Origin of the sequence: Clostridium sp. UBA7339 (genome assembly GCF_002470865.1) — a bacterium.
GTDB lineage: Bacteria > Bacillota > Clostridia > Clostridiales > Clostridiaceae > Clostridium_J > Clostridium_J sulfidigenes.
The window spans coordinates 115,343-173,013 of the sequence record NZ_DKPI01000010.1 but is presented as its reverse complement, the minus strand read 5'-3'; the positions used below and the strand labels follow the sequence as shown (position 1 = coordinate 173,013).

General features: G+C 30.2%; 49 protein-coding genes (2 of these 49 running past the window's edge). 39 read left to right on the top strand and 10 right to left on the bottom strand.

Annotated features, from left to right (window positions below):
- Together B2S02_RS11380 and B2S02_RS11375 are read right to left on the bottom strand one after the other, a co-directional pair.
- Positions 1–61 carry the 5' end (the start) of a nitroreductase family protein gene (locus B2S02_RS11380; RefSeq protein ID WP_346890759.1) on the bottom strand. Its footprint begins 821 nt before the window's first position, so only the first 61 of its 882 coding nucleotides appear in the window; the start codon lies at positions 59–61; its stop codon lies beyond the left edge, outside the window.
- Between the two features lie 174 nt (positions 62–235).
- On the bottom strand, positions 236–436 hold the full coding sequence (locus B2S02_RS11375) for a thioredoxin family protein (protein WP_346876296.1): 201 nt from the start codon (positions 434–436) through the stop codon (positions 236–238).
- Positions 437–1,020: 584 nt separating this feature from the next.
- On the opposite strand from B2S02_RS11375, the gene B2S02_RS11370 reads away from it, so the two are divergent.
- Positions 1,021–2,337 (top strand): HAD hydrolase family protein, encoded by a 1,317-nt coding sequence (locus B2S02_RS11370; RefSeq protein WP_346876297.1) that lies wholly within the window; start codon positions 1,021–1,023, stop codon positions 2,335–2,337.
- 207 nt (positions 2,338–2,544) lie between these two features.
- Here B2S02_RS11370 and B2S02_RS11365 read toward each other — a convergent pair whose 3' ends face one another.
- On the bottom strand, positions 2,545–2,727 hold the full coding sequence (locus B2S02_RS11365) for a hypothetical protein (protein WP_150845295.1): 183 nt from the start codon (positions 2,725–2,727) through the stop codon (positions 2,545–2,547).
- Positions 2,728–3,106: 379 nt separating this feature from the next.
- Between B2S02_RS11365 and B2S02_RS11360 the strand changes: the two genes are divergently transcribed.
- The 7 genes from B2S02_RS11360 to nifJ all read left to right on the top strand — a co-directional run bounded on the left by B2S02_RS11360 (position 3,107) and on the right by nifJ (position 13,212).
- Complete coding sequence (locus B2S02_RS11360; RefSeq protein ID WP_346876298.1) at positions 3,107–3,826, top strand: accessory gene regulator B family protein; 720 nt, start codon at positions 3,107–3,109, stop codon at positions 3,824–3,826.
- A gap of 41 nt (positions 3,827–3,867) precedes the next feature.
- Positions 3,868–4,602, top strand: coding sequence for a LytTR family DNA-binding domain-containing protein (locus B2S02_RS11355; RefSeq protein ID WP_346848737.1), 735 nt, complete (start codon positions 3,868–3,870; stop codon positions 4,600–4,602).
- Positions 4,589–5,818 (top strand): sensor histidine kinase, encoded by a 1,230-nt coding sequence (locus tag B2S02_RS11350; protein WP_346876299.1) that lies wholly within the window; start codon positions 4,589–4,591, stop codon positions 5,816–5,818. Before B2S02_RS11355 ends, B2S02_RS11350 begins: the two co-directional genes overlap by 14 nt.
- A gap of 235 nt (positions 5,819–6,053) precedes the next feature.
- Positions 6,054–6,857: a hypothetical protein gene (locus tag B2S02_RS11345; RefSeq protein WP_346920713.1), complete on the top strand. Its 804-nt coding sequence runs from the start codon at positions 6,054–6,056 to the stop codon at positions 6,855–6,857.
- A gap of 13 nt (positions 6,858–6,870) precedes the next feature.
- Complete coding sequence (locus B2S02_RS11340) at positions 6,871–8,004, top strand: ATP-binding protein (RefSeq protein WP_346876300.1); 1,134 nt, start codon at positions 6,871–6,873, stop codon at positions 8,002–8,004.
- A gap of 6 nt (positions 8,005–8,010) precedes the next feature.
- A complete protein-coding gene (locus tag B2S02_RS11335) occupies positions 8,011–9,414 on the top strand; it encodes a VWA-like domain-containing protein (RefSeq protein ID WP_346876301.1) in 1,404 nt (467 codons plus the stop codon).
- 279 nt (positions 9,415–9,693) lie between these two features.
- Positions 9,694–13,212: a pyruvate:ferredoxin (flavodoxin) oxidoreductase gene (gene nifJ / locus B2S02_RS11330; protein ID WP_346920712.1), complete on the top strand. Its 3,519-nt coding sequence runs from the start codon at positions 9,694–9,696 to the stop codon at positions 13,210–13,212.
- Between the two features lie 213 nt (positions 13,213–13,425).
- On the opposite strand, the gene B2S02_RS11325 is transcribed toward nifJ, so the two are convergent.
- On the bottom strand, positions 13,426–14,346 hold the full coding sequence (locus B2S02_RS11325) for a type II CAAX endopeptidase family protein (RefSeq protein ID WP_346876303.1): 921 nt from the start codon (positions 14,344–14,346) through the stop codon (positions 13,426–13,428).
- 238 nt (positions 14,347–14,584) lie between these two features.
- On the opposite strand from B2S02_RS11325, the gene B2S02_RS11320 reads away from it, so the two are divergent.
- The 11 genes from B2S02_RS11320 to B2S02_RS11270 all read left to right on the top strand — a co-directional run bounded on the left by B2S02_RS11320 (position 14,585) and on the right by B2S02_RS11270 (position 24,065).
- Positions 14,585–14,953, top strand: a complete 369-nt coding sequence (locus B2S02_RS11320; RefSeq protein WP_346876304.1) for an arsenate reductase family protein — start codon at positions 14,585–14,587, stop codon at positions 14,951–14,953.
- Positions 14,922–15,983 carry a 3-dehydroquinate synthase gene (gene aroB, locus B2S02_RS11315; RefSeq protein ID WP_346876305.1) on the top strand — a complete coding sequence of 354 codons (1,062 nt, stop codon included), beginning with the start codon at positions 14,922–14,924 and terminating at the stop codon, positions 15,981–15,983. Before B2S02_RS11320 ends, aroB begins: the two co-directional genes overlap by 32 nt.
- A gap of 11 nt (positions 15,984–15,994) precedes the next feature.
- Positions 15,995–17,278: a 3-phosphoshikimate 1-carboxyvinyltransferase gene (aroA, locus tag B2S02_RS11310; RefSeq protein WP_346876306.1), complete on the top strand. Its 1,284-nt coding sequence runs from the start codon at positions 15,995–15,997 to the stop codon at positions 17,276–17,278.
- On the top strand, positions 17,256–18,332 hold the full coding sequence (gene aroC, locus B2S02_RS11305) for a chorismate synthase (protein ID WP_346879090.1): 1,077 nt from the start codon (positions 17,256–17,258) through the stop codon (positions 18,330–18,332). The genes aroA and aroC overlap by 23 nt, the downstream gene beginning before the upstream one ends.
- A gap of 23 nt (positions 18,333–18,355) precedes the next feature.
- Positions 18,356–18,862 carry a shikimate kinase gene (locus B2S02_RS11300; protein ID WP_035134743.1) on the top strand — a complete coding sequence of 169 codons (507 nt, stop codon included), beginning with the start codon at positions 18,356–18,358 and terminating at the stop codon, positions 18,860–18,862.
- Between the two features lie 95 nt (positions 18,863–18,957).
- Positions 18,958–20,112: a helix-turn-helix domain-containing protein gene (locus B2S02_RS11295; protein WP_346890755.1), complete on the top strand. Its 1,155-nt coding sequence runs from the start codon at positions 18,958–18,960 to the stop codon at positions 20,110–20,112.
- A 140-nt stretch (positions 20,113–20,252) separates the two neighbouring features.
- The gene (locus tag B2S02_RS11290; RefSeq protein ID WP_346879091.1) at positions 20,253–20,744 is read left to right on the top strand and encodes a sigma-70 family RNA polymerase sigma factor; all 492 of its coding nucleotides are present in this window, start codon (positions 20,253–20,255) and stop codon (positions 20,742–20,744) included.
- Positions 20,741–21,409 carry a zf-HC2 domain-containing protein gene (locus B2S02_RS11285; RefSeq protein WP_346879092.1) on the top strand — a complete coding sequence of 223 codons (669 nt, stop codon included), beginning with the start codon at positions 20,741–20,743 and terminating at the stop codon, positions 21,407–21,409. Before B2S02_RS11290 ends, B2S02_RS11285 begins: the two co-directional genes overlap by 4 nt.
- Positions 21,410–22,009: 600 nt before the next feature.
- A complete protein-coding gene (locus B2S02_RS11280; protein ID WP_346848750.1) occupies positions 22,010–22,189 on the top strand; it encodes a hypothetical protein in 180 nt (59 codons plus the stop codon).
- Positions 22,190–22,477: 288 nt separating this feature from the next.
- Positions 22,478–22,675: a hypothetical protein gene (locus tag B2S02_RS11275; protein ID WP_346876312.1), complete on the top strand. Its 198-nt coding sequence runs from the start codon at positions 22,478–22,480 to the stop codon at positions 22,673–22,675.
- Positions 22,676–23,690: 1,015 nt separating this feature from the next.
- Entirely contained in the window at positions 23,691–24,065 is a 375-nt protein-coding gene (locus B2S02_RS11270; protein WP_346848754.1) for a hypothetical protein, read from the top strand.
- A 383-nt stretch (positions 24,066–24,448) separates the two neighbouring features.
- Here the strand turns inward: B2S02_RS11270 and B2S02_RS11265 are convergent, their stop codons facing one another.
- Positions 24,449–24,955 (bottom strand): ferritin-like domain-containing protein, encoded by a 507-nt coding sequence (locus tag B2S02_RS11265; protein ID WP_346879093.1) that lies wholly within the window; start codon positions 24,953–24,955, stop codon positions 24,449–24,451.
- A gap of 594 nt (positions 24,956–25,549) precedes the next feature.
- Between B2S02_RS11265 and B2S02_RS11260 the strand changes: the two genes are divergently transcribed.
- The 14 genes from B2S02_RS11260 (at position 25,550) to B2S02_RS11195 (ending at position 38,609) form a co-directional block, all read left to right on the top strand.
- Entirely contained in the window at positions 25,550–26,209 is a 660-nt protein-coding gene (locus B2S02_RS11260) for a CPBP family intramembrane glutamic endopeptidase (protein ID WP_346879094.1), read from the top strand.
- A 96-nt stretch (positions 26,210–26,305) separates the two neighbouring features.
- A complete protein-coding gene (locus tag B2S02_RS11255) occupies positions 26,306–27,610 on the top strand; it encodes a hypothetical protein (RefSeq protein ID WP_346920711.1) in 1,305 nt (434 codons plus the stop codon).
- Positions 27,611–27,735: 125 nt separating this feature from the next.
- Complete coding sequence (locus B2S02_RS11250) at positions 27,736–28,293, top strand: glycerol-3-phosphate responsive antiterminator (protein ID WP_150845407.1); 558 nt, start codon at positions 27,736–27,738, stop codon at positions 28,291–28,293.
- Between the two features lie 249 nt (positions 28,294–28,542).
- Positions 28,543–30,039: a glycerol kinase GlpK gene (glpK, locus tag B2S02_RS11245; protein WP_346892619.1), complete on the top strand. Its 1,497-nt coding sequence runs from the start codon at positions 28,543–28,545 to the stop codon at positions 30,037–30,039.
- A gap of 26 nt (positions 30,040–30,065) precedes the next feature.
- A complete protein-coding gene (locus tag B2S02_RS11240) occupies positions 30,066–30,509 on the top strand; it encodes a GNAT family N-acetyltransferase (protein WP_346920710.1) in 444 nt (147 codons plus the stop codon).
- Between the two features lie 179 nt (positions 30,510–30,688).
- Positions 30,689–32,116: an NAD(P)/FAD-dependent oxidoreductase gene (locus tag B2S02_RS11235; RefSeq protein WP_346920709.1), complete on the top strand. Its 1,428-nt coding sequence runs from the start codon at positions 30,689–30,691 to the stop codon at positions 32,114–32,116.
- 12 nt (positions 32,117–32,128) lie between these two features.
- Complete coding sequence (locus B2S02_RS11230) at positions 32,129–33,379, top strand: FAD/NAD(P)-binding oxidoreductase (protein ID WP_346848763.1); 1,251 nt, start codon at positions 32,129–32,131, stop codon at positions 33,377–33,379.
- A 1-nt stretch (position 33,380) separates the two neighbouring features.
- Positions 33,381–33,740 carry a DUF1667 domain-containing protein gene (locus B2S02_RS11225; protein ID WP_035134767.1) on the top strand — a complete coding sequence of 120 codons (360 nt, stop codon included), beginning with the start codon at positions 33,381–33,383 and terminating at the stop codon, positions 33,738–33,740.
- A gap of 97 nt (positions 33,741–33,837) precedes the next feature.
- Positions 33,838–34,173: a hypothetical protein gene (locus tag B2S02_RS11220; RefSeq protein ID WP_346848764.1), complete on the top strand. Its 336-nt coding sequence runs from the start codon at positions 33,838–33,840 to the stop codon at positions 34,171–34,173.
- A gap of 211 nt (positions 34,174–34,384) precedes the next feature.
- Positions 34,385–34,894 carry a methylated-DNA--[protein]-cysteine S-methyltransferase gene (locus tag B2S02_RS11215; RefSeq protein WP_346879097.1) on the top strand — a complete coding sequence of 170 codons (510 nt, stop codon included), beginning with the start codon at positions 34,385–34,387 and terminating at the stop codon, positions 34,892–34,894.
- Between the two features lie 124 nt (positions 34,895–35,018).
- Positions 35,019–35,951, top strand: a complete 933-nt coding sequence (locus B2S02_RS11210) for a M15 family metallopeptidase (RefSeq protein ID WP_346879098.1) — start codon at positions 35,019–35,021, stop codon at positions 35,949–35,951.
- A 35-nt stretch (positions 35,952–35,986) separates the two neighbouring features.
- Positions 35,987–37,105: an amidase domain-containing protein gene (locus B2S02_RS11205; protein ID WP_346879099.1), complete on the top strand. Its 1,119-nt coding sequence runs from the start codon at positions 35,987–35,989 to the stop codon at positions 37,103–37,105.
- Between the two features lie 70 nt (positions 37,106–37,175).
- Positions 37,176–38,123, top strand: coding sequence for a type I phosphomannose isomerase catalytic subunit (locus B2S02_RS11200; protein ID WP_346879100.1), 948 nt, complete (start codon positions 37,176–37,178; stop codon positions 38,121–38,123).
- A 165-nt stretch (positions 38,124–38,288) separates the two neighbouring features.
- Entirely contained in the window at positions 38,289–38,609 is a 321-nt protein-coding gene (locus B2S02_RS11195; RefSeq protein ID WP_346848769.1) for a DUF1622 domain-containing protein, read from the top strand.
- 19 nt (positions 38,610–38,628) lie between these two features.
- On the opposite strand, the gene B2S02_RS11190 is transcribed toward B2S02_RS11195, so the two are convergent.
- From B2S02_RS11190 to B2S02_RS11180, 3 genes are all read right to left on the bottom strand, one after another.
- Complete coding sequence (locus B2S02_RS11190; protein ID WP_346879101.1) at positions 38,629–40,485, bottom strand: S8 family peptidase; 1,857 nt, start codon at positions 40,483–40,485, stop codon at positions 38,629–38,631.
- Between the two features lie 147 nt (positions 40,486–40,632).
- Positions 40,633–42,501: a S8 family peptidase gene (locus tag B2S02_RS11185; RefSeq protein WP_346876325.1), complete on the bottom strand. Its 1,869-nt coding sequence runs from the start codon at positions 42,499–42,501 to the stop codon at positions 40,633–40,635.
- A gap of 3 nt (positions 42,502–42,504) precedes the next feature.
- A complete protein-coding gene (locus tag B2S02_RS11180; protein WP_346848772.1) occupies positions 42,505–44,385 on the bottom strand; it encodes a S8 family peptidase in 1,881 nt (626 codons plus the stop codon).
- Positions 44,386–44,670: 285 nt separating this feature from the next.
- On the opposite strand from B2S02_RS11180, the gene B2S02_RS11175 reads away from it, so the two are divergent.
- Positions 44,671–45,546 (top strand): tRNA 2-thiocytidine biosynthesis TtcA family protein, encoded by an 876-nt coding sequence (locus tag B2S02_RS11175; protein ID WP_346848773.1) that lies wholly within the window; start codon positions 44,671–44,673, stop codon positions 45,544–45,546.
- 89 nt (positions 45,547–45,635) lie between these two features.
- Here the strand turns inward: B2S02_RS11175 and B2S02_RS11170 are convergent, their stop codons facing one another.
- Positions 45,636–47,618, bottom strand: coding sequence for a sodium-translocating pyrophosphatase (locus B2S02_RS11170; RefSeq protein ID WP_346848774.1), 1,983 nt, complete (start codon positions 47,616–47,618; stop codon positions 45,636–45,638).
- Positions 47,619–48,155: 537 nt separating this feature from the next.
- Positions 48,156–48,920 (bottom strand): SagB/ThcOx family dehydrogenase, encoded by a 765-nt coding sequence (locus B2S02_RS11165; protein WP_346876328.1) that lies wholly within the window; start codon positions 48,918–48,920, stop codon positions 48,156–48,158.
- A 266-nt stretch (positions 48,921–49,186) separates the two neighbouring features.
- Between B2S02_RS11165 and B2S02_RS11160 the strand changes: the two genes are divergently transcribed.
- The 5 genes from B2S02_RS11160 to B2S02_RS11140 form a co-directional block, all read left to right on the top strand.
- Complete coding sequence (locus B2S02_RS11160; protein WP_346848776.1) at positions 49,187–49,897, top strand: ABC transporter ATP-binding protein; 711 nt, start codon at positions 49,187–49,189, stop codon at positions 49,895–49,897.
- Complete coding sequence (locus B2S02_RS11155) at positions 49,890–51,479, top strand: hypothetical protein (RefSeq protein WP_346848777.1); 1,590 nt, start codon at positions 49,890–49,892, stop codon at positions 51,477–51,479. Before B2S02_RS11160 ends, B2S02_RS11155 begins: the two co-directional genes overlap by 8 nt.
- Before the next feature lie 217 nt (positions 51,480–51,696).
- Positions 51,697–53,982, top strand: coding sequence for an RNA polymerase recycling motor HelD (gene helD, locus B2S02_RS11150; RefSeq protein ID WP_346920708.1), 2,286 nt, complete (start codon positions 51,697–51,699; stop codon positions 53,980–53,982).
- 245 nt (positions 53,983–54,227) lie between these two features.
- Positions 54,228–55,889, top strand: a complete 1,662-nt coding sequence (locus B2S02_RS11145; protein ID WP_346848779.1) for a glutamine--tRNA ligase/YqeY domain fusion protein — start codon at positions 54,228–54,230, stop codon at positions 55,887–55,889.
- Between the two features lie 190 nt (positions 55,890–56,079).
- Positions 56,080–57,671, top strand: partial view of a family 10 glycosylhydrolase gene (locus tag B2S02_RS11140; RefSeq protein ID WP_346876329.1) — the 5' portion only. It continues 457 nt past the right edge of the window; the window shows 1,592 of its 2,049 coding nt (coding positions 1–1,592); its start codon is at positions 56,080–56,082; its stop codon lies beyond the right edge, outside the window.

Here is a 57,671-nt window from a genome sequence, read left to right as displayed (position 1 = left end):
TTCGGCAACTTGCACGTTCACATAATAATTTGATAGTATCATTTAAATATTCTTTATTCATAAAATCATCTCCTAAATTCAATATTTTATATTTCAAAGGTTAAACCCTATAGGGACTATAGAGTCAAGGAAGTTTATACAAATATAAAATAATTTTAATAATTATTTTAAGTGAAGATATAAAAAATACCTTTTAGTTATTATATAAATTACTAAAAGGTTGAAAAGAATATTATTAAAATATTAAACTATAATATCTATTTATATTTTTATCTAACTCATTCATGACAATGAATCTAGATTCTCTTAGGGTTTCTTTTCCTTGAGTAAAAAGTAAAATTGTAGGTGCTGTAAAAACTGAAAATTCTGCACACAAGGAAGGAAATTCATCAATACTAATTTTTATAGATTTAACCTTAGGATAATTAGTAAGCAAGTCATCTACTTTACAAAGCAGGTCATCATTTCCTCAAAAACATTTTCCAGTAAAGAAGCATAAAAGTAAATCCGTAGTATCAATTAGTTTTAAAAGGTCTTCTTTAGAATTTAAGCTATTCATTTATGAACCTCCTATTAAGTTTATATATTTATATTATCTTATAAGATATAACTTTATTCATTATAAAAGTCAAATCAAAACTTAGATAAATACATCATTTAAATATCTTATTAATAAGTAGAAAGACACCAATTCCCAGACAAAGAAATATAATCATAATAATTATAGGTATGAGTTTAAAAAATTCAAGCATGAGTTTCTCCCCCTTAAAATCCTATATTTATACTTATTTTATAAAGGTAATGACAACAAATTCCATATAATTGGAATAATTATATATGGAAAATATGATGAATGTCAATATTAATTATGTATATAAACTTCAGAATAACTAAAATTCATTAGATTTTAAAGAATATTTGAATATTTATATGTAAAATTAGAATACGTTTAAATATAAAAAGTTATAAATACTCATGATATAATGTATTATAAATTATTAGTTAAAGAAGGGGATTTTAATGCCAAGGATAGGAATGAGGATTATAAAATCAGCAGTGGCAGTCTTTATATGTTTTTTAATATATTTAGTAAGAGGCACAGGAATGCCATTCTATTCAGCAATAGCGGCAATTTTATGCATGCAACAAGGTGTGGAGAGTACTAAGCAGGTTGGTTTAAATCGTACCATTGGGACTTTAATTGGAGGTGCCTTTGGAGTGATAGTGTTATTATTAGAAAGAAGATTTATACCTGAATCTATGCCACAACTAAGATATCTATTAACATCTGTAGCTATCATACCTTTAATATATACTACTATATTACTTGAAAGACAAACAGCATCCTATATTAGTTGTGTAGTATTTTTAAGTGTGGCTATAAATCATGGAGATGATGTAGTTCCTTATGCATTTACTATTAATAGGATTATAGACACTTTAATTGGGATTTTTGTAGCGTTAGGGGTCAATGCTATGAGGTTACCTAAGAAGAGAAATACCAAAATTTTGTTTGTAAGTACACTAACGAATACTTTAATGGATTCTAAAAATCAAGTTAGTGCTTATACTAAGGTAAAACTAAAGGAAATGATAGAAGAAGGAGCACTAGTGACATTAGTAATAGATAAAACTCCAGAAACTGTAGCACCTATAGTTAGTAGTATGGATATTAAGTTACCAGTAATTACAATGAATGGAGCAGCAATATATGATTTTAATAAGAAAAGCTATGTTTACCATGAAGGAATAAATAATGAAATAGCTGAACGAATCTTAAATATATGTGATGAGTTATCTATAAATACCTTTACTCATACTATAATTAATAATGTGATGCACATTTATTATGGTAATTTTACTAATGAAGAAGAAAAGAGATTTTATAATTTAGAGAAAGTACTTCCATTGAAAAATTATATATATAGTAAACTACCACAAGGGCTAGACGTAATTTGCATCATGGTTATTAACAAGATAGATAAAATAGAAATACTACATAATAGGCTTAAAGGATGTAGGGATTATAAAAACATCAAGGTTATATATGAAAGATATAACGAAGATTACTATATTTTAAAAGTGTATAGTGGTAAAACATCTAGAGGAAGCGCTTTGATAAAGTTAAGAGAGATGATTAAAAGTGAGAAAGTAGTTGTATTTGCTGGTGTAGAACAGGATAGTTCTATGCTTGAAGTAGCAGATGAAGGATATGTAGTAGAAAATGCATCTATTACAGTTAAAGAAAATAATTCACAAATCATAGGAGATAATGAAAGTGATTCTGTAGTAAAGACTATTAAAAAAATATTTTATTCAAAAGTAATTAATTATTAAACTAATATATTAAATTTAAAGCTTCATTATTTTTATTTATCAACAAAAGGAAAACACGGTAAAGTGCTAAAAGATTAGAAACTTTACTGTGTTTTCTTTTTTATATAGGGGACATTGACTTTACACTTTATAGTCACAATTACAATTAAATTGGTTAATTACATATATTAAGTTAAACTATTGAATATAATCTATTATAATAATAACCTAATTATTACTATGAATTTTACGCAAGTTACATATAAGGAGTAGTAATACACAAATACCTAAAAATGCAATGGTAGTAGGGTCAGATGTCTTTATTAATCTAGGTACTGAAAATAAGAAAATCAATATAGCTATAATAGAAGCTATCAAATCTAATTTTAAATCTTTTCTGATAGATTTCATCAGAAGCACCTCACAATAAAAGATTCTAAATATAAATATAAGTTTAGTATAAAATGAATATAGAGGTGCTTTATATATATTAATGAAAGGAATTTGAGATTATTATTTCTATTAATATTTTACTGGTGTTGTAATTAAACCACCTCTATATAAGTGTGTTATTCATGTATGATTATAGCTTAAAATAATCTTGTAGTGTGGTTTTTGGAACGAAAGGTTAAATATCGAACATGTAAGTTAAGAATTAATGTAAAATAAAGTTTAAGTGTGAAAAATAAGGAATTTTAGGTATGAAATAAGTAATTTCATGAAAATTCAAAATAAAACATATAGCAATGGTGTATAATTTTGTTAAAACTTGAAATTAAGAAGGGATTTTATGATTAGTATTTTAGTAAAAAAAATTGTGAATTTTATTGCTACAGAATCTAATATAGAAGATATATATTATCTTGATAGAATTAGATATGGGGTAGAGATTTTTATAAGTGAAGGGATCAAATTCTTTATAATACTTTTAATATCTATTATGCTTAAAAGATTACCTGAATTTTTCATAATTACAGTATTAATTTTAGGGGTTAGAACTAAACTTGGAGGTGGGCATTGTAAAAGCTTTGCAAGATGCTTTATAAAGACTACAGGAATATATTTAAGTATGTATTTTTTATCTTCTATAATAATAATACCAAGATTCATAAGAGTTTTAATATTAGTATCTGTTATAGCTACAATTTTTACTGCTAAATATAGAACTAAGATTAAAGCAATAGAAGATCCTAAGGTAATTTTAAAATTAAAATTAAAGACAAGCTTCATATATTTATTTACATATACTTTAGTAAGAGTAGTAAATGATTCTGTGTACATAAATCTTGTATTATTATTTGGAACATATATGATTTATGAATATTATATGAATAACAGGGGGAAATCTGTAATGAAAAATTTAATGAAAAAATTCGACTTAAGAAAACTTATGAGTGGTGTATTAACTAATGCTAGTATAGGAGTAGGAGAAGCAGCACTGAAATCTTCTTCTATATTCTTTTGGGGAGAAGTTGAATTACCATTAGAATTAAGAGAAAAAAGAAAGTAATAATTATCTAAAATGTGCTATAATTGTTAGGGGTGATGAAGATGCAATTATTGTTAATAGAAGATGATATTATTCAAAGTGATAATTTGTCTAACCTAATTAAAGAAAGCTATAATAATGTGGAGCTCCTAACGGCACATTCATTTAAAGAGTCATTAAAAGTCATTAGTGAAAAAAATGTTGACTTATTCTTTATTGACATTAACTTACCAGATGGATCTGGGATAGATATAGCTAAAAAAATTAGAGCTATGGAAGGCTATGAATTAAAAGGAATAGTATTTATAACAAGTCAAGGTTATCAGATGGTAGATGCATTTAAAAATATACACTGCTATGATTTCTTAATAAAGCCTTATAGTAAAAAAGATATTAAAAGAATCATAGATGTGTTTATGAAAGAAAATGTTAAAAAAAATGACAATCGAAAGTATAGTATGATAACTATAGAAAATAAAATAACCTATAAACTCTATCATGATGATATAGTTTTTGCTGAGTATATACCAAGGAAGTGCAAAATTGTAACAGTTAAGAATGGAGTAATTTATGCAAAATTATCTCTAGGGAAGCTTTTAAGTATGATTGAATCAAATAGTATAGTACAATGTCATAAATCCTTTATTGTAAACACTAAATATATAAAAAGAATAGACAAGATGTATACTAAGTTATGGAAAGTACATTTTGTTAACATCAGCGACATTATTGACTTATCTATAAGTTACTGTGAAAAAGTATTTGAAATTTTAGGGTATGAAAATGAGTATAAATAATTTTTTAGAGTTGTTTACATTAGGTATGATTTGCAATATTTTATTTGATAAAATTAATATTAAAAATGTTTTAATTTCTATTATATTAGCATATGTTTTTGGTATTGTTATAAAAATACCAGTAGTTACTATAGGAGCTTTAACTATAATATATGCATTCATAAATAAATTTTTACATAATGACACTTTTTATAAATCACTAATAAAGATAACTATATCGTTATTAGTTTTAATGATAGCAGAAAGTATTGTTGGAATTATAGTAGGTATATTAGATATTAATACAGAGAGTATAAATTTAACCTTAACATTAGTGGGTGTATTTACAATTACCTTAGGTACTATATATTACTTTACTAAATATATTAAGGTGAATATTTCAACTATACCTAAGATAAGTACTAAAATTATCATAACAGGAATAGTTAATTTATTTCTAATATTAACTATATTAATATTTATAAATGATAGTCATTTTATAGGCAGTGGATTAAGAATTGGATTATTTTCAGCATTGTTAGTATTCATTGTAATAACCATGATTTTGTGTAGGGATATATATAAAATTATGAAGGAAAATGAAATATTAGAAATTCAAAATAAATATAATTTGATTTTAAATGAGTATATTGAGAAGTTAAGGGCTAGTGAACATGAATATAAAAATCATTTAAATGTGATATACTCAACTCTTCAGGTGGGAAATTATGATGAAGTTAATAAAGTAATAAAGAAGTATATAGAAGATATAACTTATAAAGATACTTTAACAAAGCTAATGGCAATAGATAATATAATTTTAAGAGCTCTTATTTATAGTAAAATTTGTGAAGCAGAAAAAGCCGATGTAAGCATAAAGTGTAACATTAAAAATAGCTTGAATAATATAAAGATTAGTCAATCAGATATGGTAATTATATTAACTAATTTACTAAATAACGCTATAGAAGCAGCTAAGGAGAGTCCAAATAAATTAGTTGAGATATATATAGATGAAGATTATTCTACCAACGGTAGATATGTTATCACTATAAAAAACACTGTAAAAGATATGAATAAAATAAATATATCCTCAATGTTTAAAGAAGGATATTCAACTAAGGGTTCTAGTAGGGGCTATGGACTACATAATGTTCAAAAAATAGTGAGTGGTAATAAAGGCAATATTTTAATAGAAACAGACGACGATATGCTTTCTGTTGAAATACATATTTAAAAACATAGAAAATGGATATCAATTAATTTTGATATTCATTTTTTGATAATAATCATATATACCTTGAAGAAATTATAATAAAGTTATTGAAAAAAGCGCTTTTAAATATACTATAAAATGATATAATTAAATGGAGAATTATTATTACTTAATAAAGTCATTGTTTAGTGAAGGTTATGCAGTTATAAGATTTTATAAGTCTTATGTGTGCTATGAACCTAGGAGGAATATGGTTATGGATTATAATAGAGCTATAGAAGTGGTAAAGAGGAATCCAATTATTATAAAAACTATAAAGAACCCAACAGAAGAAATGAAGCTTTTGGCCGTAGAGAAGGATGGAATGTCTCTACAGTACATAAAAAATCCAACAGAGGAAATGAATATAAAAGCATTGAAGAGTAATATAAATGCTATTGAATTTATAGATGAGCCTACCTTAGAAATGAAAGAGTATGCAGTAAAGGAAAGCTGGAATACTTTAAAATATATAGATGCTCCTAGTGAAGAACTAGTAAATCTAGGGATTGAACAAAAGGGATGGGCTATTCAGTATATAAAGAATCCTAGCTGTTATCTTCAGAGGTTGGCTATTGAGAAAAATTATGATTCCATTAAGTATATAGAAAATCCTTGTGAAGAGGTGCAGCTAGTGGCTGTAAATATTAGCTATGATGCCCTAAGGTATATTAACAATCCTAGTGAAAAAGCTGAGATATCTGCCATTAGAAATAATGAAGCTGCTATTAAGTTTGTTCATAATCTAGATAAAGAAAAGATGATAAAATTTTTAAAAGAAAATATACTAGTAATTAAGTATCTTATAAAAGATATTTCTATAGAAGAGCTCGAAGGAGTATTAAAAGAAAGATTATCTAGTGAAGATATAGAAGAGAGATATGTAAGAAATTTTATCAATTGTGAAAGTATAAATAAAAAGTATAATAATATTTCTATGGATAAGATTATATTTATTCATAAGTATGGAAGTAGTAGAGCAAAAAGAGTTGCTATAGATGAAAAGCTAAAGATTATGTAGGAGGATAATGCAAATGAACTTTAATGATACATTAAAAAGTGTAGAGCTTGTAATAGAAACTAATGAAGTACCTCTTATTGTAGGAGAGAGTGGAATAGGCAAGACTGCTCTTGCAAAGACTTTGGCGAGACAAAGAGAATGGAGTTTAGTTGTTATAGATGGAAACCTTTTAAAGGAGGGTGAAATAGGTGGACTCCCTACAGTGGAAGAATATACTATTAAAGATGAACATGGAAGAGTAGTAAGTAAAAAGACAACTATCTATGCTATTCATACAAAGCTTAGAGAAATAGATAATCTTATTTTAGAAGGTAAAGATGTACTTTTATTTATAGATGAAATAAATAGGTGTGAGCATAGTGTACAACAAGAGCTTATGAATTTGATATTAAATAGAGAGATAAATGGATATAAGCTTCATTATAAAGTAAAGATATTAGCTGCAATGAATCCATCCAGTAAATACGGCTCAGACTTTGATTATCAAGTAGTAGATATGGATGCTGCCCAAGAAAATCGATTTGTTTGGCTTAACATGGAAAGTGATGCAAAGGGTTGGATTAAATGGGCTTCGGAAAATAAAGTTGATAGAAAAGTAATAGAATTCATATCTACTTTTCCAGAGCATCTACACAGTATTAACGAAGATGATATAAGGGCTACCCCACGAAGCTTTGAAAGAGTGTCTAAAAGTTATAAGTTATATAAAGAAAATAAAGATAGTATACCAAGAAGAGTATTTTTAAATGTTTTAAGGGGGAATCTTGGAAGAATTATTGCAGAGCAACTTATGGATTTTATGGAGTCGGATAATACTGCTTTAATTTCTCCAGAAGAAGTATTTGAAGAAGAAGTTTTATCAGAGCAGGTTAAAATTAGGATATCCAATGAGAGCCACACTAGATTATATTTAACAGGAAGTAATATGATAAATTATATTAGCAGCAAAGTTGAAGAGCTAGAAGTAGCAGCTATAAAGAGAGTTATAGATAGATTTGTAGAGTTTCTTAGCTTTTATCCAGTAGATTTGATGATTGGAATTATGCAGGATATGAGAGAAAGTCAAAAAAAAATATATAATTTCATATTAGAAAATGAAGACTTTGTAGAGAATTACTTTGCAACTTATACTGAGATAAAAGGGTAGATAGGCATGAGTAAGAATTTTGAAGAATTAAGGGTTGAGCTTTATAATAGGGTAACTAATATAGTTAATGGTGGAGAGATGTTTAAAGCCAGAAGAGATGGCGAAAAATTTGTAGTAGATATGCCAGAAGACTTAAAGTTGGAGTTTTATAGACTAGTAGATAGAGTAAATCTAGCCATGATGGAAGAGAAGGAAAATTTCTATGGATACTTTTTATTTCAGGTAAAAAGAGAAATAAGATATGATATAGCTACACCTACAGCCATAAGTTTTAAGGGAGCTAAATATATTGTTTATTTTAATCCTTTTATATTTTTACAACTTAATTTGAGTCAGATGCAAGGGACTATAAAACATGAAATACATCATATTTTAGCATTACATTTAGTAAGGGCAAAGGAATTAAGAAAAAAATACAGTACCTTAGCTGTTAATATGGCTATGGACATAGTTGCAAATCAATATGTTAATTTCTTACCTGCCTATGCAACTACCTTAGAGTGGGTAAATACAAAATATAATTTGAAGTTAGAACCATATAATTCTATGGAGTACTATGTGAGAGAAATTCAAGGAGAATTGGATTTGTTAGAAGAGGACAAAGAAGGAGAAGAGGATGATTCTAAAGGTGATACTAAGGATGAATATGATCCTAAAAAGACTCATGATACCTGGGATGAATCTGATGATATAGATGATAAAACTCTGAAGTCTTTTACGGAGAAATTTGCAGAGCTTTCTAGTAAAGGAAAGCTTCCAATAGAGATAGAAGCTATGCTAAACACTTTAAAGGGAAGTGAAAATGAAATCCCATGGAATATTTATTTAAAAAAAATAATGGGAACCTTAGAGAGTAGTAAGAAGAAAACTGTAACAAGAAGAAGTCGAAGACAACCTAATAGATTAGATTTAAAAGGGGAGTTAAGAGGTCATAGGGCTAAAATTGCTGTAGCTATAGATATAAGTGGAAGTATAAGTGATGCTGAGTTTATGCAAGCTATGAAAGAAGTACTTTCAATAGTAAAAAATTATAATAGTGAAGTTACTATAATAGAGTGTGATAGCAATATTAGAAGAACATATAGGGTTAAGTCTGTAAAGGATATAAGAGAAAGGGTTACTAAAGGGGGAGGAACACAGTTTACTCCTGTATTTGAATATATAAATAACACTGACACTAACTTACTTATATACTTTACTGATGGTAAAGGTGAAGATAACTTAAAGGTTACTCCAAAAGGTTATAGAACTTTATGGATAATATCAGGCAGAGGATATAAATTATCTTTAAAGGAGCCTTATGGAGTAGTAAAGAGGCTTAAGGCTATAGAAGAGAAGGATGAGTTTATAGATATACATGACGTAAGAAATGATGGTTGGTCCATGAATAGTGTTGAACCTACAATATAGAGTATTAAAAATTATATAGTTTTACCAATGAGGCTTTTACAAAATAGATAGCTCTGTTTTGTGAATGCCTCATTTTCTTATAGTTAAGTAATAAGTCTTTAATAAATTTTAATGCTATACATAATATCCACTTATTTAGCTCAACATATAAATGGTATAAGAGTAAAAATTAAAGATTTATAACTTAGAGCAAAGTAACAAAAGGCTATTGAGGCATTAGATATATGTCTCAATACCTTCATATCAATATATTTAAACTGTAAGAAAAGAGGTAATAACATGAGAAAAATGAAGACTATGGATGGTAATACAGCAGCAGCACATATATCCTATGCATTTACAGAAGTAGCTGCTATATTCCCAATTACACCATCTACACCTATGGCTGAGCTAGTAGATGAATGGGCCGCTAAGGGGAGAAAAAATATATTTGGTCATCCTGTTAAAGTAGTAGAGATGCAATCTGAGGCAGGGGCAGCAGGAGCATTACATGGTTCCTTACAAGCAGGAGCTCTATCATCTACATATACAGCATCACAAGGTCTATTACTTATGATACCTAACATGTATAGGATGGTAGGAGAAAGATTACCTGGAGTTATACATGTTGCAGCTAGAGCTCTTACTACGTCATCCTTAAGTATATTTGGTGACCATCAAGATGTTATGGCTACAAGACAAACAGGATTTGCAATGCTTGCAGAAGGCTCTGTTCAGGAGGTTATGGATTTAGCAGCAGTAGCACATTTAAGTGCTATAAAGGCTAGAATGCCATTTCTTAGTTTCTTTGATGGCTTTAGAATTTCCCATGAAATACAAAAGGTTGAGGTTATAGAGCAGGAGGAACTTGCAAAACTAGTAGACTATAAAGCTATTGATGAGTTTAGAAAAAATGCTTTAAATCCAGATCATCCAGTTACAAGGGGAACTGCTCAAAATCCTGATTTGTATTTTCAAATGTGTGAATCACTTAATAGATACTATGAAGATATACCTACTGTAGTAGAAAATTATATGAGTGAAATAACAAAACTAACAGGAAGAGAATATCACTGTTTTGATTACTATGGAGCACCGGATGCGGATAGGATAATCATATCAATGGGTTCTGTATCTGAAGTAGTTGAGGAAACTATAGATTATCTAAGAGATAAGGGAGAAAAGGTAGGACTTGTAAAAGTAAGACTTTATAGACCTTTCTCTATAGAGAAGTTTATAAAAGCTATGCCAAGTACAGTTAAGAAGATAGCAGTACTTGATAGAACTAAGGAGCCAGGTTCTATAGGGGAACCTCTTTATCTAGATGTAGTAAGAGCACTATTTGGAAAAGCAAATGCTCCATTAGTAGTAGGTGGAAGATTTGGACTTGGTTCAAAGGATCCGATTCCAGCTCATATAGCTGCCGTATTTGAAAATCTTAAAGAAGATAAACCTAAGGATAGATTTACCATAGGAATAATTGATGATGTTACAAACTCATCACTAATGCCAAAGGAGGATATAGATGCTACGCCAGAAGGCACAACCTCGTGTAAGTTCTGGGGATTAGGTTCTGACGGTACCGTTGGAGCTAATAAGAGTGCTATAAAGATTATTGGAGATCATACAGATATGTATGCTCAAGGATATTTCTCTTATGATTCTAAGAAATCAGGTGGAATAACTGTTTCTCACTTAAGATTTGGTAATAAACCAATTAAATCTCACTATACCATTGACAAGGCAGATTTTGTTGCTTGCCATAACCAATCCTACGTATATAGCTATAACTTATTACAAGGATTAAAGAAGGGTGGAAAATTCCTTTTAAATACTCAATGGACAGAAAAAGATTTGGAAGATAGATTACCAGCTGACTTAAAAAGATATATATCAGAAAATAATATAGAGCTCTACATCATAAATGCAGTTAAAATAGCCCAAGAAATTGGGTTAGGTGGAAGAATAAATATGATAATGCAAGCTGCCTTCTTTAAGATAGCAGATATCATACCTATTGAAGAAGCAGTAAAATATTTAAAAGAAGCAGTTATAACTTCCTATGGTAAGAAGGGTGAAAAAGTTGTAAATATGAACCATGCTGCCATTGATTCAGGAATAAATTCTATAGCTAAAATAGAAGTTTCAAGTAAATGGAAGGATGCTAAGGATGATAAGTTAGATATAATGAAGGATTATCCTGCATTTATTAAGGATATTGTAGAACCAATGAATAGGATGGAAGGAGATGATATTCCAGTTTCTACATTGGTTAGAGAGGGAGTAGATGATGGTACCTTCATGGCAGGTACTACTGCCTTTGAGAAGAGAGGAATAGCAGTAAATGTACCACAGTGGATTTCAGAGAACTGTATTCAATGTAACCAATGTTCATATGTATGTCCACATGCCACTATTAGAGCCTTTCTATTAGATGAAAAAGAAAAAGAAAATGCTCCAAAGGATATGAAGTTGCTAGAAGCCAAGGGTCTTAAAACAGAAGCTCCAATGTTTTTCCATATAGGAGTTACGCCTTTAGATTGCACTGGATGTGGAAACTGTGCAGAGGTTTGTCCAGCTAAAGAAAAAGCTTTAGTTATGAAACCACAGGATAGCCAACATGATCAAATAGAAGTCTGGAATTATGTTGTAGAAAAAGTTGCAAACAAGAAGAATCCATTGAACAAAAATACTGTGAAGGGTAGTCAATTTGAGCAACCTCTCCTTGAATTCTCAGGTGCATGTGCAGGATGTGGAGAAACTCCATATGCTAAACTTGTAACTCAATTATTTGGAGATAGAATGATGGTAGCTAATGCTACTGGTTGTTCATCAATTTGGGCAGCTGGAGGACCTTCAACAGCCTATAGACCTAATAAAGAAGGCTATGGACCAGCATGGGCTAACTCACTCTTTGAAGATAATGCTGAGTATGGTTTTGGAATGTTTATGGCTGTTAAAACCATAAGAGAAAGAATTGCACAGAATATAAGAGAAGCTCTAAGTGGCAATATCTCAGAGGTAGCTAAGCCTGTGTTACAGGATTGGTTAGATAACATAGATAAGAGTGAAGGTACAAGAGATAGAGCAACTAAGTTAACCCAAGTTCTTCAGAAAGAAAATAGTGAAATAGCTAAGAAGATACTAGAAGATAAAGAATTCTTTGTTAAGAGATCTCAATGGCTATTTGGTGGAGATGGATGGGCTTATGATATAGGATATGGTGGCCTTGACCATGTATTGGCATCAGGAGAAAATGTAAATGTATTAGTCTTTGATACAGAAGTTTATTCTAATACAGGAGGTCAATCATCAAAATCAACTCCAACGGCTGCGGTAGCTAAGTTTGCAGCATCAGGAAAACGAACTAAGAAGAAGGATTTAGGAATGATGGCTATGAGCTATGGTTATGTATATGTAGCTCAAGTATCCATGGGAGCAGATAAAAATCAGACTATAAAAGCTATTTCAGAAGCTGAAGCTTATGATGGACCATCATTAATAATAGCTTACTCTACATGTATTAATCATGGTATTAAAGCTGGAATGTCTTATTCACAAGAAGAACAGAAGAGAGCAGTAGAGTGTGGATATTGGACTTTATATAGATATAATCCAGATTTAAAAGGAACTAAGAATCCATTCTCCTTAGATTCAAAAGCACCAAATGGAAGCTTTAAAGACTACTTATTAGGTGAGGTTAGGTATGCATCTTTAGCCAAGGTATTTCCAGAAGTAGCAGAGGAATTATTTGCAAAGACAGAAGCAGATGCTATGGAAAGATATAATAACTATAAGAAGTTATCAACTCAAGAATAAAAAATTAGAAGACCATTTCATAGTTATGATATGGTCTTCTATAATTTAGATACATTATGAGTTTTTATTAATATAAATTTTTAAAGCTTTAATGATAAGTACCAGTGCATAAATACCTAAACCCCAAAACAATAAAATTATGGGTAAAATAATTAACATAGGAATAAAAGCAAATAAAGTCTCCATAAAAGCCTCCTTATAATATAATATAATTTAATATGATTCACTTGGTGATGTAGAAATAGATTTTTTGGGAATAAACACCACAAGCAATGTAGATATAATTAATACAATTGTACAAGCAAGACCACCCTCAGCTCCGAAGTTACCACCAGATAGTAAAGAGTCACTAAAACTATTAACTTTCAAAATAGAAGGTCCTATGTTCATTCCACTAACAAGAATTCCATATATATTACCTTGAGCAAAGTTCCACATGGTATGAATTGCACATACTCCAATAATATTATCTGTACGATAGGCATAAACGGAAAAGAATATACCAACTAAAATAATATTAATCATTGGTAGTATAGAAAATCCTGAATTAAAAATGTGGAGAAACCCAAATAAACAGGAGTTCAAAATAATACCGAGAATAATTCCATTTTTAGCAGCAATTGAAGTTAATAAAAAGCCTCTACATAGAAATTCTTCACTGGCACCTTGTATCATAAAACCAATAAAGAAAATAATAATTAGAGGAAGAGAAGACAGAGTAACCTTAACAAAGGATAAGTGTCCAGAAATCATTAGAATCAATACAACAGCACTAAACATAACAAGCCCTACTATTAATCCAATGACATATTCTTTAAAAGCACCTTTTTTTATTAACCCCATGGAGCGAAGATTTCTTTTTTCACTAAACTTGCAATATAAAATACAGAGTATAATTAAAAATCCAGTACCAAATAAATTTATAAGAGTTAAAGTTTCATTATCTATGGTCATAGATAATCCATTGGATTTAATCACACTTATAAAACCTATTATTGCCATAGGAATCACAAGTATAAATTGACTTACTAAAATAAGAACTAAGGATATAAGTAAGTTGAGAAATGGATTGTGTTTCAGTTTAGCTTTTTTTGCTTCCTCAATCATAACGGAATGTGTGTTAAAAAATTTCATAAGAATCCCCCAATTAAAATTATAAAATATACACAGTAATGTATATGTAACATTATATTATATTTTACACTATATATATTAATTCACAATATATATAATATAAAAGGAGTAATTTAATACATAGGTTTCTATTAATGAATTCATATGTGAAAATATAATTCATTAATGTATAATAATTAGTAATAAATATTTTATAATAACAGTAAGTAACTATTTAAAATAAAAGGAGAGAACATATATGAGCATATTATTTATTCAGTATCCAAAGTGTACTACATGCATTAAGGCAAAAAAATTTCTTGTTGAAAATAACATAGAATTTCAGGATAGACATATAGTGGAGAATAACCCAACGAAGGAAGAGTTAGATTTATGGCTTGACAAAAGTGGACTTGAGATTAAGAAATTCTTCAATACCTCAGGAAAGCTTTATAAGGAAATGAATTTAAAGGATAAGATTAAAGACATGTCAAAGGATGAAGCCATAGAACTTCTTTCTACTAATGGAATGTTAGTAAAGAGACCTATACTTATAGATGGAGATAAAGTATTAGTGGGATTTAAGGAAGATAATTATGAGAAATTTACAAATAAACCTTCTCAATAATCAATATGAAATTCTCATTAAATCAGGAATTATAAACAGTATAGGTGAAGAGATTTCAAATATATATGAAGGAAATAAAATAGCTTTAATTACTGATGAAAATGTAGATAAATTTTATGGAGATATAGTTAAAAAGTCTTTAGAGGATAATGATTTTAAAGTTTTAAAGGTGGTTTTGAAACCTGGTGAAAGGAGTAAATCAATAGAATCTTTAATGAAGCTATATAATGAACTTTTAGATTTTAAGCTAAATAGGGGAAATTTAATTATAGCTTTAGGGGGAGGAGTCATTGGAGATTTAGCAGGCTTTTGCGCAGCTACTCTTTTAAGGGGAATTCCATTTGTTCAAGTTCCAACATCACTACTTGCCCAAATCGATTCATCTATAGGAGGTAAGGTTGCTATAGATTTACCTAGGGGAAAAAACTTAATAGGTAATTTTTATCATCCTAGGGCAGTATATATTGATCCTCAGGTGCTTAAAACCTTAGAAAAGAGATATGTAAATGATGGATTAGGTGAAGCTATAAAATATGGATTAATAAAGGAGAAAGAGCTCTTTGAAAAGTTTGAAAGTATAGAAAGCTATGAAGCTTTATTTGAATATATAGAAGATATAATATATAAATGCTGTAGTATAAAAAAACAGGTAGTAGAGCAGGATGAAAAGGACAAAGGAGAGAGGATGATTTTAAATTTTGGTCACACCATAGGCCATGCTATAGAAAAGCTTGAAAATTATAAGGGTGTTTCTCATGGAGAAGCTGTAGCTATAGGGATGTACTCTATAGCCCTTAGATGTGAGGAGTTAAATATATGTAAGGATGGAGTTGCTAACAGAATAAAAAGTCTACTAGATAAATTTAACTTGCCCTATGATTTCCAAGTAAAGACCAGGGAAGATATTATTAATGCTATTTCAGTAGATAAAAAGACAATAGGAGATTTTATAAACCTTATTCTTATTGAAGACATAGGTAAGGTTTTTCTTCATAAGGTTACTCATGAAGAATTAGAAAAATTTATTTAGGAGGAAAAGCTATGGATAAAATTATAATAAAACCCAAGTTACTTAAAGGGAATATAGTTGTTCCTTCTTCTAAAAGTTTAGGGCATAGGGGGATAATTGCAGCTGCTCTAAGTAGAGGGATATCTAGGGTGGATAATATACAACTTTCTAAGGATATTGAAGCTACTATGGAGATAATGAAGGAGCTTGGAGCAGTTGTTAATATTGAAGATCAAAACTTATATATTGATGGAAGAAAGATGTTTTCCTATGAAAAGAAACTAGATTTAAGATGCAGAGAATCTGGCTCAACTCTAAGATTTCTAATTCCACTAGCTTTAACCAAAGATGGTGACTATATATTTCATGGAGAAGGAAAGTTAATTTCAAGACCACTAGAACCATATTATGAAATCTTTGAAGAAAAGGGTATAAAATATTCAAGGGAAGAGGACGGTTTACCTTTGAAGGTAAGCGGAAAACTTACTAGTGGTACATATAGAGTAAGGGGAGATATAAGCTCACAATTTATAACAGGGCTACTGTTTTCTCTTCCCATTTTAGAGGGGAATTCTAGAATTCAGATAACTACAAAACTAGAATCTAAGGGATATATAGATCTTACTTTAGATACTTTAAAGGATTTTGGCATAGAGATAGAAAATAATAATTATAAAGAGTTTAATATTAGAGGAGCCCAAAAATATAATAGTAGAAACTATTATGTAGAGGGAGATTATTCTCAGGGAGCCTTTTTTTTAGTAGCAGGGGCATTGGGTTCTTCTATAGTATGTTCTGGTCTAAATAAGGATTCTCTTCAAGGAGATAAGGTCATATTAGATATTTTAGAAGCTATGGGATGTAATGTGGAAGAAAGTGAAGAAGGTATAAAAGTAAAACCTTCTAAGACTAAGGGCATAGAAATAGATGCCTCCAATTGTCCCGATTTAGTTCCAGTTCTTACGGTGCTTGCTAGCCTTTCAGAGGGGGAAACTAAAATAGTAAATGCTAAAAGACTTAGAATTAAAGAGTGTGATAGACTACATGCTATAACTAAAGAGTTAAATAAACTAGGAGCAAATATAATAGAGTTAGAAGATTCTTTAATAATATCAGGTGTTAATGAATTAAAGGGTGGAGAAGTTGATTCTCACAATGATCATAGAATAGTAATGGCCTTGGCCATAGCAGCCACAAGAGCTAATGGTGATGTAATCATAAATAATCCTAGTGCCGTAGAGAAGTCTTATCCTAATTTCTTTAAGGATTATTTTAAATTAGGGGGTGAAGGTGATGAGTTCAATTATAGGAAATAAAATAAAAGTATCAGTTTTTGGGGAATCCCATGGTGATACCATAGGAGTTATAATTGATGGGTTGCCAGCAGGTCATAGGATAAATTTTGACTTTGTTCATGAAGAAATGAGAAGAAGAGCACCAGGTCAAGATTCATTGTCTACTTCTAGAATAGAAAAAGATATACCTAAGGTTTTAAGCGGAATTTTTGAAGAAAGAACTACAGGGGCACCACTATCAGCCATAATTGAAAATAACAATACTAAATCTAGGGATTATTCAGAGCTTAAGGTAAAGCTAAGACCAAGTCACTGTGATTACCCAGCCATGATTAAATATGAAGGGTATAATGACTATAGAGGTGGTGGACATTTTTCTGGTAGGCTCACAGCTCTTTTAGTCTTTGTAGGAGCAATATGTAAGGATATTTTAAAGGAATATGATGTGTATATAGGTGCACATATAAAGTCTATTGGAAAGATAAAAGATCATGGCTTTGACAAAGTAAATATAAGAAAAGAATTATTACAAGAATTGAGGAAGGATAGATTTCCTACCTTAAATAAGATTATTTCCGAAGAAATGAAAGAAGAAATTTTAGCGGTTAAAGCTTTAGGAGATTCTATTGGAGGTGTTATAGAAGGAGCTGTTATTAACCTACCAGTAGGACTTGGAAGTCCAATGTTTCACTCAGTAGAAAGTGTATTATCCCATATGCTTTTTTCTATTCCAGCAGTTAAGGGAGTAGAGTTTGGAGAAGGATTTAACATCTCAACACTAAGAGGTAGTGAGGCAAATGACCAGTACTATATTGAAGGTGAGGACATAAAAACCTATTCTAATAATAATGGGGGGATTCTAGGTGGAATTACTAGTGGAATGCCAGTTATATTTTCAGTAGCATTTAAACCAACGCCATCTATAGCTTTACCACAGAAAACTGTAAACATGGATACAAAAGCTGATGATATTTTAGAAATTAAGGGAAGACATGATCCTTGTATAGTACAAAGAGCAGTGCCAGTGGTGGAGTGTGTCACTGCCATTGCTATTTTAGATATGATGCTTCAATAAGCATTCTAGAAGGGAGAAGAGTTTTGAATAATATCATATTAATAGGTCTTTCAGGATGTGGGAAAACATGTCTAGGTAATATAATTAGTAAGGATGAAGAAATAAATTTTATTGACTTAGATGAATATATAGAAGAAAAAAACAATATGACTATAAAGGAAATGTTTAACATTAGTGAAGAATACTTTAGAGATAGGGAAACAGAAGCAGTTAAACAGGTTTCTAAACTAGAAAATACTCTTATAGCCACAGGGGGTGGCGTTATAAAGAGAAAAGAGAACATGGATGCATTAGGGAAAAGTGGATGTATAATATTTATAGATAGAAAACCGGAAAAAATAATAGAAACTTTAGATATATCAAATAGACCTCTTTTAAAAGAAGGAAAAGATAAGATATATGACTTACATAAAGAAAGGTATAAGCTCTATAAAAAATATGCTCATATTACTATAGATAATAATGATAGTAAGGAAAAGGTTATTAATATTATAAAGGATATAATTAAAATTAAGCTCCATAAGCGTTAGTATTAATAGATATATTCCTTAAATCTTATCTGTTTATAAAGTCATATATGGATCCTTTTTAATATTATATTAATATAGAGAATTGAGGTGAGATTATGGATACTAAGAAAATACTGTCTATCATAAAACGGCAAGAAGGATTAAAGTTAGATTTTAAACAAAAGCTTTCCTTAGATTTTGAAAGTGGCAAAAAAGAACTAGCTAAAGATGTTTGTGCCATTGCTAATTCAAAGGGTGGAAGAGGATATATAGTTGTAGGTATTGAGGATAAAACAAAAGAGTTAATAGGCTTAGATGAAAGTGAAGTTTTCACAGAAGAACAAGTACAACAAATAATATCTTCTAGATGTGAGCCACCAATCCCAATCTCTGTAGATGAGTATAATATAAGCGAAAAAAGGATTTGTATAATTACAATATATGATGGAGAACAAAAGCCATATCAACTTAAGGAAAATGGAGCATTTTATATCAGAAGAGGCTCTACCACTGACACTATGAGGAAACAGGAACTCGTAGAAGCCTTTGAGGAGAATTTAGACTTTTTTATTGAAACTTCCCAAGTGGTAAGAAGTGATATAAACCTTATAAATATGGAAATAGTAAAAAACTATTTTCATAAAAAAGGTATAGTTATTAATAGCTCTAATGAGAAATTTCTTATGAGGAGTGCAGGAATATCATATACAGATAAGGATACTGGAGAAGAGAAATGTACCTTGGGTGGTCTTTTAGTATTTTCTGATAACAATAGTCTTTGTATACCTCAAAACATGATTAGAATAACTAATAATTTAGGTAAGGGAAAAGACCGAGTAAATGTTGTACAAGGTAATCTCTTATCTATGATAGATAAAAGCGAAGATATATTAAGAAAAATATTACCTAAGAATTATCCTATAGGAGCTATAGTTGAGGCAATAAACAATGCAGTGTTTTATAGGGAATATTCTTCCATAGATAGAGTTATAGAAGTGGTGATATCTAGAAATAGTACAATAGTTAATAGCCCAGGACAAATGATACAGAACAATTCCACAGGAAAAAGAATTAACTATAATAGAAGAAATATGTGGCTTTATGAAAAACTAGTAACACTAGATGAAAATAAAAGATTTTTAAACAATGAAGGTGGATTTGGAAGGATAAAAAAGCCTTTCAAAAAAAATGTGACCTTTATAAACTCTAGAGCAGAAGATTGTTTTAAGGTAATCTTACCAGGAACAAAACTCTATGAAGGTAAAAAATAGTGATATTAAGGCTAATTAACATTAAATTTATAATCCTTATAAGTAAAAGATTAGACGATAATGTAAGAACTAGAATTTATCGTCTAATTTTTTTGTAACGAAATTAATATTTTACGGACTTACTAATAGGAGGTGAAAATGTGGAAGATATAGAAGTGTACTATAAAAGCCATGGGAAAAAGGTGTATTACTATTTATTATCTATGGTACATGATGATAATTTAGCACAAGAGCTAACACAGGAAACTTTTTATCAGGCTATGAAAACTATTAATAAATATCGTGGGGATTGTAAACCTTCTGTATGGCTTTGTCAGATTGCTAAACATGTTTGGTACAAACACCTTGAAAAGAATAAGAAATATGAAACTATTTCAATGGAAGAAATAAAAATAGATATAATGGATTCTTATGATCTAAATTCTGAGGTTATGAATAGATTTGATAAGTTAGCCTTTTATAAGAAGCTGAGGGAATTAGATGATAATATGAAAGAGGTTATTTATTTGCGAATTTCGAGTGATCTATCTTTTGCAGAAATAGGTGAAATAATAGGGAAATCAGAGAACTATTCAAGGGTAATGTTCTATAGGGGAAAAAAGAAGTTAATGGAAGGAGAGCTAACAAAATGAAATTAGATTGCTATATAGTAAAAGATTTATTGCCAAGTTATGTTGATAATTTGATAAGTGATGAAACATGTAGAGATATAGAAGAGCATCTAAAAGAGTGTAAAGATTGTAATAAAGAATTTCAGCAAATGATAAAACCTATGTCTATTTCAGATAAAGAGAAGCAAAACAATACCAAGGAAGTACATTATTTTAAAAAATGTAAGAAAAAATATTCAACAATGGTTAAGTTATTGATTGCAATAGCAGTTATATGTGCATTGTTATTTGCAGGATTAGTTATAACACTAACCTCGGCATATCATCAGCAGTATAATAATAAAGGCGTAGGCAATTATTTGCATATGAGTATAGAAGAGAATGAAAGTATCGATTTTATTGGAGATTATGATGATTATAAGATATATACCTATAAATTAGAAGAAGCATATTTTATTGATTTTTTTGCAAATCGAATAGAAATAAAAGATGCATTTGAAAAGGGTAAGATATCATTAAAAGATATGACTAAACATTTAGAACTAGTAAATGAAGAAAATGGTAATAAGATATACGAATTTGAAAACTATCAAATTATCTTTAGTAAGGACAAGTGTGTAATAGCTCCATTATCTATAAAGGGAGAAGGTATAATTCAAGCTGTTGAAGACTACGTAGCAGAATAAGATTATTTGTTCACCAATTTTGTTATTTAATTGGAATTTCATGCACAGAATATACCGTTTTGTGCATTTTTCTATAAAATAAGCTGATTATAGGTTACAATGTGGTTATTAAAATCAATACCCTTTAAGTGGAGATAGATTTAGTAGTTTAGCTAGATATGTCCGAGGTTAAGGATTGTTTAATTTGAAACTTACAAGAAATCCGTTTTCTCTGATTTATGTTTTATAATGATTAAAATTATGTATAAAGGAGTTATAAGCATGGATTTAGTAATAATCATGTTAATCCCATATATTATTGTGTTATTATCACAAATTTTCTATAAAAAAAGCATTTAAAAAATGGTAAGAAAACAGATAGTACAGAGTATTTAGTTGCAGTAGTATTTGGAAATAGTGTGTTGGCTTATGTATGTTCAAATTCTGCATTTACAGATACTATGCGTACTACAATAATAGGGCTTTTCACAGTTTTATATGTAATATTTTGGGTTATATGTTTAGGTATAGATAATAAAAAATAAAATTAAGAAAACAAAATTTAATATTAGAAAAAACTCAATTTTAGTAGTTTAGCCTTTGAAAGGAGGAAAAAAGATAATGAAAAAAGTAATGTGGTTAGGTCTTTCTATAGAAATAACAGTCTTGACAATAATGTTATTATTTGTTGTATTCCAGAAACCAGTACCAGGATTACTCGTTGGTATTTTTGTAGTTGGAATGTTAACAAGTATAATATCTTCATTTTTCGTACAACGAGAGAAGATTAAAGAAAATTAAACTATTTAAATATACAAAATTTTATATAGGAAACTAGTTAAATATGATCCTAGGTAACTATATAACTAGTTGTTGGCACCGTGGGGGTTTGTGGGTTTTTTGAATATTTTTATTTATTAAATATTAGTATTTAAGTCTAGTTCTTTTCTGACTTTTTTTATTCATATAATATATAACCCCATGTCTTATAATATTATTATTACATTATGATAATTTCACAAATTTAGTTAATCTAAGGAGTTTATATATTATAAGTGAAATCATATATTTATTTGTGAGGTATGTATTATGAAAAAAGTACTGGCTTGTTTAGTGTTTATATTCATAGGAATAGGATGTTTTTATTTTGCATTTCAAGATGGGGTAAGTGCTACTTTAGGAACAACTTTAACAATAGTTGGAGCCATAGCGTTAGGAATTGGAATTTATAGAAGTTGCCGTTGTGGAATTATTAAAGAGGTAATAGATATTTTATTTCATTTATAGAGCTATAAACAATAAAATAGTTAGTATAGTAAATATTATGTATGAAGTGGAGTATAAAATTGTGAAAGAAAAAAATCATTGTGTTTATAAAGTTATTAGTGATTTTTTTTATTATTGGTATAGGCTCTGACTATTTATTTAAGTCAGGGGGGAGTAGATTTTCTTAAAAGCTTTTCAATTGCATTGGGGATGTCACTAGGGATAACATATGTAATATATTCTAGTAATAAAGAATAAGATAATGTTTTGGTAATATAAATTACTACATATATGGTAAGACTTTTAGTGATTTTAAAGACTCATTTATATTAGATTAAGTGGAGGATGAAAATCATAATATGAATTATTTATCAGGATTTACTGTAATTTTAACCTGTTTTTTTACCTTCTACTGTTTTAATGAATTTATGTTTTCAATACACTTATGTGATAGTGATAATATTAATAAGGATGCTTTCAATGAAGTATTATATTTTAAAAATATAATGTCAATTGTATATTTATTTTGCTTTATTTGTTTTTTTTCTTTAACTATTTTTGGCTATCTTAAGAATTGTATTTTTACTCCATGGGAAGCTAGGGTATTAGGTGTTCAAACATACATAACATTACTGATAATACTTAGTCTGTCAGAGTTTTTTAAATATAAGAAGGAAAAATATAAGATAAAGAAAACAAAAATTAGTATTAGGAGAAAACTAATTTTAGTGCTTTCAATACTTATCTTTTCTTTGATTTCCACCCTTATAAGTGCGTACATGATTTTACCTTAATTATTCAATGGAATAATCAAAATTATGTGTAGTATAGATGCATTTGCTAAATATCTAAAGCAGTAATAAAGAAATAAACAGTAGGTGCTTTTCCAGAAGTTTTGGAAAATGTATATTCGCATTTTTAATTAATGGATGTAGAGTAAAAATTCCGGGATTAATAAGACATTCAGCAACCCATTATTTCCAAACACAACTCTAAATTTTAACAATTTTACACTATAGAATCTAGGAGAGATAGCATGAAAGTAATCAGAGTTATATTTGAAGCATTACTTCCAGGAATAATATCTGTTGGTATTGCAATACAATTTCAATGGTCATGGCCAATTATGTTAATATTATATATAGCACTTAGTGGTATTGCGCATTTTATTATTTTGAGAATTAAAAGTAAAGAAGCGGTAAAAGAGGCTAGCATTAAAAAATATATGATTTATTCAATAATACTTATATTATTGGGCATAATTGGTATTGTTGTAGGGTTTATTGGAGGAGATAAACAGATTACATTGATTATTGGTATTGCATTATTTTCAGTAGGTACTTCATTGATATTTGCAAAATACATTAATTATTTTGCAAATATTATTCTAATGAAAATGAATAGAAATTAATATTATTTTAGACTGAGGAATAAAATGGTTATAGGAATTAAAATATTTCTTATAATTTTTGGTGTAATATTTTTTATATGTCTACAAAAATTGTTAAATTGTTGTACATAAATGGATATAAAAATATAAGTAAGAAAAAACATGAGGAGACATCCAAAAAAATATTTAATTATGGTGGATTATATTGCATAATAGTAAGTATCTTGGATATTTTTATTGGTAATAATACAATTGTTTTGATATTACTATATTTTGTTTTTCTAGCAATAGGGTTAGCATAAGCTGAAATTAAAAAGAAGAGTATTTTGATTAATGAAAAAGAACCTATTACAGAGTGATTATATACATTCTATAATAGGCTCTTTTTAATTCAGAGCAGTAGCCTACCTTCTTCTACAGACCTCATTATAAAGTGAAACTAAAGTTTTAATGTGAACTTCCTCGTCCTTTACTATTCTTTCAAGTATTTCCCTAACTTTTTCATCTTTAATTAATTTTATAGTTTCTTTATATTGTCTAATGGTGGCTTTTTCACCGTCTATATCTTCACGAAGCATGGAGGCTAGATTTGAGCCATATTCAATAAATTTAGGTGACCAATGTCCTTTATTGATTTCAAATCTAGGATTTCCACCAAGAGCTATGATAAGTTTCCCCAAGATTTCTAGGTGCTCCAGTTCTACCATAGCTATAGCCTTTAAGCAATGGGATACATCTTCAAATTTTTCAGACATAGCTAGGCTGTGATATATATATTGATTTACAGAAGTTAGTTCTGAAATAGCACCAGCATAGTTAAGTTGTATTAGGTGTACATAAGATTTATTTTTATCCGTGCAATCTATTTCTGGATAAGGTAAATCTACTTTATATATATTCTTAGCTTCCATAGCATATCTCCTTAAAAATTTTTACCATATATAATATGGGGATAAATATATTTTAGTGAGAGTTATTTATTACTATTATTGAAAAAATAGCATAACATATATCTAAAGGTGTAGCCTATGGTCTTTGAGATTGATGGGTTACTAATAAAAAAGATATACACATTACAATGTAGTTTTTATCTAAAAGGCTTAATCCTAGTTGTATAAAAGGTTCAAATGGAGTGGGATGCCGGAAATGTGGAAGACGAGAAGCTAAGAATAAGAGAAGGGGTATAAGAAAAAATTGCAAAGGGAAGTTAATGAGAGGATGCCTTGACTATTCTTATATGGAAGTCATATACTTAATTTATAAAAATTATACTTTTTAATTAAAAACATATTTAAGTTTATAAAAGTTGATAATTTAAAATCCATAATAAACTGAGGTGGGGTTTAGCAATTTAGATCTAATAATTGAATCTCATATAAATTTAAGTCATGTCATGGTAAAAATTCAACTTAAGCTGTAACTTAAATTTATGTGCTATTTTTAACTGACAACACTGGAATTAAGCCAACTTAAATTATAAAATACATAAAAAGGGGAGACTTTAGATGAAAATTAATAAAAAAATTATATATCCCATAACTCTTATAGGTATATATATGGTGTATTTCTTTTTCCTAGTAAAATACTTCTATAATAATGATTTACTTATAGGTGTTAAAAACATCACTATATCAAATGTTGGGATACAATTATTAGGTGATTTTCTAGCTAACTTACTTATTGTAATAATTATTATATCAATTATGCTTAGAAAAAAACAATCACTAAATATAACTGGAACAACGAGAAATGGCAAAATAATTGCTTGTATTTTATTTGCAATTTATATAGGAATATTTTTTATTAAAGGTGATTTCTCACTAGCAGGTATATATAAACCATTATTTTTTCTAATTACTATAGGATTTGTAGAAGAGTTTATTTTTAGGGGATACTTATTTACAGAATTAGATAAAGAGCTACCTACCTATTTAGCTGTCATAATTAGTGGTATGATGTGGGGTGCTATGCATGCTACTCTTCCAATTATTCTAAATAATTATTCAGGTATTCAATCTTTCAGTGCTATTATATCAACTTTTGGAGGATACACTGCGGTTGGGGCAATATTTGTTTTATTATATAAAAAGAGTAATTCTTTGATAGTTCCTATTTTAGTACATGCTCTATTAGATTATTGGCCAGTGTTAGTAGGCAAGGTATAATTATTTATCCTAACAACCTATTAAGCTTAAAATGTATACGTTTATTAACGATTATATTACTTATTAAATTGTTATACTGAAGGGGTAGAAAATTTTATGAAAAGGATTAGTCTAAGATTACTGTCAATTTTCTTAATACTAGGTATATTATTAACTGGATGTAAGAAAGAGGAGCGTTCAATTGAATTTTCTGATAAATGTTTAGAACAATCACCTGAGAATAGAAAAATCATGCAAGAGTATTTAAAAGAAAACTATAGTGCTATAGATTTAGAAGATGAAAGTGAATTTAAAGATTTAGACATTATGGATTCAGATATAGAGGGAAATGAAATCTTTTTTACTGCAGAGCTTCATGGCACTAAGACTAATGAACAATTAAACATGAAATTCTTAAAATATTTTAAAGAAAAAACAGATTTTAAATACTATTTATGTGAACTTCCCTATAGCGATACTTATTTTATAAATAAGTATTTAGATACTGGGGATATAAAAATATTAGAAGATATATATAAGCCACTAAAAGGAACATTTGGATGGAATAAAGATGGTTATAACCATTGGAAGAAATTATATGAGTATAATAATACTCTACCTAAAGAGAGTAGAATAGAGGTTATAGGTGTGGATATAGAACATCAACCAATTAATGCCTATAGGTTTATAGTAGATATTTTACCAGAAAAGGAAGCTCCTGAAGAAGTAAAAGCAGTAATAGATAGGATTAAAAGTACATTTAATGATTTAGATAAATTTGATGAAACTTTTGCTCAATATTCAAAGGAATTGCAAAAGGATATAGAAAATAAGGAAGATATGTATAGAGAGTATCTTAGAGAAAACTTTACTGGTTTTAACCTTGCAAATTTGAACATATTAAATAAAGTGAATATAGATAATCATATTGAAGATCAAGTGGATTGGAATAATACTAGAGATAAAATGATATATGAAAATTTTCAAACTCTTCAAAAGGAATTACCTAAGGGGAAATATTATGGACAGTGGGGACTTAACCATACATTTCAAAGTAAAGAAAAAGATAAGATGTGGTTTGCTGCATATTTAAATTCTGATGACTCAATATTTAAAGATAAGATTTTGACAGTGATATATAATTATGATAGTTGTGAGAGAATGGCTAAATCAGGAGATGGTGGCTATACCACCAATGAGCTCCATGTTGTTTATCCACAAATCAAGGAAACTAATAATTTATTGGAAGGCAATTTAAATATTTATAAATTAACGGGTGAGAATACACCTTTTTCAGAAACACCAATGTTTAATAGTATTGATGGTAAAGAGCTAGAAGCAAGCATGTTAGATTTTTTTCAATATATCGTTTGTATAAGAAACTCTAAAGCAACAGAACCCCTTAATGATGAATATAATTAAGTGATGATGACTTTAATTATAATTTCTGAGGTTATCAAAATAAAATTTTAGCTGAATTGACAAAAAAATTTAAACATGTAATAATTAAAAAAACATGTTAAAACAGTTCCGAAAGGGAGTTAAGTATGGATTTAATAAAGTTATTAGAGGAAAATCCTATAATAGCAGCAGTTAAGAATGAGAGTGAACTAGATATAGTACTAGATTCAGATGTTCAGGTAATATTTGTCCTATTTGGCGATATACTTAATATTAAAGAAATAAGTGAAAAGATAAATTCTAAAAATAAGATAGGTATAGTTCATATTGATTTAGTAGATGGTATTACTAATAGAGAAGTTGGAATAAAGTACTTAAAGAAAGAAACTCAGTTTAAAGGTGTAATAAGTACAAAACCTCAGGTAATTAAATATGCCAAGGCTTATGACTTATTAGCAATACAGAGAGTATTTATCTTTGATACTCTTTCACTAAATAATGCAATAAAGCATCTAGGAGAGGCCTGTGATGCTATAGAGATATTACCAGGGGTTATACCAAAGGTTATAGAAAAACTTGCAGAAAAGTCTAATAAACCTATAGTCGCTGGAGGACTTATTGAAAGTAAGGAAGAAATAATTACAGCTTTAAAATCAGGAGCAACCTGTGTATCCACTACAAAAGAGGAAATTTGGGCTATGTAGGCTAAGAGTGATGAGAGAGGCTACATAAGACTAGAATGCTAGTTTTATGTGCCTTTTTATTATTTATAAGAATGATTTTATCCGATGACTACCAGCTCTAATACTCCCACCTTCTTCAAAGTGGGAGTAAAGAGCTGTTACGTCCCTGGATAACGATTTCTAAGCTTCAGAGGGAGTAAAGACTCCCTCTGAAGCAAAGAATTCTGTTTAAACATAGATATTTAAGTAATTTATGGATGGAGGATTAAAATGGCAGATTATATAATTGCATTAGATCAAGGAACTACAAGTTCTAGAGCTATAATTTTTGATAAGGAACAAAACATATTAGGGGTGAGTCAAAAGGAATTTACACAAATATATCCTAAAGAAGGATGGGTAGAACATGATCCTATGGAGATATGGAGTAGTCAGTACTCTATGCTTCAAGAGGTTATGGCAAAGTGTAATATATCACAAAAAGATGTAGCTGCTATTGGAATAACTAATCAGAGAGAAACTACTATTGTATGGGATAAAAACACAGGGATGCCAATATATAATGCAATTGTATGGCAATGTAGAAGAACAGCTCATATATGTGATGAGTTAGTAAATCAAGGTTTTAGTGAATATATAAAAGAAAATACAGGATTATTAATTGATGCATATTTTTCCGGAACAAAGATTAAATGGATTTTAGATAATGTAGATGGAGCTAGAGAAAAGGCTGAAAGAGGAGACCTTTTATTTGGAACTGTAGATACTTGGCTAGTATGGAAGCTTACTAATGGGAGAGTTCATGTTACAGATTATACTAATGCTTCAAGGACTATGCTATATAACATTAAGGAATTAAAGTGGGATGAAACAATATTAGATATATTACAGATTCCTAAATCTATGTTACCTGAAGTTAAAAATTCCTCAGAGGTATATGGTCACACTAACTTAGGTGGAAATGGAGGAATTAGAGTTCCTATAGCTGGAATAGCAGGAGATCAACAGGCAGCTTTATTTGGTCAGGCGTGTTTTGAAAAGGGAAGTGCTAAAAATACTTATGGTACAGGATGCTTCTTATTAATGAATACAGGTGATGAGATAATTAGAAGTAAAAATGGATTAATAACTACTATTGCCATAGGAATAGATGGAAAGGTTCAGTATGCTCTTGAAGGTTCTGTATTTGTTGGAGGAGCAGTTATCCAATGGCTTCGAGATGAATTAAGAATGATAACTGATGCTGTGGATACCGAGTACTTTGCTAATAAGGTAGAGGATAATGGGGGAGTATATGTAGTTCCTGCTTTTGTAGGACTTGGAGCACCATACTGGGACATGTATGCAAGGGGAGCTATCTTTGGATTAACCCGTGGAGCTAATAGAAATCATATTATAAGAGCTGCCTTAGAGTCTATAGCCTATCAATCAAAGGCTGTTATTGATGCCATGTCTGAGGATGCTGGCTATAGAATTGAAAAGCTAAAAGTAGATGGAGGAGCAAGTAGAAATGGATTTTTGATGCAATTCCAGTCAGATATTATATGTCAAGAAGTTACTAGACCAATAATATCTGAAACTACGGCCTTAGGGGCTGCATATTTAGCTGGTCTTGCAGTAGGTTTTTGGAAGAGTAAAGAAGAAATTGCAGAGAAGTGGTTTGCTAGTAAGACTTACACGCCAAACTGCGATAAAGAGACTTCAGAAAAACTTTATGCTGGATGGGAAAAGGCTGTAGCAAGGACTAGACAATGGGAAGAAGATTAGTTAAATTTATTTTATGGAGGTAGGCTATGGAAATTAAAATAAAGAAATTTAATGAATTAACCACAGAAGAGTTGTATAAGATTTTAAGGGTAAGGAATGAAGTATTCGTAGTAGAACAAACTTGTATTTATCAAGATGGTGATAATAAGGATTATAATTCATATCACTTGTATGTAGAAGAAGGAAATGAAGTAGTAGGATACTTGCGAATAGTTAATAAGGGAATCTCTTATGATGAGATATCTATTGGAAGGGTATTAGTTAAGGAGACTCATAGAAATAAAGGTCTAAGTAGAAAAATCATGTTAGAAGCTATTAAGTTTATAGAAGAGAAACTTAATTCTACTGAAATTAGATTATCTGGTCAAGTTTATATAAAAGGATTTTATGGAAGTCTTGGGTTTAAACAAGTATCAGAGGAGTACTTAGAAGATGATATTCCTCACGTAGAAATGTTATATAAAAAATAGATTTGACCTTTAAGTTTAATAACTAAAGAGCAGTTTCATGGACACTTTTTTAAAAAAGTGATATACTATAAGTGTAAATGAAATATTAGTGCTGATAAGAGATTTAGAGACAAGCACAAAATAAGGAGTTATATCCTTATTTTGGCTTGTCTTTTTTGTGATTAAAGGAGGAAATTTTAATGTATGATATAGCTATAATAGGTGCTGGAGTAATTGGAGCTTCGATATTTAGAGAGCTTATGAGATATGATTTAAAGGTAGCAATAATAGATAAGGAAAATGATGTTTCCATGGGGACAACCAAGGCAAATTCAGCCATTGTCCATGCAGGCTATGATCCTAAGGTAGGAACTTTAATGGCAAAGTATAACCTTAAGGGTAATGAAATGTTTGAAGAAATTTGTAATGAGTTATCAGTACCTTTTAAAAGAAATGGCTCTTTAGTAATTGGATTTGATGAAGAAGATATGGAAACTATAAAAGAATTATATGACAATGGAAATAAAATTGGTGTTAAGGGACTACAAATTTTAAATAGAGAGGAAGTCCTGGAAAAAGAGGTTAATTTAAGTGATAAGGTTGTGGGTGCACTATATGCACCAACAGGAGGAATTGTTGGTCCCTTTGAATATACAATAGCTCTTGTGGAAAATGGAGCAGAAAATGGTGGAGAGGTTAAATTAAATAGACAAGTAATTGGTATAGAAAAGAAAGAACATTTTATTATAAATACAGCTGAAGGTGAAGTTATAGAAAGCAAATATGTTATTAATGCATCAGGAGTCTATGCTGATAAAATACACAATTTAGTTTGTAAAGAAACCTTTAAGATAAATCCTATCAAGGGAGAATATTTTGTTATGGACAAGAGCCAAGGTGATGTAGTTAGTTACACCATATTTCAATGTCCTTCAAAATTTGGAAAGGGTATATTAGTGACACCTACAGTTCATGGAAATTTGTTAGTAGGTCCAGATGCAGAAAGTGTAGAGGATAAAGATAATGTTGCAACTACAGCTGAAAACTTAGAGTTTATTAAAAATACTGCTGTGAGAACCACAGATAAAATTAATTATAGAGAGAGTATAAGAAATTTTGCAGGACTTAGAGCAAATCCAGATTGTGGAGATTTTATTGTAGGAGAAGCTAAGGACGTTAAAGGCTTTATAGATGTGGCAGGAATGAAATCACCAGGATTGTCTTCTGCACCAGCGGTAGCTTTAGATGTGGTAGAAATTCTAAAAAATTCCGGACTTAAGGCTGAGTTAAAAGACAATTTTAAAAATACTAGAAAGCAAATTAACTTCATGGAATTATCCAGTGAAAAAAAGGCAGAACTTATAAAAAAGGATAGTCGATATGGAAAGATAATCTGTAGATGTGAAAGTATAACAGAAGGTGAAATTATAGATAGTATAAAGAGATCCTTTGGAAAAGTAACCCTAGATGGAGTAAAGAGAAGGTGTAGACCAGGTATGGGAAGATGCCAAGGTGGCTTCTGTGGTCCTAGAGTTCAAGAAATAATTGCAAGAGAGTTAAATGTTCCAATGGAAGATATAGTTCAAGAAAGCGATGGCTCATATATTTTAATTGGAAGAACTAAGTAGGAGGAAACATTTATGTATGATTTAATAGTAATAGGTGGAGGTCCAGCGGGACTTGCAGCAGCTTATGAAGCTTATAATAATGGAGTAGAGAAAATATTAATAGTAGAGAGAGATAGAGAGCTTGGAGGAATACTAAATCAATGTATTCATAATGGCTTTGGACTTCATACTTTTAAAGAAGAGCTTACAGGGCCTGAATATGCTGAAAGATTTATCCATATGATAAGTGATACTAGGGTTGAAGTTAAACTTAATACCATGGTATTAGAAATAAAAGAAAATAAAGAGATTCATATGATAAATGAGGAAGATGGATATTTAATACTAAAGGGAAAAGCTATCATTCTTGCTATGGGATGTAGAGAAAGAACTAGAGGAGCTATAAATATGCCAGGGGATAGACCTTCAGGAGTGTTTACAGCAGGAGCTGCTCAAAGATATATCAATATGGAAGGATATATGCCAGGAAAGGAAGTTGTGATTCTAGGATCAGGTGATATAGGTCTTATTATGGCAAGAAGAATGACTTTAGAAGGTGCAAAGGTTAAGGCTGTAGTAGAGCTTATGCCTTATTCTAACGGACTTAATAGAAATATTGTTCAGTGCCTAAATGATTATGATATCCCACTTTATTTATCACATACCGTAACTAAAGTTGTAGGAAGAAAGAGATTAGAAAAAGTGGTAATTGCTAAAGTAGATGAAAACAAAAAGCCAATAAAAGGTTCTGAAATTGAGTTTCATTGCGATACTTTATTATTATCTGTAGGACTAATACCAGAAAATGAGTTATCTTCTAAGGCTGGTATTGATAAGGATAGAAGAACAAATGGACTTATAGTGAATGAAAGCATGGAAACTTCTGTAGAAGGAATATTTGCCTGTGGAAATGTAGTACATGTTCATGATTTAGTAGACTTTGTTAGTGCAGAATCTAAACATGCTGGATTTTGTGCTGCCAAATATATTAAAGGTAAAGATGACAAGGGGAATTATGTAAATATAATAAATGGTGAAAGAATTAATTATACTGTTCCCCAAAGATTAAATGTAGAGGCTGTAGAAGATAAATTAACCATATTTATGAGGGTAAATAATATATATCATAATAAGAGGATTGTGGTTAGATGTGGTGAGGATATAATCTCTAGCTTTAAAAGAAATCACTTAGCACCATCGGAAATGGAAAAGATTTTACTTAATAAAACTCAATTAGAAAAGATTACAGGAGATATAACAATTTCTCTAGAGGATGGTGAATAATATGATAAAAGAATTAATTTGTATAAGTTGTCCTATGGGATGTCATTTAAAGGTAAATACTGAAACAAAAGAGGTTACAGGAAACACTTGCAAAAGAGGTGAAATTTACGGGATAAATGAAGTAACTAATCCTGTAAGAGTTATAACTACCACAGTAAAAGTTAAAGATGGTGAGCTCCCTGTTATACCAGTAAAAACAAAAACACCTATTCCTAAAGAGTTAAATTTTAAAGCTATGGAAGTATTAAATTCTATAGAAATAGAGGCTCCAATTTCTATGGGAGATATCATAGTGAAGGACATTCTAGGCACTGGAGTAGATGTGGTGGCTACTAGAAACTTAAAGAAGAATATAGAGTAGGATAGTAAATATATTTTAAAAATAATAGAGATTTAGAATAATAATTTATAGGTTGGAATAATATATTTACAATGAAGCATTTTTAAGGTAGGAGTTTATGGCACAGAGAAGAATTATTGAAAGTTATGGAAGAGATCTAGGTTTTACTATAGATCAATTATGTAGACTTATAGGTTCCTATAAAATCTTAGTTGATACAGCAAGCAGCGTGAACTGTATTACCATTGCTAACAAAAGGGATATTAAAGATGCCCTTAAAAGAGCACAGGAAGTTGGTTGCTTAATAGATGAGCTTATAGATGTTTTAGATTGTAGTATATGTACCTGGGGCAACTATATGAAATTAAAAACTGAGTATATAAACTCTAGATTAGATTTATGCCTCATAGAAACCGAAGTAGAAGAAGAAATCAGATTACAATCAGGACTATAATAATATAAAACATGTTATAAAGTAATTGAAAAGATGTTAATATATATATTAACATCTTTTAATTTTATCTGATGACGACTAGTCCTGGATAACGATTTTACCTAAAGGACAATGATTTCTAAGTATCAAAAATACTGACACTAAGAATATTCTGTTAGTAAAGCTTCAAAGAAGCTAGGAATTCTGTTTATAACGAAAGTGAGGGAATTTTATGTGGTATGATTACTTTGACTCTATTATAGGAACTATATATGTGGTTATGGATGAAAAGGGCGTTGTGAAGATAGAGCTTTTTCAAGATGGATGGGAAGAATACCATAACCTTAATAAGGGAAGTTTAGAACATAATAAAGAGAGGTGCTTAGGGGCTATAACTCAATTAAAGGAATATTTTAATGGTGAAAGGGAAGATTTTAACTTACCATTGTCAGTAAGGACTACAGAATTTAGAAATAAAGTTTGGCAGGAGCTTATAAATATACCCTATGGAGAAACTAGAAGTTACAGCGATATTGCTATAGCAATTGGAAATCCTAAAGGTGTAAGAGCTATAGGTGGGGCCAATAGAGCAAATGAATTTCCTATAATAATTCCATGTCACAGAGTAATTGGAAAAAGTGGAAAATTAGTAGGATATGCAGGAAATCATACGGATATAAAAAGTAAGCTTTTAGAATTTGAAAAAAATAATAAGGATAATTTATTAAAAAAAACTCATTAATTTACCAGTCATAAATAATTGTATATTTACACAAAATAGGCTAAAGGATATTTTTAGCCTATTTTTTATTTTAAATAAGACCGTAAGTCGTTTTTGTGTTAGGTTCTTTGCTAGGAGGATATATATGAAAAAGTTTTTTTTATATGGAATTATAATTTTAACTATATTAGTTACTTTCATTAATAATATGAAAGTATTTGCAGATGATATAGAAGAGAATAATGAAATTAATTATAATACTACAATGAAACAAGATATTCTAACTTTAATGATGGCATATCCGGAGTTCATAACTGGAGTTGAAAAAAGTGAAGAAGGAAAGGTATTTATAATAACAGATTCAGGAAAGAAAATACTCTATGATGATAAACAATCTAAGGATTTTAACGGAAAAATGGATAATGCAGACCTTCAAGATATACTAGAAGATATTTATCCTCTTACTATGCCTGATAAGCTTTTAGATATAAATAGAGATCCAGGTAGATTTAGAAATTATAATCTTTTAAATGAAGTTTATGGAGGTAGTGAAAGAGAAGTATCATCTAACCTTATAAGTGTTCCTGCACCTTATAAAAACTATCAATTTAATAAAAATAATGGAGCTGCAGAAAGTTTAAAGAAGGCTATGGAGGAGTTAAAACAATTATCATTAGGAAATGGAGCTGTATCATCTCTTTTAAATCCTATTAATGGAACTTTTAATTATAGAGTTATATCAGGTACAGGAAAGCTGAGTCCTCATGCCTATGGAATAGCTATTGATATCAATAGTAATCCTAGTGACTATTGGAAGTGGGCATCTAGAGATGCTGGAGAAAAGAGGATGTTATCTTATCCTAAGGAATTAGTAGATACTTTTGAAAAAAATAACTTTGTATGGGGTGGAAAATGGGGTCATTTTGATATTCTTCATTTTGAATATAGACCAGAGGTGTTAATAAAGGCAAAATACTTTGGAGAAACCTTTAAGGAAGATATGGATTGGTTTGGTGAAGTACCAAGAGATATAAAAATAGATAATTATATTAATATTATTGAAGGAACTTTAAATTAATAATTAACTAAAGAGCTAAAATGAGGAGGACCTTTATGAACATTATAAGATCCATAAAAAAGATACTTACATGGAAGTTGATATTTGGAATATTACTAGCTATTATTATTGCAAATATTTTTTTTTCTAGAGCTAATGCTGAAGATGTAGATGAAGAAGTAAAACTAGAAATTAAGAACTTCATTGAAGAAACTATTGCAAAGCGTAATAGAGCCATCGTAACTGGAGAAGAAGAAAGCATTAAGTCCGTTTATGATATGGGAACTAAGTATGGTACATGGGCCTATGAAAATGAAGAGAAAAAGATGATTTATCTTCACAATTGGGAACAGAAACAAGGGGTTAAAATTACAGAAATACTTCCTAAGGTAGTTGTAAATCGTATAAGTGAAAAGGATAATGGATTCAAAGTTAACTTTACATGTTCTACAGAATATAGGTATGTTTATGAAGATAGACTAGAAGAGGTTAATGCAGCTAGGATAGGGACTTATCATGTACTTACTTTAATAAATAAAGGGGACAATTTCTTAATAAATAAGGAGTGGTATACAGATCCCTTTGCAGATTCTTTAAATTTAGAAAAAATAAAAGTAGATGATGTAAAAGAATTTATTTTAGCTCAAGAACCTAAAGATTTCTCAAATTTAGATGAAAGAAGGAAAGCATCTGTAGAATATGCTAATAAATATTGTGGAGCAGCTACTGAAGAAGAATTTGGTTATAAATACAATAAAGATTATAGAAATTTTAATCCTGAAGGTGGAGATTGTGCTAACTTTGCTTCACAGATATTGCATGAGGGTGGTAAATTTAAGAAAAATTCATCATGGAATTATTCTAAAGGAGAAGCTACAGCATCTTGGGTAAATGCGGATAAATTTAAGAGTTATTGGGTATATAGTGGAAGAGCTTCAGTAATAGCTCATGGAACCTATGATAAGGTATATAAAGCTTCCTATCAACTTATGCCAGGAGATTTTGTTGCTTATGAGAAAAAAGGTGATATTAAACATATATCTACTGTAACCAATGCAGATTCTAGAGGTTATGCTTTAGTTACTTGTCATAATACTGATAGAAATGATGTGCCTTGGGATTTGGGTTGGAGTGATAAAAATATTAAATTTTGGCTTATAAGAGTTCATTATTAAAAATATTTAATTAACCTTATTAGGATACATAGCATACCTTAAAATATAAACATTTATATTAGAGGGCAATATGTATCCTATTAAATTTGAAAATTTATATTATGAAAAAATTTGGGGAGGAAGAAAGCTAGAAGATTATAGAATAAATCTTCCTAAAGGAAACATAGGAGAAAGCTGGGAAATTGCCTGTCATAAAAATGGAATGAGTATTATTAGTAATGGAAAATATAAAGGAAAAGCACTTATTGAGATAATTAAGGAATATAAAAACTTAATTTTAGGAGATAAGATATATATAGATAAATTTACAGATAGGGATTTTCCACTACTTATAAAGATTATAAATTCTAATGAGAATCTATCTGTGCAGGTACATCCCAATGATGAGTATGCTCATAGAGTAGAAAATGATAATGGTAAGGTTGAGGCTTGGTATATTATAGATTGTGAAGAGGGCGCAGAAATAATTGTTGGTACAACAGGATGTACAAAGGAAGAATTCAAAAGAAGTTGTAAGAATGATACTGTGGAAGATTGCATGAATAAAATATCAGTTAAGCCTGGAGAATTATTTATAATAGAACCTGGATTACTTCATTCCATAGGAAAAGGCATATTACTAGCAGAAATACAACAAAATAGTGATATTACCTATAGAGTTTATGATTATAACCGAGGAAGAAAACTTCATATTGACAAAGCGTTGGATGTAGTTAATTTTAATGGTACACCTAAGAGGCTATGTATAAACAATGATTTAGTAATACAAAATCATATGAATTCAGAAAAATTTAATATAGATATATACAATATAAAAGGAAGCTATAGTGAAACTAGTGATAAAAACAAGTTTTTTGTATTTACCTGTGTAGAAGGTAAAGGTAAAATTAGCTTTGTTGATGAAGGACTTAGAAAATTTATTGACATATCTATTTTGGAAAGTTTTCTAATACCAGCATATTTAGGTGAATATGTTTTAATAGGTGATATGAAGTTAATAAAAAGCCATATATTTTAAAATAAAAATAGCTCTAGACCTATATAGAGAAATCTATATGAGTCTAGGGCTAAAATTTTCAAGTTAATAGCAAACAGTTACATAACTAGTTATTAATAAATGGACAAGTCACTATAAATATAATAATATACAAGTAATAGTAAATTCATAAGGGGGTTTTTAACATTGGAACATATTATTACGGCCATAATAATACCTAGAGTTATTTCATTGTTAGAATTAATGGGAACTACAGTAATTCTAGTAGCTGGAATGAAGGCATTTTATAGATATATTCTAAGCTTATTTAAACCAATTAATTGTTCTATAAAGGTAGATTTTGCACAAGCATTAGCACTTGCACTTGAGTTTAAATTGGCTGCAGAGATTTTAAAAACTGTAATAGTAAGAAATTTTGATGAGATGTACATATTAGCTGCAATAATATTACTTAGAGCTATACTAACCTTTGTTATTCACTGGGAAATAAAAAGTGATGGACACTAATTATTTTATTAATTTGAGCCTACTCATTATACTTTAATCTACTCAATAGACTTACTGGTAGAAAAGTTTCTACATTATCATCAAAGTATCTTGAAGGACTAACAGGCCTAGGTTCTATAACTATAGGGGATGCCATTTGATCTTGTTGAGCGTAAATACCCCTAATAGCATCAAACACTCCAACCATATCAAGAATACCATAACCCCAAAATTCATTAGGATAGGCCTCATTAGGTCTTTTTCTAGTTCCTCTAATTAAAAAAGTTTTTATACTTTCAGAAGACAATACAGGAATATTTCCATCAGTTATACCCCATTGATAAAATAGGGTTATAGCACCAGCTAATACGGCTGTGGCTGCACTGGAACCTGAAATAGTTGTGATGGTATTGTTTAATCCTGTAGTTAATACATTTATACCACCGCAGGTTAAATCAGGTTTGATTTTATTATTTGATGTGAATCCAACTCCAGAATTTGAGCCTAGAGTATTGGTATTTTGATTATAAAATGCAGTAGTAATAGCTAGATTACTAGTAGAAGGTATGGTAAGGGTTGTAAAATTATTAGGATTTAGTAGTGCTGTACCAGGCTTAGATAAAGGCCTTTGATCAATCCAAACGTTATAAGAACCGTTTACTATATAATCACCGAACAAATTTATAGTCCATATACCAGCGGCAATATTAGAAAATGACAAGAAGATTAGCTGATTGCCAGATATAATTTCAGGGAAATAGTAAACTAATCTAGTAGTGGTATTTTCATATAAAAAATTAAGGGTTGTAGTTAGACCAATTTTCACAGGAACCCTAGAAATTACTTGACCACTAGGAGAAGTTATCCCTAAAGATATTTTATCTGGATAGGCACACCATAGGGCTATATTTAAATCATTTTGATTTGGGTCTACAGAAAATTCAACAGATGAAGTTTCACCAGTATTATTAATGTAACCAGAGGTGTGAGTTTCAGAGTTGCCCTGGTTACCAGTGCCTATGGCAAAGGAGACGGTAGAAGAAAAAGAGTAGTAGTCAATGAGCTCTTCAAGAGCACTAGTGCCATCATGAGCTCCTAGATTACTACTAAGTGGTAAAAATATTACCATGGGTTTTTGGTATATATAACGTTGTTGTAAGAGATAAAGCATAGCTGTAGCCATATCAGTATTACGATAAATTGGAATGCCAGGTAGTGACGGATCTGTTATATCTGTTAACTCTCTTATAGACCTTAGCTTAACTACTATAAAATCACAGTTAGGTGCTGCACCTTTAATTTCACCGTAACCTCTAGCTCCAATTATACCTGCACACTGAGTTCCATGCCCATTAGTGTCTATCCTTGGAACTATGGAATAGGGATCACCACCCTCCCTATTTAAGTTAATAGCTGCATTTATTTGTTCTTGTGAATATACGCTACCATAATTAATTCCAGGTGGGGCAGTTCCATTATTGTCAGTTTGATCCCAAATGGATAATATTCTAGAGGTACCGTCTTCTCTAGTAAACTCTACATTTAAATAATCTATACCTGTATCTATGGTACCTACAATTACCCCAGTGCCAGTTAAATCTATAGGATTACCTTCAGTAAATTGGGTTATATTAGAGGTTTGTAAAGGCGATAATTGTGTAAGTATATAGTCGTTGGGAGGTTCAATTATATTAATAGTAGGTATAGTTATAAGTAAATCTTCATATCCAGGAGCTATAAATACAGCTGCCATATATGGAGTTAGTATTACAACGCTGATTTGAGGAATAGAAGCAGTAGCACTAATTATATCTCCACTATAGTAAACTATATATCTGCTATATTGTAATGGAATATCTACTTGTGGAGTTGTTTCCCTTAAATCCTTAAGATTCATAAATTACACATCCTCCTTATATAACTCATCTATTCTTCTATATGATTGATTAGGAACTATTATTGAGAAATTAATAAGAAATAACATTACATCTCCTAAAAATGTTTATCTATCTATATTAATCTAAACAATATAAAGTAGTTACAATTAAAATAAAAACTCCTTGGTATAGTTTAGTCTTCTAAATAAATCGTAAGGCAAATATGTTTCTATATTATCATAACAGTATCTTGAAAGACTAACAGGCCTAGGTTCTATAACTATAGGGGGGGCAAGTTGATCCTGTTGAGCATAAATCCCCCTAATAGCATCAAAGACTCCTCGCATATCGAGAATACCATAACCCCAAAATTCATTGGGATATGCTTCATTAGGTCTTTTTCTAGTTCCCCTAATTAAAAAAGTTTTTATACTTTCAGAAGACAATATAGGAATATTTCCATCAGTTACAGCCCATTGGTAAAATAGGGTTATAGCACCAGCTAATACTGCTGTGGCTGCACTGGAACCTGAAATAGTTGTGATAGTATTGTTTAAGCCTGTAGTTGATACGTTTATTCCACCACAGGTTAAATCAGGTTTTATTTTATTGTTTGCGGTGAATCCAACTCCAGAATTTGAACCTATAGTATTGGTATTTTGATTATAAAATGCAGTAGTAATAGCTAGATTACTCGTAGAAGGTATGGTAAGGGTTGTAAAATTATCAGGATTTAGTAGTGCTGTACCAGGCTTGGATAAAGGCCTTTGATCAAGCCAAACGTTAAAAGATCCATTTACTATATAATCACCGAACAGATTTATAGTCCATATACCAGCGGCAATATTAGAAAATGACAAGAAGATTAGCTGATTTCCAGATATAATTTCAGGGAAATAGTAAATTAATCTAGTAGTGGTATTTTCATATAAAAAATTAAGAGTTGTAGTTAGACCAATTTTTACAGGAACTCTAGAAATTACTTGCCCACTAGGAGATGTTAGCCCCAAAGATATTTTATCTGGATACGTGCACCATATAGATATATTTAAATCGTTTTGATTTGGGTCTACAGAAAATTCAACAGATGAAGTTTCACCAGTGTTATTAATGTAACCAGAGGCGTGAGTTTCTGAATTGCCCTGGTTACCAGTGCCTACGGCAAAGGAGACATTAGAGGAAAAAGAGTAGTAGTCAATGAGCTCTTCAAGAGTACTGGTACCATTGTGAGCACCTTGATTACTACTTATAGGTAAAAATATTACCATGGGTTTTTGGTATATATAACGTTGCTGTAAGAGATAAAGCATAGCTGTAGATATATCAGGACTACGATAAATTGGAATGGTAGGTAGTGACGGGTCTATTGAAGTTGTTAACTCTCTTGTCGGTAGTAGTTTAACTACTATAAAATCACAATTAGGTGCTGCGCCCTTAATTTCACCATAACCTCTAGCTCCAATTATACCTGCACATTGAGTTCCATGTCCATTAGTGTCTATCATTGGAACTATGGAATAAGGATTACCACCCTCCATATTTAATTTAATAGCTGCATTTATCTGTTCTTGTGAATATACACTGCCATAATTAATTCCAGATGGTGCCGTTCCAGTATTATCTGTTTGATCCCAAATAGATAATATTCTAGAGGTACCGTCTTCTCTAGTAAATTCTACATTTAAATAATCGATGCCCGTATCTATGGTACCCACAATTACATCAGTTCCAGTTAAATCTATTGGGTTGCCTTCGGTGAATTGAATTATGTTAGAAGTTTCCAAGGGTGATAGTTGTGTAAGTATATAGTAATTGAAAGGTTCAATTATATTAATATTAGGTATAGTTATAAGTAAATTTTCATATCCAGGCTCTACAAATATAGCTGCTATATATGGAGTTAGTACTACAACGTTGATTTGAGGAATGGAAGAAGTAGCACTAGTTATATCTCCACTATAGTAAACTGTAAATCTACTGTATTGTAATGGAATATCTACTTGTGGGGCTGTTTCTCTTAAATTCTTAATATCCATAAATTACACATCCTCCTTATATAGCTCATCTATTTTTCTATATAATTGTTTGGAAATTCTTATAGAAAAGTTAAATGGAAGGTGATTTTCTCCTGGGGTAATGAATTTATTAGAATTTCTAACCAGGGAAGATGATCTAAGATTTTCAAAGGAGCCCTGAAGATTTAACATTCCATATCCCCATTGAGGATTAGGATATATATCACCTGATCTTTTGCTAGTACCTCTGGTGAAATAAGAAATAACAGTAGGTCCATATATATTAGGGTCATTTCCAAGGACAATTCCCCACTCTAGCAGAAGAAGAGTAGCACCACAGAGTACTGCACCAGCTACTGAACCTCCTGTAAGTAAAATGGTTTCATTATTAAGTCCAGTGGTTAAGGCCATAACACCACCAGTAGTTAAATTAGGCTTAATTCTATTGTCAGCAGTAAATCCTCTACCAGATTCTACAGCTATGGTGTTATTATTTTGATCGTAGAAGGATGTTGTTATAGATTTTCTTGCGTTGGCTGGGGCTTGCAATGTAGTATAAGGGCTAGGATTAATTACCCTGGTAGTTAACTGTATAAGAGGTCTTTGAGGTAGCCACATATTGTAGACACCATTAACTATATAGTCTCCCTTAAGCCGTAGTTGCCAAAGTCCATCTTTAGGATTCGTTATAGTTATATATACAGATTCATTTCCACTAGCAAATTCAGCACTTGTAAAGGCTATATTAATTACACTGCTTTCAAGGATTAGGTTAACTTGTTCAAACTCTGTACCTACTAGTTCAGGTTGTACTGGTTCGGCGATTTCTCCACTAGGAGAAATTATAGCTATAGATATTTTATCTGGCCTTTGAATCCAGAGCATAAGAACTAAGTTATCCTCATTTAAGCCTACAATAAACTCTATAATCTCTAGAGAGTTGCTTTTTAAAAACCTACCAGAGACGTGAGTTAAACTAGCACCTTGATTTCCAGTATTAGTTACGAACACGAGACCCTTTCTAGTTGAAAAAAAATCGATGTCCTGCTCTATGGAAGTTAAACCTTCATGACCACCCCAATTTGTTCCAGTAGATAATAAAATACTCATAGGTTTTAATAAGTTTACATCATTATAATTTATAGTAAATCTTGTGGCAAGATAAATATCGATACCTTCAAAAATTGGAGTACTTCTTCTATTATTAACTCCTACCAACTTAAGATTGCTAGTTTTAGCTTCTTTAAGCTTTATAATTAGAAATTCACAGTCAGGAGCCCCACCTATTACGCCATTCAATCCTCTTGCCCCAACTAAACCAGCCATATTTGTGCCATGACCTAACTCATCTCTTGAAGGAACTATGTCATATGGATTTCCACCTTGAATAGATGTCTGAATAGCTCTATTGATATCTTCACGACTATAAATAGTGCCAAAAAAGGCTATAGGGTCATTATTAGCTACATTACTTTCAATGGTTTGATCCCATATTGCCACAATTCTTGTAGTACCATCAGGATATTGAAATTGAGGGTTTAAATAATCTATTCCAGTATCTATAATTGTAGCTATTGTACCTTTTCCTGTAAGATTTAAAAATGTTTCTCCATGAAATTGTGTTATATTAGCAGCATCTATTGGTTGTACAGCTGATAAAGTATAAGGAAAACTAACATCTATGGTGAATTTATCCTTAAAGTTGCGGATAAAATCATCATAATTAATAGTTCTTACAGACACAATATAGTCTATATCAGATACTCTAAAAGCACAGGCGTATTCTATGTCATTAAGTTCACTAACAAGATCTCTATCATATTGAACAAATAGACTTATATAATCTTCACTAAGGTAGGCGTCTTTACATGGGTTAGCCTGCCTATACATATTTATGTTACCCATTAATAAACTTACAGCTCCTAAAAATTGTTTATCTATTTATAGTATTCTATAGTATTAAAAGTAGTTACAAGTTTAATATTTAAAAAAATGTATTTATAAAATGAAAATTTAAGCTGACTAATATTTGTATTATACCTAGACATAGGTATTTAATTTAATTGAAGTACCAAGACAAAAATTTATAAAGGTGCTATAATATCAAAGTAAGTTTATAGTGTAAAAGTATAAACTTAATATTAGAAATATGTAAAGTACATATATTAAAAAATATACGAGGTGAAATAAATGAGTGGTGTAGCAGGAGAAGGTTGTGAAATATTAGTCCCTTTTAATGAAAGAAAGCCATTAGAAGAAATAGAAAGAAGTTTAATTAAAAAATATAGAAAATCAGTATGGTCTAAATTTATTAAGGCTATTAGAGAATACAAATTAGTAGAAGAAGGAGATAAGATAGCTGTTGGAATATCTGGAGGTAAGGATAGTATAATAATGGCTAAGTTATTTCAAGAGTTAAAACGTCATGGGCAAGTAAATTTTGAATTAGAATTTATTGCTATGGACCCAGGATATCATCCACAGATTAAAGAGCTTTTATTGGATAATTGTAATTATTTAAATATACCAATACATACCTTTGATTCAAAAATATTTGACATTATAGATGAGATAGCAAAGGATTATCCTTGTTATATGTGTGCTAGGATGAGAAGGGGTGCATTATATTCTGAAGCTGAAAGGCTTGGATGCAATAAGCTAGCATTAGGACATCACTTTAATGATGTTATTGAAACTACAATGCTTAATGTGCTTTATGGAGGAACTTTTAAAACTATGCTTCCCAAACTTAAAGCAACCAACTTTAAAGGATTAGAGCTTATACGTCCTCTTTATTATGTTGAGGAAAGTTATATAGAAAACTTTATACAAAGCAGTGGTATATGGCCTCTTAACTGTGCATGCATGGTCGCAGCAAAGAAGATTGGTAACAAGAGACATGAAATAAAGGATATGATAAAAGAAATGAAAAAGAATTTTAAAGATGTTGATAAATCTATATTTAAGGCTGCTGAAAATGTAAATATGGATGCAATTTTAGGTTGGCAAAAGGATGGACAAAAACATTCTTTCTTAGAAGAATATGATGGAGAATTTTTAGATTAGAAATCAAGATATTTAATTGAAAAAACCTCTTATTCTAGAATTATAATTCTAGAATAAGAGGTTTAATATTTTAACTTATAATTAGATTTCTATAAAAGTCCACCTATTGAAACAAATAGTGAAGCAAAAACTAAAGAAACAATTGTCATAAGTTTTATTAATATGTTGATTGATGGACCTGATGTATCCTTGAATGGATCTCCAACAGTATCTCCAACAACAGCAGCTTTATGAGCATCGCTGCCTTTACCACCGTGAGTACCTTCTTCAATGTATTTCTTAGCGTTATCCCATGCACCACCAGAGTTAGACATGAAGATAGCAAGCATAACTCCAGAAACAAGAGATCCTACTAAAAGTCCACCTAAAGCTTCAGTACCAAGTAATATACCAATTACTAATGGTGAAGCTACAGCCATAACTCCAGGAAGCATCATTTCTTTTAATGCTGCAGCTGTTGAAATTTCAACGCATCTTTTATAGTCAGGTTTTCCTGTACCTTCTAAAATACCAGGAATAGTTTTAAATTGATTACGAACTTCAACAATCATTTTATTAGCTGTTTTACCAACTGATTCCATTGTAAATGCTGAGAATAAGAATGGAAGCATACCTCCAACTAATAATCCAACAATTACTTTAGGATTTAAACAATCGATAGTAGTTAATCCAACAGCTTGAGAGTAAGAAGCGAATAATGCTAATGCAGTAAGAGCTGCAGAACCAATAGCAAAGCCTTTACCCATAGCAGCTGTAGTGTTACCTACAGAGTCTAATTTATCTGTAATCTTACGAACTGATGAATCAAGTCCTGACATTTCTGCAATACCACCAGCATTGTCAGCAATTGGACCATAAGCATCAACTGCTACAGTAATACCAGTAGTTGATAACATTCCAACAGCTGCAAGAGCAATACCGTATAATCCAGAGAATGAATAAGCAACTAGTATAGCAATAGCAATTAATATTATAGGTAGAGCTGTAGATTCCATTCCAACAGCAAGTCCAGATATTATTGTTGTTGCAGAACCAGTTTCAGATTGTTCAGCAATTTTCTTAACTGATCTATAATCACTTGAAGTGTATACTTCTGTTAACTTACCAATTAATAAACCAACTATAATTCCAGAAATTATTGCGAAGAATGGTAAGAAATCTCCAAAGAATTTTTTACTAAGTACAGCAGAAGATATAACAACTAATATACTAGCTAAGTAAGTTCCACTATTTAAAGCTTTATGTGGATTTTGGCTTTTGCTATTATTTACAAGCACAATACCTATTATAGAACAGAAAATTCCTGCTGCAGATATTATAAGTGGGAAAATAGCTCCCTTTAATCCAAAAGCAACTACACCTAGTGTAATAGCAGATATGATAGAACCAACGTATGATTCAAATAAGTCTGCACCCATACCAGCAACATCACCAACGTTATCACCAACGTTATCAGCGATTACTGCTGGGTTACGTGGATCATCTTCAGGTATACCAGCTTCAACCTTACCAACAAGGTCAGCTCCAACGTCAGCAGCCTTAGTATATATTCCACCACCAACACGTCCAAAAAGAGCTAGAGTAGAAGCTCCTAAACTAAATCCAGTAAGTACTTCTATATTATTTGTAAAAAAGTAAACTACACTTACTCCTAGTAGTCCAAGACCTACAACACACAGACCCATAACAGCTCCACCAGAGAATGCAATTGAAAGTGCTTTACTCATACCAGATGTTCTAGCACCTTCAGCAGTTCTTACATTGGCTTTAGTAGCTGTATGCATACCAACATAACCTGCTAGAGTTGAGAATAATGCTCCAACTAAGAAGCAAACAGCTGTAACCCAGCTACCTATTCCTACACCAATTAATACAAAAATAATAGCACAGAAAATGATTAATACTTTGTACTCTGCCTTTAAGAAAGCAGTAGCACCTTCACTGATAGCTGAAGCGATTTCTTTCATTCTATCTGTACCTTCACTACTTTTATTAATTTTTGATAGTAGTAAAAAGGCAGAGATTAAAGCAAGCAATCCAGCAACTATACAAACATAGATAAGATTGTTCATAATAAAGTCCCCCTATATATTCTTATTTAATTTTATTTAACAATTGAAGTGAAGGGTTTAACCTATACCTCAATTGGATTTGTCCTATGTATTAACCTTGTATATGATACAAAAAATATTATGATATATCAAGCAGAAAAATTAGCCATTTTAAATTAAAATGGGTAATTAATATATAAATTCATGTGAATAATGATCCTAGAGAGATAAGCTGAATTAATTAATATTTCATAATAAATATGTATTTAAATACAGTTTAAATCTTATTAGTACTAATAAATGTTATCATCATAATAATTTTATGTCAAATATAAGTTGAATTTTATTTAAATATCTTTGAATATATTAAAAGAAAATATAGAATTATTTCAATATACTAAATTGTGATACATTTTATATGTAGAAAGAAAGTATTAATGCCACCTTATAAATGTCAATTATGATTAATAATTATGGTTGATTTATATAAAAAGGACACCTTAAATTTTACTTAAGCTATCCTTTAGACTTTGTTAAATATGGTATACTATTTTTGAACTATTTACTTACTTTACCAACGGGAGCTACATAAACTACAAACTCATTTTCGCCATCTAATCCAAGAAATTTATCTATAAGCTTTTGGTCATAGGCTCCTACAGCACAGGTACCACAATCTATGGCTTGGCAAGCAAGATAAAGGTTTTGACATACATGACCTGCATCAAGTAGCATAACTTTATGGGCAGCATCTAGATATCTCCATTCGCCTCTATAGGGAATACAACTCCATATAAAGGTTACGGCACTATCGCCAACAAAGGTTTGTTCACAAGCTATATCAGAAAGTTGAGATGATAAAGTAGAATCTTCTAATATAAGAAGTAATTTATGGTGTAAGGGAAGGTATCTGTATAAGCCCTTCTTAATGCCCTTAATGTGATTTATTACTAAGTATGTCTCAAAGGGATGACGAGCACCACCAGAAGGTACGGTTCTAAGGGTTGCATAGTTATTAGCAGTAACTTTTTTTACACCTTGTGTACACCAAAGAAGAAAGGATAGCTCCTCTAAGCTTAGATTATCATCAGTAAATTTACGATGACTTTCCCTTTGATTTATAATGTCTAGGATATTAGATCTAACTAAAATTTTATCTGTTACCTCAGGCAAGTCTATAGTTTTATCATTTTCATCATATGGTTTTTGTAAAGGTGGTTGAGGTAATTTTTTTTGTTGATCAGATAACTCATATTCCCCTTCATCTTCTTCTGTTGAAAAGCTAGATTTCATAAAGTTTCGAAATTTCTCTAAATTCTCCATTTAATACAACTCCTTAAAAGTAAAATGTTCATAAACGAGCTTAGTTAACATTTATTCTTGATTCTAAGTTATTACTTAGAAAATTATAATATAAGAATAACCTTTATCCTATTATTTCATAATAACCTACAATTTTAAATAGATAATTTGTAAAATATGTGATTTAATAGTTAATAGGATATATGAAAAAATTTTCCTATATAAATATTTATATAGGAAAATAGTTGTTCTGCCCATGCGGGTTTGAGAAGATTAGGGGGAGAAAAGTGGAGTTAATATTAAAGGATATACAAAAAAGTTTTGAAAATAAAGTGGTGTTAAAAGGAGCATCTTTTACCTTTGAAAAAGGAAAGATATATGGCCTATTAGGAAGAAATGGTGCAGGTAAAACTACTTTATTTAATTGTATAAGTGGAGAGCTAAGCAAAGATTCAGGGGAAGTCATCTTAGAGAATGGATTGGGTAATGAAGGAGAGTTAGATTATTCTAATATAGGATTTGTTTTTGCAGATCCAGTATTACCAGAGTTTTTAACAGGTTATGAGTTTGTTAAATTCTATATAGATATAAATAAGGATAAGATTAATGATATTAAGACCGTAGAGGAATATTTAAATATCATAAAAATATCTAGGGTCGATAGTCATAGATTAATTAAAACCTATTCTCACGGAATGAAGAACAAGCTCCAGATGTTATGCTTTTTAATAAGTAGACCGCCGGTAATTTTATTAGATGAACCATTAAGTTCTTTTGATGTAATTGTGGCACTAGAAATTAAAAATTTATTAAAGGAAATAAAGAGTGAGCATATAATTATATTTTCAACCCATATATTACAACTTGCCATGGATTTATGTGATGAAATAGTAGTTCTTAATCATGGAATATTAGAGCAAGTTCCAAGTGAACTTATAAGAAGTGGAAAGTTTGAGGAAAGCATCATGGAAATTTTAAAGGAGGACAATTATGATTAGAACTTTTACTAATACATACAAATTCTCCTTTGTACAAGGTGCAAATACATTCATATATTTCATCAAGAGGATTCCGCTAATAGGTAAAAAAGTTCCAGAGAGTTTTTACAGTAAAACAAAGGCTAAAATTACTCTTGGAATTATATTTGAAATAATGTCTTTTTTATTTGGCTTTATTAAAAAAGCTGTTTATATTGGTGTGATGATAGCACTTCCTGCTCTGTACCTCTCAAAGGAAAGCGGAAATTTACAGGAAGTAGCTCTTCAAATATTTTTTATTTTAAGCTTTATTCTAGGACCCATTATAAATACTACTTTAATACCACGAGATGAAAAACCTTTCAACATGATAAGATTAATGAGGGTGGATGCTAAAAAGTACTTTATAAGTGAAATGGTTTATACCAGAATTTTAGCTTTTATACATTTTACTCCCGTGATGATGGTACTGTTTTCTCCAGTAAAGGGATTAATTTTGACCTTTGAGTTTATACTCATTAGGTTCATATGGGAGTTTATACATTTATTTGTATTTAGTAGGTTTAACAAGATGATATCAAATATGGATATATTTATTGGGACATTGGTGATTATTTGTCCTTTACTAGCCTATGTTCCTTTATTTTTTCATGTTAATATAGGACTTCATAGGTGGATATATGATTACAGGATTATTATCCTATTATTTTTATTGTCAGTTTTATCTCTTAGATATATCTTTAAATACAAAAGGTTTAAGGATATTAGTAAAATTATATGCACTAAGGATAATATTTTAGAGAAACAGAAATTAGTAAAAGATGTTCAGTTTAAAGATGTAGAAATAAACGAGAAGAAGATAAAAGTAGAAGACTTGAATTCCAATATCTATGAAAATAAGCAAGGCTATGAATATCTTAATGCTATATTTTTCAAAAGATACAAAAAACTTTTATCAAAGTCTTCAAAATATATAATTATAGGAAGCCTTATAGTAACAATAGTTGCCATTGGATTTGTATTGTGGAAACCAAGTGATAAAGGGGGTATTATAGATTTTTTCAAGAATAAAACTTCTAGTTGGATATTTGTAATGTACTTTTTATCTACTACAGAAAGAATTTGTAAGGCTATGTTTTTTAATTGTGATATAAGCTTACTTAGATATGGATACTATAGACAAAGAGAAGCTATATTTTCTAATTTTAAATCTAGGTTAAAAAGGGTAGTTGTTTTTAATATTCTTCCTGCTTTAGTAATTTGCTGTTGTATAATTTTCATACTAATAGCATCTGGAGACCCTAAGGCAATATTAGAATTAAGTTATTTATTTTTAAGTATAATAGCCTTGGCTTGCTTTTTTTCTATACATCATTTAGCCATATATTATATAATTCAGCCATATACTGCTAACTTAGAGGTTAAAAGTCCACTATTCAGAGGAATTAATACAGTAATGTATGTAGTTTGTTATATGTGTTCAGGAATTGATAGCTCTTCCTATATGTTTAGTATAGGAGTAATCATATTCACTGTAATATATATGATTATAGCATTAATATTAGTTTATAAATTAGCACCTAAGACATTTAAACTTAAATAGATAACAAATATTTAAAAACTTCTATGAATTTGTAAAAATTTAATGTATAATATATAGGCAACTCATAAACAAAGAAATATTTCATTATGATATGATAAGCTCTTAGAAAATTATACGATTAATGCAAAAAATATTACATTATAAGCAAAGAGGGAGAATCCAAGGGGTTTTTCCTCTATATTTTTTCAAAAATATAAGAAGTGAGAGGTGAAAAACAATGACAATTAATAGAGAAGAGACTTTGAAGGAAGAAATGAAATTCAGTAGTACTAAGGAATGGATAGAAGAACAACTTTTAAACACTGAGAAAAAGTGTGAAGAGTATGAAAAGAAAGTAGCAACTCTTAAAAAATCTTCAAGGGGTACTTTTAGTACAGAGCTAATTTTAGCCCAAAATATTCAAGACTTCGCAAATAAAGATTTGCATAAGTATAATGAAAGTAAAGATAATCCATACTTTGCAAGAATTGATTTCAAGGAAAAGATAAGAGATGTAGAAAGCTTTTATATTGGTAAGTTTGGACTTATAGATGAAGTTAAAAACGAAGAGGTTGTCATTGATTGGAGAGCACCTCTTGCCAATTTATATTATAGTGGAACTTTTGGAGCAGCATCTTATACTGCCCCCATGGGAGAAATTCAAGGAGAACTATTATTAAAAAGGAAATTCCAAGTTAAAGATGGAAAAATAGTAAATATCTTTGATGAGGGAGTAAATGAGTTAATAGTTCCAGTATCAGAAGATGGAGAAGAACTAGTAGATGAGTTTTTAAAGATAAATCTAGAAGAAAATATGAGTAAAAAGCTTAAGGATGTAGTAAATACAATTCAGAGGGAACAAAATGAAATTATTAGAGCCTATAAAAATAAACCAATAATTATTCAAGGTTCCGCAGGGTCAGGAAAGACTACTGTAGCATTACATAGATTAGCCTACCTAGTGTATACCTATGGAGATGAAATGAACAATAGAAACATACTAGTAGTTGCACCAAACCAATTATTTTTAGACTATATATCAGATATATTACCAAACTTAGGAGTTAGTAATGTAAAACAGTCAACCTTTGAGGAACTTTGCAGTGCAATTTTAAACATTAAATATAAAATAATAACTAAGGATAAAAAGCTTGCACATATAATGGAATGTAAGGATGAGGAAGAAATTAAATACATTACTGCATCTAGCAAGATAAAAGGGACAATGACCTATAAAACCATTATGGATAGGTTTATAAAATATTTAGAAAGAAAGAGTTCTGAAGTAGAGGATATATTAGTAGATGAATACATTTTATTTTCAGCAAAGGAAATAAAAAGACTATATATAAAGGATTTAGAAAATTTACCTATTAACAAAAGAAAAGATGAAATAAATAAATACTTTAAAGGTAAGTTGAAAAACCGAATAGAAGAAATTAAAGAAAAGATAGAAAATATATACTTTTTTAAGATAAAAGATATAAAGGATAGAAAAGACATATCAGAGGAAGATAAGAGAAAAGAGATAATTAAAACCTATGATGAACGAGATGAGCTTATAGCAGGACTAAAAACTAAAGGGAGTAAGGCATTAAAGGAGTTCTTTGGTAGTTGGAAGAAGATAAGTGTAGTAGATAGTTATATAAATCTATATAATGATGAAGAAGCATTTTCATCTGTAACAGATAATTGCTTACCTAAAAAGTTAGCTGACTATATGAGAGATGAAATAAATAATAATATTGCCACTAAAAATATAGACTGCGATGATTTAACGGCATTAACATACTTACAATTGAAGTTAGAAGGAGTAGTAGGAGAGAATTATATTCATACTGTCATTGATGAAGCACAAGATTATAGTCTTATGCAATTTAATGTATTAAAAGAAATATCGAAGAATAACTCCATGACTATAGTTGGGGATTTAGGGCAAGGAATCTATAATTATAAAGGAATTAACTCATGGGAAAGCTTAGTAGAAAAGGTATTTAGCGAAGATGCCACTTATATAACTTTATCCCAAAGCTATAGGTCTACAGTAGAAATAATAGAGTTTGCAAACAGGGTATTAGAAAAGCAAAAGTTAAATATAAAACCAGCTCTTCCTATATTAAGACATGGAGATGAACCTAGGGTTATTAATGCTAAAGAAGATGAAGAAATAAGAGTTATTGATTCTTTATTAGAAGAAATATATAGTAAGAATAAAAAAACTGTAGCTATAATTTGCAAAACCTATACTGAATGCAAGGAATTACATAAAAGGCTTAAGAAGGAGTCCAAATATAAATGGGAACTGATAGAAGAGAGTCAAAGTAAATTAGATATAGATAATTTACTTATACCTAGCTATATGACCAAGGGGTTAGAGTTTGACGCAACCATTGTTTATAATTGTGATGAAGATATGTATAGGAATGAAGTCTTAGATAAAAAGTTGCTATATGTAGCTTTAACTAGAGCATTACATCTTCAATATGTAATGTATAAGGAATCACTTTCTTCTTTACTTGTATAGGTATAAGCCTAGTTGCAATAAGGAATAATAGGTTATAGTTTAAAATAGAAGTTATTGTACTATAATTTTAAAGATAATAGAAAAAAAGTGCAAATTATGATATATTTAAGGTTGTGTAAGTCAAAATAATTAGATAATTTATTGATAATATGAATTATGTTTCGATAATGAAGGTATATGAATGCCATTATATTAAATTATTTGATAATAACCTAAATAAAATATAATAAGAGGAAGTGATTATTATGGGAGAAAATATAGGAAATACATCTTCAAATTTTATTAAAAGAATAGTGGTGGATGACTTACAGAGCAAGAAACATGACAATATAATTACTCGTTTTCCACCAGAACCAAATGGATATTTACATATAGGACATGCAAAATCTATAGTTTTAAACTTTGAGTTAGCAGATGAGTTTAATGGAAAGACAAACTTAAGATTTGACGATACAAATCCTACTAAAGAGGATACTGAATATGTTGAATCTATAAAAGAAGATATAAAATGGCTTGGATTTGACTGGGATGATTTATACTTTGCATCAGATTATTTTGAGGAAATGTATAATAGGGCAGTACTCTTAATTAAAAAAGGATTAGCCTTTGTATGTGATTTAACTCCTGATGAAATAAGAGAATATAGAGGTAGTTTAAAAGAACCAGGAAAAGAAAGTCCTTACAGAAATAGAACCGTTGAAGAAAACTTAGACTTATTTGATCGTATGAGAAAAGGTGAGTTTAAGGATGGTGAGAAGGTTTTAAGAGCTAAAATTGATATGAGCTCTCCAAATATAAATATGAGGGATCCTATAATATATCGTATATCTCATACAGCACATCATAATACAGGAGATAAATGGTGTGTATATCCAATGTATGATTTTGCACATCCCCTAGAAGATGCTATTGAAGGCATAACTCACTCAATCTGTACTTTAGAATTTGAGGATCATAGACCACTTTATGATTGGGTAGTAGAAGCGTGTGAAATGGAAAGTACTCCGAGACAAATAGAATTTGCAAGATTAAATATTACTAATACAGTAATGAGTAAAAGAAAACTTAAAGCTTTAGTAGATGAAGGTATTGCTGATGGATGGGATGATCCAAGAATGCCAACTATAGCTGGATTAAGAAGACGTGGTTATACTCCTGAGGCTATAAGAAACTTCTGTAGAGAAATTGGGGTAGCAAAAAATGATAGTACTGTAGATGAACAATTATTAGAACATTTTATTAGAGAAGATTTAAGTACTAAAGCACCAAGAACCATGGGAGTTATCAGGCCTTTAAAGGTGGTTATAACTAACTACCCTGAGGGTGAAGTTGAAATGTTAGAGATTGAAAATAATCAAGATGACCCATCCATGGGAAAAAGAATGGTACAATTCTCTAGAGAAATATATATTGAAGAAGAAGATTTTATGGAAGAGCCACCTAAAAAATACTTCAGACTATTTCCGGGAAATGAAGTTAGACTTAAGGGAGCATACTTTATAAAGTGTAATGATTTTATAAAAGATGAATCTGGAAAGGTTGTTGAGATTCATTGTACTTATGACAAGGAAACTAAGAGTGGAACAGGATTTACAGGTAGAAAAGTTAAGGGTACAATACATTGGGTAGATGCTAGCTCTGCTATACTAGCAGAATTTAGACTATATGAGCCTTTAATAAAAGATGAAGAAATTGATGAAAACAAAACTTTCCTAGAATGTGTTAATCCAAACTCTTTAGAAGTATTACAAGGTTATGTTGAAGATAATATGAAGGGTGTAAAACCAGGTGAAAGCTTCCAATTCTTTAGACATGGATATTTTAATGTGGATTCTAAATATTCTACAGATGATAAACCTGTATTTAACAGAATAGTATCTCTAAAAAGTTCTTTTAAAATAAAATAAAAATACTACCTCTTAATTTTAAAATTAAGAGGTAGTATTTTTTATAAAGTCCAATGTTATACTCATAAGCTGTTTATATATGAATTATCTGTTACCTTTTAGGATTTAATATAAACTTTAAGAGTATAAGGGCGTTAATAATAATACATGGACAAGTATAAAAACTATTTATAAGAATAAAGGAGGAAGTATGAAAAAGATATTAACTGGTTTACTAGGCATGTTTTTAGTATTTGCTGTTATGAACACAACTGCTTTTGCAGATGCTAAAGAAATGAGAGGCGCATGGATTAGCACTGTTTGGAACCTTGATTGGCCAACTGTTGGTGCTAGAAATAATCAGGCTCAACAAAAGCAAGAGTTTATAACACTATTGGACAAGCTACAAGCAACAGGATTAAATAGTGTTATAGTACAAGTAAGACCTAAGGGAGATGCTTTATATAATTCTAGTCTTAATCCTTGGTCTGACATACTTACTGGAACTCAAGGCAAGAATCCAGGATATGACCCATTAGCATTTATGATTGAAGAAACTCATAAAAGAGGAATGGAGTTTCATGCTTGGTTTAATCCCTATAGAATAACGACTTCTGGTACAGACGTAAATGCATTAGCATCAAATAATATGGCTAGGAAGAACCCTAGCTGGGCTATAGCTTATAACAATGCATTATATTATGATCCAGGCAATCCACAGGTGGTAAATTATTTAGTAGAAACTGTAGCTGAAGTAGTGAAAAATTACAAGGTAGATGGAATCCATTTTGATGATTACTTCTATCCAAGTAAATCTTTTAATGATGATACTAGCTACAGTAAGTATGGTAATGGAAGTAATAAAGATGACTGGAGACGTGCTAATGTCAATACATTAATTCAGAAGGTATATACTAAAATTAATAGTATAAACTCATCAGTATCCTTTGGAGTAAGTCCAAGAGGAATATGGAAAAATGCATCTAGTGATCCGGCTGGTTCAGCTACAAATGGTGGACAAAGCTACTATGATATATATTGTGATTCTGTAGCATGGATAAAGAATGGATGGGTTGACTATATAAATCCTCAGATATATTGGACTTTTGAAAATAGTGCAGCTCCCTATGGAACCCTTGTAGATTGGTGGGCAAAGCAAGTTAAGGGAACTAATGTTAAACTTTATATTGGACATGATGTTTCTAAAACTGAGGTAGCTAATCAAATAGAAAAACAAGTAAATTATAGTAGAGGTAATTCAGAAGTAGATGGAAATATATATTTTAGAGCAAAATTTATATCTGAAAATAGTACACTTCAATCAAAATTAAAACAGTTAAATAAAGTTACACATAAACAACTTAAGGGTTTAAATAGATATGAAACATCAGTAAAGGTAAGTAAAGAAGGTTGGAGTAGCGCAAATACTGTGCTATTAGTAAATGGTTATGCAAATGCTGATGGTCTTGTAGCAACTCCATTAGCATCGGCTTATGGAGCTCCAATACTTTTATCAAGTGCGGACACTTTACCTGAAAGTACAAAAACTGAATTAAAGAGATTAAATCCATCCAAAGTAATTCTAATTGGTGGAAAAGGAGTACTTTATGATAAGCTAATTAATGAAATCAAAAGTATAAAATCTAGCATAACAGTTGAAAGATTAGGTGGTTCAACTAGATATGACACATCTCTTTTAGTAGCAAAAAGATTAGATACTATAATTGATACAAATAAAGCTTATATATGTTATGGATATGGAGAAGCAGATGCCCTATCTATATCAGCAAAGGCTGGAGAAGA

Excerpts from the sequence above, each read along its gene's own strand:
- helD (WP_346920708.1), top strand. The coding sequence starts at position 51,697 with ATGACAATTAATAGAGAAGAGACTTTGAAGGAAGAAATGAAATTCAGT.
- B2S02_RS11165 (WP_346876328.1), bottom strand. The coding sequence starts at position 48,920 with ATGGAGAATTTAGAGAAATTTCGAAACTTTATGAAATCTAGCTTTTCA.
- B2S02_RS11215 (WP_346879097.1), top strand. The coding sequence starts at position 34,385 with ATGTGGTATGATTACTTTGACTCTATTATAGGAACTATATATGTGGTT.
- B2S02_RS11175 (WP_346848773.1), top strand. The coding sequence starts at position 44,671 with ATGAGTGGTGTAGCAGGAGAAGGTTGTGAAATATTAGTCCCTTTTAAT.
- B2S02_RS11285 (WP_346879092.1), top strand. The coding sequence starts at position 20,741 with ATGAAATTAGATTGCTATATAGTAAAAGATTTATTGCCAAGTTATGTT.
- B2S02_RS11225 (WP_035134767.1), top strand. The coding sequence starts at position 33,381 with ATGATAAAAGAATTAATTTGTATAAGTTGTCCTATGGGATGTCATTTA.
- B2S02_RS11295 (WP_346890755.1), top strand. The coding sequence starts at position 18,958 with ATGGATACTAAGAAAATACTGTCTATCATAAAACGGCAAGAAGGATTA.
- B2S02_RS11320 (WP_346876304.1), top strand. The coding sequence starts at position 14,585 with ATGAGCATATTATTTATTCAGTATCCAAAGTGTACTACATGCATTAAG.
- B2S02_RS11335 (WP_346876301.1), top strand. The coding sequence starts at position 8,011 with ATGAGTAAGAATTTTGAAGAATTAAGGGTTGAGCTTTATAATAGGGTA.
- B2S02_RS11170 (WP_346848774.1), bottom strand. The coding sequence starts at position 47,618 with ATGAACAATCTTATCTATGTTTGTATAGTTGCTGGATTGCTTGCTTTA.
- B2S02_RS11360 (WP_346876298.1), top strand. The coding sequence starts at position 3,107 with ATGATTAGTATTTTAGTAAAAAAAATTGTGAATTTTATTGCTACAGAA.
- B2S02_RS11370 (WP_346876297.1), top strand. The coding sequence starts at position 1,021 with ATGCCAAGGATAGGAATGAGGATTATAAAATCAGCAGTGGCAGTCTTT.
- nifJ (WP_346920712.1), top strand. The coding sequence starts at position 9,694 with ATGAGAAAAATGAAGACTATGGATGGTAATACAGCAGCAGCACATATA.
- B2S02_RS11200 (WP_346879100.1), top strand. The coding sequence starts at position 37,176 with ATGTATCCTATTAAATTTGAAAATTTATATTATGAAAAAATTTGGGGA.
- B2S02_RS11270 (WP_346848754.1), top strand. The coding sequence starts at position 23,691 with ATGAAAGTAATCAGAGTTATATTTGAAGCATTACTTCCAGGAATAATA.
- B2S02_RS11340 (WP_346876300.1), top strand. The coding sequence starts at position 6,871 with ATGAACTTTAATGATACATTAAAAAGTGTAGAGCTTGTAATAGAAACT.
- glpK (WP_346892619.1), top strand. The coding sequence starts at position 28,543 with ATGGCAGATTATATAATTGCATTAGATCAAGGAACTACAAGTTCTAGA.
- B2S02_RS11325 (WP_346876303.1), bottom strand. The coding sequence starts at position 14,346 with ATGAAATTTTTTAACACACATTCCGTTATGATTGAGGAAGCAAAAAAA.
- B2S02_RS11265 (WP_346879093.1), bottom strand. The coding sequence starts at position 24,955 with ATGGAAGCTAAGAATATATATAAAGTAGATTTACCTTATCCAGAAATA.
- B2S02_RS11235 (WP_346920709.1), top strand. The coding sequence starts at position 30,689 with ATGTATGATATAGCTATAATAGGTGCTGGAGTAATTGGAGCTTCGATA.
- B2S02_RS11190 (WP_346879101.1), bottom strand. The coding sequence starts at position 40,485 with ATGAATCTTAAGGATTTAAGGGAAACAACTCCACAAGTAGATATTCCA.
- B2S02_RS11355 (WP_346848737.1), top strand. The coding sequence starts at position 3,868 with ATGCAATTATTGTTAATAGAAGATGATATTATTCAAAGTGATAATTTG.
- aroC (WP_346879090.1), top strand. The coding sequence starts at position 17,256 with ATGAGTTCAATTATAGGAAATAAAATAAAAGTATCAGTTTTTGGGGAA.
- B2S02_RS11210 (WP_346879098.1), top strand. The coding sequence starts at position 35,019 with ATGAAAAAGTTTTTTTTATATGGAATTATAATTTTAACTATATTAGTT.
- B2S02_RS11155 (WP_346848777.1), top strand. The coding sequence starts at position 49,890 with ATGATTAGAACTTTTACTAATACATACAAATTCTCCTTTGTACAAGGT.
- B2S02_RS11205 (WP_346879099.1), top strand. The coding sequence starts at position 35,987 with ATGAACATTATAAGATCCATAAAAAAGATACTTACATGGAAGTTGATA.
- B2S02_RS11230 (WP_346848763.1), top strand. The coding sequence starts at position 32,129 with ATGTATGATTTAATAGTAATAGGTGGAGGTCCAGCGGGACTTGCAGCA.
- B2S02_RS11220 (WP_346848764.1), top strand. The coding sequence starts at position 33,838 with ATGGCACAGAGAAGAATTATTGAAAGTTATGGAAGAGATCTAGGTTTT.
- B2S02_RS11255 (WP_346920711.1), top strand. The coding sequence starts at position 26,306 with ATGAAAAGGATTAGTCTAAGATTACTGTCAATTTTCTTAATACTAGGT.
- B2S02_RS11350 (WP_346876299.1), top strand. The coding sequence starts at position 4,589 with ATGAGTATAAATAATTTTTTAGAGTTGTTTACATTAGGTATGATTTGC.
- B2S02_RS11260 (WP_346879094.1), top strand. The coding sequence starts at position 25,550 with ATGAAAATTAATAAAAAAATTATATATCCCATAACTCTTATAGGTATA.
- B2S02_RS11250 (WP_150845407.1), top strand. The coding sequence starts at position 27,736 with ATGGATTTAATAAAGTTATTAGAGGAAAATCCTATAATAGCAGCAGTT.
- B2S02_RS11280 (WP_346848750.1), top strand. The coding sequence starts at position 22,010 with ATGAAAAAAGTAATGTGGTTAGGTCTTTCTATAGAAATAACAGTCTTG.
- B2S02_RS11345 (WP_346920713.1), top strand. The coding sequence starts at position 6,054 with ATGGATTATAATAGAGCTATAGAAGTGGTAAAGAGGAATCCAATTATT.
- B2S02_RS11185 (WP_346876325.1), bottom strand. The coding sequence starts at position 42,501 with ATGGATATTAAGAATTTAAGAGAAACAGCCCCACAAGTAGATATTCCA.
- B2S02_RS11365 (WP_150845295.1), bottom strand. The coding sequence starts at position 2,727 with ATGAAATCTATCAGAAAAGATTTAAAATTAGATTTGATAGCTTCTATT.
- aroB (WP_346876305.1), top strand. The coding sequence starts at position 14,922 with ATGAGAAATTTACAAATAAACCTTCTCAATAATCAATATGAAATTCTC.
- B2S02_RS11145 (WP_346848779.1), top strand. The coding sequence starts at position 54,228 with ATGGGAGAAAATATAGGAAATACATCTTCAAATTTTATTAAAAGAATA.
- B2S02_RS11275 (WP_346876312.1), top strand. The coding sequence starts at position 22,478 with ATGAAAAAAGTACTGGCTTGTTTAGTGTTTATATTCATAGGAATAGGA.
- B2S02_RS11240 (WP_346920710.1), top strand. The coding sequence starts at position 30,066 with ATGGAAATTAAAATAAAGAAATTTAATGAATTAACCACAGAAGAGTTG.
- B2S02_RS11180 (WP_346848772.1), bottom strand. The coding sequence starts at position 44,385 with ATGGGTAACATAAATATGTATAGGCAGGCTAACCCATGTAAAGACGCC.
- aroA (WP_346876306.1), top strand. The coding sequence starts at position 15,995 with ATGGATAAAATTATAATAAAACCCAAGTTACTTAAAGGGAATATAGTT.